44 protein-coding genes and 1 tRNA gene (1 of these 45 cut by a window edge) are annotated in these 48,879 nt (G+C 69.9%); 32 read left to right on the top strand and 13 right to left on the bottom strand.

Going from position 1 to position 48,879, the window contains the following annotated elements; all coding sequences use genetic code 11:
* Positions 1 to 530 precede the first annotated feature (530 nt).
* From E4V99_RS17105 to E4V99_RS17025, 18 genes are all read left to right on the top strand, one after another.
* A complete protein-coding gene (locus E4V99_RS17105; protein ID WP_240742837.1) occupies positions 531 to 1,265 on the top strand; it encodes a hypothetical protein in 735 nt (244 codons plus the stop codon).
* Complete coding sequence (locus tag E4V99_RS17100; RefSeq protein WP_135065067.1) at positions 1,262 to 2,302, top strand: HAD-IIA family hydrolase; 1,041 nt, start codon at positions 1,262 to 1,264, stop codon at positions 2,300 to 2,302. Before E4V99_RS17105 ends, E4V99_RS17100 begins: the two co-directional genes overlap by 4 nt.
* 17 nt (positions 2,303 to 2,319) lie before the next feature.
* A complete protein-coding gene (locus E4V99_RS18525; RefSeq protein WP_167747746.1) occupies positions 2,320 to 2,493 on the top strand; it encodes a hypothetical protein in 174 nt (57 codons plus the stop codon).
* On the top strand, positions 2,490 to 3,290 hold the full coding sequence (locus tag E4V99_RS17095) for a TlyA family RNA methyltransferase (RefSeq protein ID WP_135117936.1): 801 nt from the start codon (positions 2,490 to 2,492) through the stop codon (positions 3,288 to 3,290). Before E4V99_RS18525 ends, E4V99_RS17095 begins: the two co-directional genes overlap by 4 nt.
* On the top strand, positions 3,287 to 4,207 hold the full coding sequence (locus tag E4V99_RS17090) for an NAD kinase (RefSeq protein WP_135065073.1): 921 nt from the start codon (positions 3,287 to 3,289) through the stop codon (positions 4,205 to 4,207). Before E4V99_RS17095 ends, E4V99_RS17090 begins: the two co-directional genes overlap by 4 nt.
* Complete coding sequence (gene recN, locus E4V99_RS17085) at positions 4,204 to 5,895, top strand: DNA repair protein RecN (protein WP_135117935.1); 1,692 nt, start codon at positions 4,204 to 4,206, stop codon at positions 5,893 to 5,895. Before E4V99_RS17090 ends, recN begins: the two co-directional genes overlap by 4 nt.
* Positions 5,892 to 8,717 carry a DUF2207 domain-containing protein gene (locus tag E4V99_RS17080; RefSeq protein WP_135117934.1) on the top strand — a complete coding sequence of 942 codons (2,826 nt, stop codon included), beginning with the start codon at positions 5,892 to 5,894 and terminating at the stop codon, positions 8,715 to 8,717. Before recN ends, E4V99_RS17080 begins: the two co-directional genes overlap by 4 nt.
* 94 nt (positions 8,718 to 8,811) lie before the next feature.
* On the top strand, positions 8,812 to 10,500 hold the full coding sequence (locus E4V99_RS17075; RefSeq protein ID WP_135118005.1) for a CTP synthase: 1,689 nt from the start codon (positions 8,812 to 8,814) through the stop codon (positions 10,498 to 10,500).
* Between the two features lies 1 nt (position 10,501).
* The gene (locus E4V99_RS17070) at positions 10,502 to 11,095 is read left to right on the top strand and encodes an NUDIX hydrolase (protein WP_135117933.1); all 594 of its coding nucleotides are present in this window, start codon (positions 10,502 to 10,504) and stop codon (positions 11,093 to 11,095) included.
* Between the two features lies 1 nt (position 11,096).
* Complete coding sequence (xerD, locus tag E4V99_RS17065) at positions 11,097 to 12,020, top strand: site-specific tyrosine recombinase XerD (protein WP_135065085.1); 924 nt, start codon at positions 11,097 to 11,099, stop codon at positions 12,018 to 12,020.
* A 61-nt stretch (positions 12,021 to 12,081) separates the two neighbouring features.
* Entirely contained in the window at positions 12,082 to 12,996 is a 915-nt protein-coding gene (locus E4V99_RS17060; protein WP_135065088.1) for a ParA family protein, read from the top strand.
* Positions 12,980 to 13,786 (top strand): ScpA family protein, encoded by an 807-nt coding sequence (locus tag E4V99_RS17055; protein ID WP_240742838.1) that lies wholly within the window; start codon positions 12,980 to 12,982, stop codon positions 13,784 to 13,786. The genes E4V99_RS17060 and E4V99_RS17055 overlap by 17 nt, the downstream gene beginning before the upstream one ends.
* Positions 13,776 to 14,357, top strand: a complete 582-nt coding sequence (gene scpB, locus E4V99_RS17050) for an SMC-Scp complex subunit ScpB (RefSeq protein WP_135065094.1) — start codon at positions 13,776 to 13,778, stop codon at positions 14,355 to 14,357. Before E4V99_RS17055 ends, scpB begins: the two co-directional genes overlap by 11 nt.
* Complete coding sequence (locus tag E4V99_RS17045; RefSeq protein ID WP_135065097.1) at positions 14,354 to 15,121, top strand: pseudouridine synthase; 768 nt, start codon at positions 14,354 to 14,356, stop codon at positions 15,119 to 15,121. Before scpB ends, E4V99_RS17045 begins: the two co-directional genes overlap by 4 nt.
* On the top strand, positions 15,118 to 16,248 hold the full coding sequence (locus E4V99_RS17040; RefSeq protein WP_135117932.1) for a prephenate dehydrogenase: 1,131 nt from the start codon (positions 15,118 to 15,120) through the stop codon (positions 16,246 to 16,248). The genes E4V99_RS17045 and E4V99_RS17040 overlap by 4 nt, the downstream gene beginning before the upstream one ends.
* Entirely contained in the window at positions 16,241 to 16,960 is a 720-nt protein-coding gene (cmk, locus tag E4V99_RS17035) for a (d)CMP kinase (protein ID WP_205805889.1), read from the top strand. The genes E4V99_RS17040 and cmk overlap by 8 nt, the downstream gene beginning before the upstream one ends.
* Positions 16,950 to 18,476 carry a ribosome biogenesis GTPase Der gene (gene der, locus E4V99_RS17030; protein WP_135065107.1) on the top strand — a complete coding sequence of 509 codons (1,527 nt, stop codon included), beginning with the start codon at positions 16,950 to 16,952 and terminating at the stop codon, positions 18,474 to 18,476. Before cmk ends, der begins: the two co-directional genes overlap by 11 nt.
* Positions 18,477 to 18,506: 30 nt before the next feature.
* Positions 18,507 to 19,412 (top strand): NUDIX hydrolase, encoded by a 906-nt coding sequence (locus tag E4V99_RS17025; RefSeq protein WP_135065110.1) that lies wholly within the window; start codon positions 18,507 to 18,509, stop codon positions 19,410 to 19,412.
* A 3-nt stretch (positions 19,413 to 19,415) separates the two neighbouring features.
* Here E4V99_RS17025 and E4V99_RS17020 read toward each other — a convergent pair whose 3' ends face one another.
* A complete protein-coding gene (locus E4V99_RS17020) occupies positions 19,416 to 19,784 on the bottom strand; it encodes an RNA-binding S4 domain-containing protein (protein ID WP_240742839.1) in 369 nt (122 codons plus the stop codon).
* Positions 19,781 to 20,461 (bottom strand): lysoplasmalogenase family protein, encoded by a 681-nt coding sequence (locus E4V99_RS17015; protein WP_240742840.1) that lies wholly within the window; start codon positions 20,459 to 20,461, stop codon positions 19,781 to 19,783. The genes E4V99_RS17020 and E4V99_RS17015 overlap by 4 nt, the downstream gene beginning before the upstream one ends.
* Positions 20,462 to 20,511: 50 nt before the next feature.
* On the opposite strand from E4V99_RS17015, the gene E4V99_RS17010 reads away from it, so the two are divergent.
* Positions 20,512 to 21,687, top strand: a complete 1,176-nt coding sequence (locus tag E4V99_RS17010; RefSeq protein ID WP_187270361.1) for a low temperature requirement protein A — start codon at positions 20,512 to 20,514, stop codon at positions 21,685 to 21,687.
* Here the strand turns inward: E4V99_RS17010 and E4V99_RS17005 are convergent.
* Positions 21,671 to 22,252 carry a GNAT family N-acetyltransferase gene (locus E4V99_RS17005; RefSeq protein ID WP_135065116.1) on the bottom strand — a complete coding sequence of 194 codons (582 nt, stop codon included), beginning with the start codon at positions 22,250 to 22,252 and terminating at the stop codon, positions 21,671 to 21,673. The genes E4V99_RS17010 and E4V99_RS17005 overlap by 17 nt on opposite strands.
* Before the next feature lie 44 nt (positions 22,253 to 22,296).
* Positions 22,297 to 23,748: an HNH endonuclease signature motif containing protein gene (locus E4V99_RS17000; protein WP_135117931.1), complete on the bottom strand. Its 1,452-nt coding sequence runs from the start codon at positions 23,746 to 23,748 to the stop codon at positions 22,297 to 22,299.
* Positions 23,749 to 23,908: 160 nt separating this feature from the next.
* Here E4V99_RS17000 and E4V99_RS16995 point away from each other — a divergent pair.
* Positions 23,909 to 23,982, top strand: a tRNA-Pro gene (locus E4V99_RS16995).
* Between the two features lie 457 nt (positions 23,983 to 24,439).
* Here the strand turns inward: E4V99_RS16995 and E4V99_RS16990 are convergent.
* From E4V99_RS16990 to E4V99_RS16980, 3 genes are all read right to left on the bottom strand, one after another.
* On the bottom strand, positions 24,440 to 24,979 hold the full coding sequence (locus E4V99_RS16990; RefSeq protein ID WP_240742841.1) for an RNA polymerase sigma factor: 540 nt from the start codon (positions 24,977 to 24,979) through the stop codon (positions 24,440 to 24,442).
* On the bottom strand, positions 24,972 to 25,547 hold the full coding sequence (locus tag E4V99_RS16985) for a hypothetical protein (protein ID WP_135117930.1): 576 nt from the start codon (positions 25,545 to 25,547) through the stop codon (positions 24,972 to 24,974). The genes E4V99_RS16990 and E4V99_RS16985 overlap by 8 nt, the downstream gene beginning before the upstream one ends.
* Positions 25,548 to 25,740: 193 nt before the next feature.
* The gene (locus E4V99_RS16980; RefSeq protein WP_135065125.1) at positions 25,741 to 26,682 is read right to left on the bottom strand and encodes a helix-turn-helix domain-containing protein; all 942 of its coding nucleotides are present in this window, start codon (positions 26,680 to 26,682) and stop codon (positions 25,741 to 25,743) included.
* Positions 26,683 to 26,771: 89 nt separating this feature from the next.
* Here E4V99_RS16980 and E4V99_RS16975 point away from each other — a divergent pair, with 89 nt between their 5' ends.
* On the top strand, positions 26,772 to 27,812 hold the full coding sequence (locus E4V99_RS16975) for a carbon-nitrogen hydrolase family protein (RefSeq protein ID WP_135065128.1): 1,041 nt from the start codon (positions 26,772 to 26,774) through the stop codon (positions 27,810 to 27,812).
* Positions 27,813 to 28,286: 474 nt separating this feature from the next.
* On the opposite strand, the gene E4V99_RS16970 is transcribed toward E4V99_RS16975, so the two are convergent.
* The gene (locus E4V99_RS16970; protein ID WP_135117929.1) at positions 28,287 to 28,514 is read right to left on the bottom strand and encodes a DUF2283 domain-containing protein; all 228 of its coding nucleotides are present in this window, start codon (positions 28,512 to 28,514) and stop codon (positions 28,287 to 28,289) included.
* A gap of 621 nt (positions 28,515 to 29,135) precedes the next feature.
* Here E4V99_RS16970 and E4V99_RS16960 point away from each other — a divergent pair.
* A complete protein-coding gene (locus E4V99_RS16960) occupies positions 29,136 to 29,417 on the top strand; it encodes a metalloregulator ArsR/SmtB family transcription factor (RefSeq protein WP_135117928.1) in 282 nt (93 codons plus the stop codon).
* A 6-nt stretch (positions 29,418 to 29,423) separates the two neighbouring features.
* A complete protein-coding gene (locus tag E4V99_RS16955) occupies positions 29,424 to 29,813 on the top strand; it encodes a VOC family protein (RefSeq protein WP_135117927.1) in 390 nt (129 codons plus the stop codon).
* A 504-nt stretch (positions 29,814 to 30,317) separates the two neighbouring features.
* Here E4V99_RS16955 and E4V99_RS16945 read toward each other — a convergent pair.
* Positions 30,318 to 31,250: an AraC family transcriptional regulator gene (locus E4V99_RS16945; protein ID WP_135117926.1), complete on the bottom strand. Its 933-nt coding sequence runs from the start codon at positions 31,248 to 31,250 to the stop codon at positions 30,318 to 30,320.
* 92 nt (positions 31,251 to 31,342) lie between these two features.
* Between E4V99_RS16945 and E4V99_RS16940 the strand changes: the two genes are divergently transcribed.
* Together E4V99_RS16940 and E4V99_RS16935 are read left to right on the top strand one after the other, a co-directional pair.
* Positions 31,343 to 32,014: an SDR family oxidoreductase gene (locus E4V99_RS16940; protein WP_135117925.1), complete on the top strand. Its 672-nt coding sequence runs from the start codon at positions 31,343 to 31,345 to the stop codon at positions 32,012 to 32,014.
* A gap of 263 nt (positions 32,015 to 32,277) precedes the next feature.
* On the top strand, positions 32,278 to 34,560 hold the full coding sequence (locus E4V99_RS16935; protein WP_135117924.1) for an Ig-like domain repeat protein: 2,283 nt from the start codon (positions 32,278 to 32,280) through the stop codon (positions 34,558 to 34,560).
* A 68-nt stretch (positions 34,561 to 34,628) separates the two neighbouring features.
* On the opposite strand, the gene E4V99_RS16930 is transcribed toward E4V99_RS16935, so the two are convergent.
* Both E4V99_RS16930 and E4V99_RS16925 read right to left on the bottom strand, forming a co-directional pair.
* A complete protein-coding gene (locus tag E4V99_RS16930; protein WP_245233225.1) occupies positions 34,629 to 36,974 on the bottom strand; it encodes an FAD-dependent oxidoreductase in 2,346 nt (781 codons plus the stop codon).
* A gap of 10 nt (positions 36,975 to 36,984) precedes the next feature.
* Positions 36,985 to 37,710, bottom strand: a complete 726-nt coding sequence (locus tag E4V99_RS16925) for a helix-turn-helix domain-containing protein (RefSeq protein WP_167747747.1) — start codon at positions 37,708 to 37,710, stop codon at positions 36,985 to 36,987.
* 106 nt (positions 37,711 to 37,816) lie between these two features.
* Between E4V99_RS16925 and E4V99_RS16920 the strand changes: the two genes are divergently transcribed.
* Positions 37,817 to 38,848, top strand: coding sequence for a LacI family DNA-binding transcriptional regulator (locus tag E4V99_RS16920; protein ID WP_135065154.1), 1,032 nt, complete (start codon positions 37,817 to 37,819; stop codon positions 38,846 to 38,848).
* Between the two features lie 20 nt (positions 38,849 to 38,868).
* Positions 38,869 to 39,906 carry a LacI family DNA-binding transcriptional regulator gene (locus E4V99_RS16915; protein ID WP_135065157.1) on the top strand — a complete coding sequence of 346 codons (1,038 nt, stop codon included), beginning with the start codon at positions 38,869 to 38,871 and terminating at the stop codon, positions 39,904 to 39,906.
* Positions 39,907 to 39,928: 22 nt separating this feature from the next.
* Here the strand turns inward: E4V99_RS16915 and E4V99_RS16910 are convergent, their stop codons facing one another.
* Positions 39,929 to 40,864, bottom strand: a complete 936-nt coding sequence (locus tag E4V99_RS16910) for an acetylxylan esterase (protein WP_167747748.1) — start codon at positions 40,862 to 40,864, stop codon at positions 39,929 to 39,931.
* 248 nt (positions 40,865 to 41,112) lie between these two features.
* Here E4V99_RS16910 and E4V99_RS16905 point away from each other — a divergent pair, with 248 nt between their 5' ends.
* From E4V99_RS16905 to E4V99_RS16885, 5 genes are all read left to right on the top strand, one after another.
* Entirely contained in the window at positions 41,113 to 42,396 is a 1,284-nt protein-coding gene (locus tag E4V99_RS16905; protein ID WP_167758144.1) for an extracellular solute-binding protein, read from the top strand.
* A gap of 77 nt (positions 42,397 to 42,473) precedes the next feature.
* Positions 42,474 to 43,310 (top strand): sugar ABC transporter permease, encoded by an 837-nt coding sequence (locus tag E4V99_RS16900; protein WP_135065166.1) that lies wholly within the window; start codon positions 42,474 to 42,476, stop codon positions 43,308 to 43,310.
* Positions 43,310 to 44,149, top strand: coding sequence for a carbohydrate ABC transporter permease (locus E4V99_RS16895; RefSeq protein ID WP_135065169.1), 840 nt, complete (start codon positions 43,310 to 43,312; stop codon positions 44,147 to 44,149). Before E4V99_RS16900 ends, E4V99_RS16895 begins: the two co-directional genes overlap by 1 nt.
* 3 nt (positions 44,150 to 44,152) lie before the next feature.
* Positions 44,153 to 46,207, top strand: a complete 2,055-nt coding sequence (locus tag E4V99_RS16890) for a beta-galactosidase (RefSeq protein WP_135065172.1) — start codon at positions 44,153 to 44,155, stop codon at positions 46,205 to 46,207.
* Positions 46,197 to 47,381: a cellulase family glycosylhydrolase gene (locus E4V99_RS16885; RefSeq protein WP_167758143.1), complete on the top strand. Its 1,185-nt coding sequence runs from the start codon at positions 46,197 to 46,199 to the stop codon at positions 47,379 to 47,381. Before E4V99_RS16890 ends, E4V99_RS16885 begins: the two co-directional genes overlap by 11 nt.
* 20 nt (positions 47,382 to 47,401) lie before the next feature.
* Here the strand turns inward: E4V99_RS16885 and E4V99_RS16880 are convergent, their stop codons facing one another.
* Positions 47,402 to 48,879, bottom strand: the 3' portion of a protein-coding gene (locus E4V99_RS16880) for a hypothetical protein (protein ID WP_209305647.1). Its footprint extends 181 nt past the window's final position; the window shows 1,478 of its 1,659 coding nt (coding positions 182-1,659); its start codon lies off the right edge, out of view — the gene reads right to left on this strand; it ends in the stop codon at positions 47,402 to 47,404.

The raw sequence follows: 48,879 nt of genomic DNA, 5'->3' as shown, positions 1-48,879 counted from the left end.
GTAGGACACCGCCGGACTTCTTCCGAGAAATGGCCACCCAACGCTGGGTGGCCATTTCGCGTTTACAGACCTTTTCGGGTGATGAGTAGGAGTGACCAGTGGCGACGGACGACCGCGACGACCGCGACGATCGCAAAGCGCGCGACGCGCGTGGCCGCGGCGACGACCGAGGATCCCAGGGCCGTTCGCGCCCGCGTCAGGATGGTCCGCGCTCGTCGGATCGCACCGGTGGCGAGCGACGCCCCCGCCCGTCGGGGGAGCGGCCGAATCGTGCTTCCGGTGATCGTCCGTTCCGCCCCGCCGGGGAGCGGCCGAATCGCGGGTCCGGTGATCGTCCGTTCCGCCCCGCCGGGGAGCGGCCCAACCGCGGCTCGAGTGATCGTCCGTTCCGCCCCTCGGGCGAGGGCGACCGGCGGCGCGACTTCGGTGCCAGCCGCACACCCGCACCGCGCCGCGGCGAAGCACCGCGCCGCGGTGACGACCGGCGGCCGCCCCGGCCGATCCCGACCAGTGACGACCGTCGCGCGCGCGTGGCCGAGCCGCCGCTGCCCGAGGAGATCACGGCGCGCGATCTGGCGGCGCCGGCGCGCAACGAGCTGAAGACGCTGAGCAAGGAGAACGCCGAGCACGTCGCCCGCCACCTCGCGATGGCCGCCCGGCTCATCGACGAGGACCCGGCGCTGGCCCACCAGCACGCCCTCGCCGCCACCCGTCGCGCCGGTCGCGTCGCGGTGGTGCGGGAGACCGCGGCCATCACCGCGTACGCGGTCGGTGACTTCGCCCTGGCGCTCCGGGAACTGCGCACCTACCGCCGCATCTCCGGTCGCGATGACCAGCTGCCGCTGATCGTCGACAGCGAACGGGGAGTGGGGCGCCCGGATCGCGCCCTCGAGGTCGGCCGCTCGGTCGACCGCTCGACCCTGCCGGTGCCGGTGCGCGTGCAGCTGGCGATCGCGATGTCGGGCGCGCGCCTGGACCTCGGGCAGCCCGACCAGGCGCTGCGCGAACTCGACATCCCCGAACTCGATCCCGACCGCGCGTTCGAGTGGAGCCCCGGCCTGTTCGCCGCGCGCGCGACCGTCCTGGAAGAACTCGGCCGCGACGAGGAGGCGGCCCAGTGGTACGCCCGCGCTCAGATCGCCGAGGACGCGCTGGACGCGGCCACCGGCGTCGCCGACCGTGAAGTGATCGTCGTCGAAGACGTCGACGAGGACGACGACGGCGGTGAGCCGGCTGCGGAGGATGCCGGGGAGCAGGGACGGTGATCGGGCGCCGTAAGCCGGCGCTGGGCGACGCACCCCTGGCCGGAGTGGACGTGGTCCTCGCCGACCTCGACGGCGTCGTGTACGCCGGCCCGGGCGCCATCCCGCACGCCGTGGAGAGCCTCAACCGTGCCGCACGGGAAGGCCGCCGGCTCGGCTACATCACCAACAACGCCTCACGCACCGACGCGGCCGTCGCCGCCCATCTGACCGAGCTGGGGCTCACCGTGCGCCCCGACGAAGTCGTCACGAGCCCGCAGGCGGCGATGCGCCTCCTGCGGGGCATCGTGCCGCCTCCGGCGACGATCCTCGTCGTGGGCGGCGAGGGTCTGGTCGTGGAGGTGGAGAAGGCCGGGTACACCGTCACGCGCAGCGCCGACGATGCCCCGGCCGCCGTCGTGCAGGGCTTCGCGCCCGAGGTCGGCTGGATGCAGCTGGCCGAGGCCGCGTACGCGCTGCAGACTCCGGAGAGCGAAGGCGGGATCCCCTGGATCGCCACCAACACCGACTGGACGATCCCGCAGGCGCGGGGGGTCGCACCGGGTAACGGCACGCTCGTGTCGGCCGTGCACACCGCCGTGGGGCGCCTGGCCACGGTCGCCGGCAAGCCCGAGACGCCGATCTTCGCCGAGGCGGTGGCTCGCTTCGGAGCGAGCGCGCCGCTGTTCATCGGAGACCGGCTCGACACCGACATCCAGGGGGCCTCGCGCGCGGGTATCCGCTCCGCCCTCGTGCTCACCGGCATCGACCGCCCCAAGCACCTCCTGGCCGCCCCGCCCGACGCGCGTCCGGACTTCATCGTCAGCGACCTGCGCGAACTGTTCGAGCCGTACCCCGAGACGGTGGTCCGAGGCGAGCGGACCACCGTCGGTCGCTCGGTCGTGGAGATCGACGGCCCCGACCTGCGCGTCGTGGACGAAGGCGACCGCCACATCGACCTCGTGCGCGCCGCGGCGGCGGCGGTGTGGTCGTCCGGACGCGCGATCTTCGGGTTCCGTGTGCCCGAAGGCGTGTATGCCGACCCGTTCTGGCGCGTGTAGGTCGTTACGATAGCGGCATGCCCGAGCCCGATGACACCGCCACCGATGCCGGGCACGAGCTGATCAGCCGGTTGCGCGTGATCGAGTCGCAGCCGCTGGCCGACCGTGCGGACGCCTACGCCGCCCTCCACGACGAACTCGCTCGGCGCCTGGAGTCCGGTCCCGGCGCCGACAGCGGGTCGCGCGGATGACCGCACGCCTGGACGCCGCCCTGGCCGCCCGCGGCTTGGCGCGCTCACGCACCCACGCCGCGCAGCTCATCGCCGCGGGGGTCGTGAGCGTGGACGGGCGTCCCGTCGTGAAGGCCTCGACGCCCGTCGCCGACGAGGCTCACCTCGAGGTGGCCGCAGCCGACTCGTACGTCAGCCGAGCCGCGCACAAGCTCATCGCGGGGCTGGACGCCTTCGGAATCGATGTGGCCGGCCGGGTCGCGCTGGACCTCGGCGCCTCCACCGGCGGGTTCACGCAGGTGCTCCGCGAACGCGGCGCCGCGCCCGTGCTCGCCGTCGACGTGGGCCACGGCCAGTTGGCGCCGCAGGTGGCCGCCGATCCGGCCGTCATCGCGGTGGAGGGGTACAACGTGCGGTACATGGATGCGGCGAACCTCGCCGCCGCGACCGGCGTCGCCGAGGCGCCCGCCGTCGTCACCGGCGACCTCTCCTTCATCTCCCTCACGCACGTCCTGCCCGCCGTCGCCGCCGTCGCCTCCCCGGGCGCCGACATCGTGCTGCTGATCAAGCCGCAGTTCGAAGTCGGCCGCACGGCGGTGAAAGGCGGGCTGGTCACAAACCCCGCGCTCCGGGCCGATGCCGTGAACACCGTCCTGTGGGCGGCATGGGATGTGGGACTGCGTACGGCGGGGCTCATCGGATCGCCGGTTCCCGGCACGCACGGCAACCGCGAGATCGTGGCGCACCTGACCACGGCAGGTGGGAGCGATCCGTCAGAATGGTCAGGCACGGTGAACGAAGTGGCCGGTACCCGATGAACACGAGCGAACGCAGCATCCTGGTGGTCGTGCACTCCCGTCGCGACGACACCGTCGACGCGGCGCGGCACGTGGTGAGCGAACTGCGTGCGGCCGGCGCCCGTCCGGTGCTCTCCGTCGAGGACCGCGCAGAGCTGGAAGACCTGCTGGATCTGTCGGGGGTGGGCACGCTGACCGTGGACGTGCCGCTGGCCGACATCGAACTGGCGATCGTCCTCGGCGGTGACGGCACGATCCTGCGCGCCGCCGAACTGGTACGTGGCGGCACCGCGCCGGTGCTCGGCATCAACCTCGGGCACGTCGGCTTCCTCGCCGAGATCGAACGCGACGATATGGACGACGCGGTGCGACGCGTCATCGCGCGCGACTACCGCGTCGAGGAGCGCCTGGCGCTGTCGGTGCGGGTGAAGGACGCCACCGACACGGTCGTGTACGAGACGTGGGCGCTCAACGAGGCCACCGTCGAGAAGGCCAGTCGCGAACGCATGCTGGAAGTGGTGATGGAGATCGACGGGCGCCCGCTGTCGTCCTTCGGATGCGACGGTGTGGTGGTGGCCTCGCCGACCGGATCCACCGCCTACAACTTCTCCGCCGGCGGCCCGGTCATCTGGCCGAACGTCGAGGCCATCGCCGTCGTGCCGCTGTCGGCGCACGCGCTGTTCGCCCGGCCCCTCGTGGTCGACCCGGGAGCTGCCGTGGCGATCGAAGTGCTCGAGCGCACGAGTGGCGGCGGCGTGCTGTGGTGCGACGGGCGCCGCTCGCACGATCTTCCACCCGGTGCGCGGGTCGTGGTGCGTCGCTCCAGCGTGCCGGTGCGCCTCGCCCGACTGCATCCGGCTGCGTTCACCGACCGCCTCGTGCGCAAGTTCCGGCTGCCCGTCGAAGGCTGGCGCGGCCCGGACAGGGGGACGGCGTGATCGAGCAGATGCACCTGCGCGACCTCGGAGTGATCGCCGACGCGACCCTGCCCATCGGCACCGGGTTCACCGCGATCACGGGCGAGACCGGTGCGGGCAAGACGATGGTGGTCACGGGCCTGGCGCTGCTCATGGGGCAGCGGGCCGATTCCGGCGCCGTGCGCTCCGGAGCCGGCCAGGCCTCGGTGGAGGGTGTGTGGATCGTGCCCGAGCAGGGGCCGGTGGCCGAGCGCGTCCGCGAGGCGGGGGGCGAGGTGGAACCGATCGGCGACGGCCGCGCCGAGGTGTACCTGGGCCGGACCATCTCCAGCGAGGGCCGCGGCCGGGCCACAGTGGGCGGGCGCACCGCGCCGGCCGGCGTGCTCGCCGACCTCGCCGATGACCTCGTGGTCGTGCACGGTCAGTCCGAGCAGCTCCGGCTGCGCTCCGCTGCGGCCCAGCGCGACGCCCTCGACCGCTTCGGCGGCGCGGCGGTCGCGCGCGCCCTGGCGGACTACGGCCGGGCGTACCAGGAGTGGCGTTCCCTCGACGCCGAGCTGACCATGCTCGAGAACGATCGCGACCAGCGCGCGCGCGAGGCGGAGGACCTCCGCATCCGTCTGGCCGAGATCGAGGCGGCCGCGCCGGTGGTGGGGGAGGACCAGCAGCTGGCCGCTCGCGCCGAACGCCTCAGCAACGTCGAGGAGGTGCGTCTGGCGGTCGTGACGGCGCACGAGGCGCTCTCCTCCGAAACCGGCGCGCCGGATGTGACGACGCTGCTGGCCGAGGCCCGCCGCGCCCTGGAGCGGGTGGGCGATGCCGCACTGGCCGAACTCGCCGAGCAGCTCGCCGAGGTGGGGTACCGCGTCGCCGATGTCGCCGCGGCCCTGTCGGGCCAGCTCGCCGACCTGGACGAGACCGGCCCCCATGAGCTGGCCGCGGTGGAGGAGCGGCGCGCCGTGCTGGCCGGTCTGTCGCGCGCCCACGGGAGCCTGGAGGCCGCGCTGGAGCTGCTGGAGACGGGATCGGCCCGGCTGGCCGAGCTGGACGATGACTCCGACCGCATCGAGCGTCTGGCGGCCGAGCGCACTGCGGCAGCCGAGCGCCTCGACGACGCCGCCGACGTGCTCACCGCCGCGCGCACCGATGCGGCCGCGCGTCTGGGGGAGGCCGTCACGCATGAGCTGCATGCGCTGGCGCTGCCCGATGCGACCCTCACCGTCTCCGTGATGCCGGGAACGCCCTCCGTCAGCGGTCGCGACGACGTCACGATCCTGCTCGCTCCGCACCCCGGCGCCGAACCCCGACCGGTGGCCCGCGGGGCCTCCGGGGGTGAGCTGAGCCGCGTCATGCTCGCGCTGGAAGTCGTGCTGGCCGGCGTGGACCCTGTCCCCACCTTCGTGTTCGACGAGGTGGATGCAGGAATCGGCGGTGCCGCCGCGATCGAGGTGGGCCGTCGCCTGGCCCGGCTGGCGGAGAACTCGCAGGTCATCGCCGTGACGCACCTGGCCCAGGTGGCGGCGTTCGCGGGGAATCACCTGTCGGTGGTCAAAGGCACGGACGGTGCGGTGACGGCGTCGAGCGTGCGCCGGCTGGAGGGTGCGGAGCGGGAGGCGGAGATGGCACGACTGCTGTCGGGCATGCCGGATTCGGAGGCCGCACTGGCCCACGCGCGCGAGCTGCTGGACACCGGGCGCACGGCCCGGTGAGCGCGGAGACACCCGGCATCGACCTCACCGTCGAGCCGCCACCCGACGGAGCCGTCCCGGTCGAGACGCGCCGGCCTACGCGCCTGTACCGCGGCATGGGCGGCCTCCTGCTCCGCCTGGAGGCGCGCGCCCGCGCGAAGGGCTCGCGTCGCGTCCGCCTGACGAACGCCCTCGTGTGGCTCCTCGTCGCCGCCGCGGGGCAGGTGCTGCTGACCGGCCCCGTGATCAACGAACCGCTCTCGTTGGAGGACATCACCTCGGCGGCGGGCGAAGTGACCGAGCACTGGATCGCCCACGACGTCGACGCCAGATTCGAGCTCGAGCGCACCGACGACGGCCGCCTCCTCGTGCACGTCGAGGAGCAGATCACGGCCGACTTCCCCGAGGGGGTGGAAGAGACCGGCATCACCCGCACGATCGCCTCGCATTACGAAGGGCACGACCTGCACCCGCGGGTGACCGGCGGCGAGTTCGACGGAGACCCGGTCGAGGTCGCCGCGCGCGTGGGCGCCACGGCCACGTCCCTGACCTGGGACACCGGGAGCGTCCTCACCGGCCGGCATGAGTTCGTCGTGCGCTACACCCTGTCCGACGTCGCCTACCCCGAACAGGATGCCTCCACCGGACGCCTGCAGGACCTGCTGGAGTGGGACATCCTCGGACCCTCGTGGGGTCAGGGGATCCGCGGCGTGGAGATGACGCTCATCGTGCCGAGGGAGCTGCACGACGCCCTCGAACGCACACCGCGGGCGGCGATGTCGTGGACGCTGCTGGCGGACGCGACGACCCTCACGCCCGACAGCGAGACCGCCGATGCGGTCACCTACGTCGTGACGGTGGATCAGAACATGCCGCCGCACACGGACATCTGGTTCACGCTGCGCTTCGCCGAGGGCACCTTCACGATGCCCGATCCGGCGCCGCTGTACTGGGTGCTCGTGGTCGGTCCGTTCGTTCCCCTGCTCCTGCTGGCCGTGGGCCTGTTGTTCGTGCTGGCCGCCCGCGCGCTGGTGTGGAACGACGCCCGCGGCCGCGCGTGGTTCGTGCCGCAGTACGAACCCGACCCGCGCGTGCCGGCGCCGCTGGCCTCCCGTCTCATGCGGCAGGTTCTCACGGCCCCGCTGGTCCAGGCGATCAGTGACGGGCACGCCGGCATCGGCGAGCGGCCGATCACGCGGATCGGCCGGATCGCGTGGCGGACGGGGCGGCCGTGGCACCTCTGGCCGGAGTGGCGGACCTACCTCTTCGCGCCGGCGTGGCGCGAGCAGTTCGTCCGGAAGTTGCGCCGGGTTCCGCGCGGGATCGTGCGCGACGTGTTCATCGGGGCGACGCTCGCCCTCACGCTCGTGCAGTTCGGCCTCGTGCGGCAGCTGTCCTACCAGGTCATCCTCAGCGTCTACTGGTGGCCCCTCGCGATCGTGGCTGCCACGATCGCTCTGGCCCTCGTGATCCTCGTCATCGCGCTGTCGGCACGGCCGCTGACCCGCGCCGGCGCGCTCGCGCGAGAGCACCTGCTGGGTCTGCGGCTCTACCTCGAGCAGACCCGCATGGACGAGCGCATCACCCTGCGCGACGAGTTGCTGCCCTACGTCGTCATGTTCGCCAAGCCACGGCGCGCGCGGGAAATCGTGCGGCGTCTGCTGGACGAGCGCGGCCACCGGGATCCGGGGCTGCGCGCCGGGTTCTTCACCGCCGCGCGCCTCGGCGTGCGCGCGGCGGCGATGCTCGCCGTCGTCGGCGCGATCGTGGTGGCGGCTGCCCTCCCGTCGCCGTCGCAGCGGTCGGCACCGGAGGATCTCGCGTACTCGGGTGACCTCCCCGGATCGCGAGGCTGGCTCGTGAGCGAGATCACCGCCGACGCGCGGCTGGAGCGGACGGAGGCGGGCAAGGCGACCGTCACGGTCACCGAGACCCTCACCGTCTTCGTCGAGGAGGAACGCGACACCCTGCCCCAGGTCATGCGCCAATGGCGCGACGTCGTGCACGGGCACGACACGGGGCTGGAGGTCACCGAGGTGACCGTCGACGGCGACCCCGTGCCGTACGAGCAGCGGCGCGAGGAGGGCATGGCCTTCGTGCAGACCCAGCTCACGCGGGATTGGGGCGGCGAGCACACCGTTCAGATCCGCTATCGGCTGACAGATGCGGCGGCCGCCGTGCAGCAGGACGGCCGGTGGTACGAGCACGTGCAGTGGACCGCCCTGAACGAGGGCTGGCGGGACGCGTGGTCGTGGCCGGAGCAGAACATCGAACGCGTGGCGATGACGGTACGGGTGCCCGCCGAGCTTCGCGCGCAGCTGCACGAGGACAGCGGCGTGCTGGAGGGAGACCTGGATGTCGAGGCCCCCGGGCTTCCGGCTGTCACCAGCGGCGCAGGCGGTGAGGACGTGTACCGGTGGGAACTGCTGCCCGACGCGGACGGGCGATGGACCTACGAGGCGAGCCGGGACGTCGGCATCCGGTTCGTGTTCCCCGCCGGCACGTTCGCCGACGTCGGACAGGAGTCGTGGTGGCTCGACAGCGCAGCGCGCGCGCTGCCGACCGCAGTGCCGCTGGTCCTGCTGCTGGGAGCCGCCGGGTGCGCGCTGCTCGGACTGATCCTGCGCCTGGGCGGAGTGCGGCGTGTGTCGGAGCCCGGACTCCTGCGCGAAGTCGTGCGGTGGATCCCGCCGTGGTTCGCTCTCGCCGGATCGATCCTCTTCGTGTGGCGCACGGCCGACTCCGTGGACGACGACCCGCTGTTCCCGCTGCTCGGCCTTCCCGCGGTGGCGGCGGTCGTGCTGGCCATCGCCAACCACTACGCGACGCGCCGGCGATCGTGAGGACGCGCGGTTCCTGGCAGACTGCAGGGAACCGGTCCCGCGCGCGCCGCGGCAGCGGAACCCCGACACCCGGCTGATAGGATCGAAGCCCGTGATGCAGACTTCAGACGCGGGACATGTGAACGACACCACCAAGCACATCTTCGTGACGGGTGGTGTCGTTTCGTCTCTCGGGAAGGGCCTGACGGCGGCCAGCCTCGGCAACCTCCTCACCGCCCGCGGGCTGCGCGTGGTGATGCAGAAGCTCGACCCCTACCTGAACGTCGACCCCGGCACGATGAACCCGTTCCAGCACGGGGAGGTCTTCGTCACCGACGACGGCGCAGAGACCGACCTCGACATCGGCCACTACGAGCGATTCCTCGACATCAACCTCAGCCAGGCGGCCAACGTCACCACGGGTCAGATCTACTCGCAGGTGATCGCCCGGGAGCGCCGCGGGGAGTACCTCGGCGACACTGTCCAGGTGATCCCGCACATCACGGACGAGATCAAGCGCCGCATGCGGCTGCAGGCCACCGAGGAGCCGCGTCCGGACGTCATCATCACCGAGATCGGCGGAACGGTCGGTGACATCGAGTCGCAGCCGTTCATCGAGTCGGCTCGGCAGATCCGCCACGAGCTGGGCCGGAACAACGTGTTCTTCGTGCACGTGTCGCTCGTGCCGTTCATGGGCGCTTCCGGCGAGCAGAAGACCAAGCCCACGCAGCACTCCGTCGCGACGCTGCGCTCCATCGGCATCCAGCCCGACGCGCTCGTACTGCGCAGCGACCGTCCGGTGACGGAGTCGAACAAGCGCAAGATCGCCCTCATGTGCGATGTGGATGAGGACGCCGTGGTCAACGCGGTGGATGTGCCCAGCATCTACGACATCCCCTCGATGCTGCACGAGCAGGGCCTGGACGACTACATCGTGCGTTCGCTGGGGATCGGCAAGGCCGCCGAGGTGGACTGGTCGCGCTGGCAGCGGGTGCTGGAGGCGGTGCACAACCCCAAGCACGAGGTCACGATCGGCCTGGTGGGCAAGTACATCGACCTGCCCGACGCGTACCTCTCCGTCACCGAGGCCCTCAAGGCCGGCGGGTTCGCCCACGAGACCCACGTGAAGATCACGTGGATCCCCTCCGACCTGTGCGAGACGCCCGAGGGGGCGGCCAAGGCCCTCGGCGCACTGGACGGCATCGTCATCCCCGGTGGCTTCGGCATCCGGGGGATCGAGGGGAAGGTGGGCGCGCTGCGCTTCGCACGCGAGCAGGGGATCCCCACCCTGGGCATCTGCCTGGGCCTGCAGTGCATCGTCATCGAATACGCCCGTCACGTCGCCGGCATCGAAGACGCGTCCTCGAGCGAGTTCGACCCCGACACGGGCAACCCGATCGTGGCGACGATGGCTGAGCAGGTCGACATCCTCGACCGCGGCGACCTCGGCGGGACGATGCGGCTGGGCCTGTACCCGGCCGACCTCCTCGCCGGCTCGATCGCGGAGGAGGTGTACGGTGCCTCCCGCGTGTCCGAGCGCCACCGCCACCGCTACGAGGTGAACAACGCGTACCGCGACCAGCTGTCCGAGGCGGGCCTGGTGTTCTCGGGGACCAACCCCGATCTCGGCCTCGTCGAGTACGTCGAGCTGCCGCGCGACGTGCATCCGTACTACATCGCCACGCAGGCCCACCCGGAGCTGCGATCGCGTCCCACCGAGCCGCATCCGCTGTTCCGCGGGCTCATCGGGGCGGCGCTCGAGCGTCACCGCGCGAGCGAGCTGTTCGACGTCGAGCAGGCCTGACGTGGACGCCGCCCAGTTGCACGACGAGCCGGTGGAGCCGGACGTCGTCGCCAGCGACGTCGTCTACCGCGGAGCGGTGTGGAACGTCCGCTCCGACACCGTGCGCTACGGCGATGGCGAGATCGTCCGGCAGTACGTCGAGCATCCCGGTGCTGCGGCGGTGGTGGCGCTGGACGACGAGGAGCGGATCGTCCTGATCCAGCAGTATCGTCACCCCCTCCGCCTGCGTGACTGGGAGATCCCCGCCGGGCTCCTGGATGTGGCGGGGGAGCCGCCGCTGGAGACGGCCCGGCGCGAGCTGGCCGAGGAGGTCGACCTCGTCGCCGAGCATTGGCAGCCCCTGCTGTCGCTGCGCACGAGTCCCGGCGGCAACGACGAGGTCGTGCACGTGTTCCTCGCGCGCGGACTGTCGGACGCCCCCGAGGCGTTCGCGCGTGCCGACGAGGAGGCGGACATGACGCTCGCCCGCGTGCCTCTGCGCGACGCCGTCGATGCCGTCATCGCCGGGCGGGTGACCAACGGCATCCTCGTGGCGAGCGTCCTCGCCGCCGCCGAGGTGCTGCGGCGCGAGGCGGGCGACGCGGCGGGGCGGTGACGTGCGCCTCCCGCGCGCGGTCGACGCCTACCTGCGGCACAGTTCGCTCGAGCGCGGGCTCTCCGAGCACACCGTGGCCGCCTACCGGCGCGACCTCGCCGGCTACGTCGAGTGGCTCGCCGGCCACGGTGTGGACGACACCGACGAGGTGACCGACGCCCTGGTGTCGGAGTTCGCCGCCGAGCGCGCCTCCGCGCAGCCCCCGCCGGCAGCATCCAGCCTCGCCCGCCTGCAGTCCTCGGTGCGGGGCCTGCATCGATTCCTCGCGCGCGAGGGCATCGCCGACGACGATCCCTCGGGGCGCCTGCGCCCGCCCAAGGCCGCGCGGCGCCTGCCGAAGGCGCTCACGATCGACCAGGTGTCGCAACTGATCGACGCCTCCGGACCCGCGCCGGAGGATGCCGCGCCCGGCGAGCTGGCGGGCATCCGCGACCGGGCGCTGCTGGAGCTGCTGTACGCCACCGGCGCGCGCGTGTCGGAGATCGTGCAGCTCGACGTCGACGACCTCGCGCACGGCGACGTGCTGCGCGTGCGCGGCAAGGGTTCGAAGGAGCGCATCGTCCCGGTGGGGTCGTTCGCGCGGCGCGCGGTGGAGGCCTACCTGACGCGCGTGCGCCCCGAGCTCGCCCGTCGCGGACCGGCCACCCCGCGCCTGTTCCTCGGAATGCGCGGTGCGCCCCTGTCGCGGCAGAGCGCGTGGCTCGTGCTGCAGCAGGCGGCCGAGCGTGCGAGCCTCACCGCGCACGTCTCGCCGCACACCCTGCGCCATTCGTTCGCGACGCATCTCCTGCAGGGCGGCGCGGACGTACGGGTCGTGCAGGAGCTGCTCGGGCACGCGTCGGTGTCCACGACGCAGATCTACACCCACGTCAGCGTCGACGCCCTGCGCGACGTGTACGCCACGTCGCATCCGCGCGCCCGGTAACCCACGGATGCGGCGCGCATCCCGTGGCGCGGGGTCACCCCGGCTAGAATCGGTGCACGTAATGGCAAGGGCAGGAGAGTCGGTGGCGGGCAGCACGACGAAGGGCAAGGCGAAAGCCGCGGCAGGGGGTGACGAGGTCACCCTCGGCCCGACCGGTCGTCCCTACCACGGATTCCCGACCCCGCCGAAGCTCGACGGCCACGGTCCCGCGCGCATCATCGCCCTGTGCAACCAGAAGGGCGGCGTGGGCAAGACCACGACGACCATCAACCTCGCCGCGGCCCTCGCCGGGTACGGCCGCAAGGTGCTCGCGATCGACTTCGACCCGCAGGGTGCGCTCTCGGCGGGCCTGGGCATCCAGACCCACGACGCGCCGACGATCTACGACCTGCTGCTGGACACCAAGCGCGACCCGCACGAGACGATCGTGCACACCTCGGTCGAGGGCCTGGACGTCATCCCGGCCAACATCGATCTGTCCGCCGCCGAAGTGCACCTCGTCAACGAGGTCGCGCGCGAGACGATCCTCGCGCGCGTGCTGCGCAAGGTGGCGCCCGAGTACGACGTCATCCTCATCGACTGCCAGCCGTCGCTGGGCCTGCTCACCGTCAACGCCCTCACCGCGAGCCACGGCGTGGTGATCCCGCTGGAGTGCGAGTTCTTCGCCCTGCGCGGCGTCGCGCTGCTGATCGAGACGATCGACAAGGTGCGCGACCGCCTGAACCCGGCCATCACGCTCGACGGCGTGCTGGCCACGATGTACGACCCGCGGACGCTGCACTCGCGCGAAGTGCTCGAGCGCGTGGTCGAGGCGTTCGGCGACGACGTGCTGGAGACCGTCATCGGGCGCACCGTGAAGTTCCCGGATGCGTCGGTCTCGGGCGTCCCGATCACCGAGTTCGCCCCCGAGCACGCTGCCGCCCAGGCGTACCTGCGCCTCGCGCGGGAGCTGGTCGCCCGTGGCGCCGTCGCCTGACGCGACGGACGGTGGGTTCCGCGTCTCGCTGCCGGTCTTCGACGGCCCCTTCGACCTTCTCCTGACCCTCATCTCCCAGCGGGAGCTCGACATCACGGAGGTGGCCCTCAGCGCCGTCACCGACGAGTTCATCGCCTACCTGCGGGCGATGGGACCGGACGCGCAGATGGACGAGGCATCCGAGTTCCTCGTCGTGGCAGCGACGCTGCTGGACATGAAGGTCGCCGGCCTCCTGCCGCAGGGCGAACTGGTCGACGCCGAATCCGTCGCGCTCCTGGAGGCCCGCGACCTGCTGTTCGCCCGGCTTCTGCAGTACCGCGCGTTCAAGGAGGTGGCCGGCTGGTTCTCCGAGCGCCTGCAGTCCGAAGACCGCCGGCACGTGCGCGCCGTGCGGCTGGACGAGAAGTACCGCAACGCCGCTCCCGAGCTTGTGTGGAGCCTCAGCCCCGACGACTTCGCCGCGCTCGCCCTGCTCGCCTTCGCGCCCAAGGAGATCCCGCGCGTGGGCCTGGACCACCTCCACGCGCCGCTGGTGAGCATCCGCGAGCAGGCGGCCGTCGTGGTCACGCTGCTGCGCGACTCGGGTGCGCTCACGTTCCGCGACCTCGTTGCCGGCGTCACGCAGACGGGGGTCGTGGTGGCCCGATTCCTCTCGGTGCTCGAGCTGTACCGGCTCGCCGCACTGTCGTTCGAGCAGGTCGAACCGCTCGGCGAACTCACGCTCCGCTGGACCGCCGAACGGTGGTCGGAGGAGAACCTCGCGACTCTGGGAGCCGATTATGACCGATGACCCTTCGACCGCGACGGGCGATGTCGCGCGCCGATTGGAGGCGATCCTCATGGTCGTCGACGAGCCGCAGAGCCTCGTCAGCCTCGCCGCCGCGGTGGGGGCGCCCGTCGCCGCGGTGCGCCAGGCGGTCGACGCGCTCGTGGACGACTACGACGGCCGCACCGGCGGGCCGCGACGGGGCTTCGAGCTGCGCGAGGTCGGCGGCGGGTGGCGCATCTACGTGCGGGCCGAGTACGACGACCTCGTGTCGGAGTTCGTCAACACCCAGGCGCCGTCGCGGCTGTCGCAGGCAGCGCTGGAGACCCTCGCCGTCATCGCGTACAAGCAGCCCGTCACGCGCGGGCAGGTGGCCTCCATCCGCGCCGTCAACGTCGACTCGGTCGTGCGGACCCTGCTCTCGCGCGGCCTCATCACGGAGGTGTCCACCGACCCCGAGACCGGCGCGATCAACTACGGCACCACCGACGCGCTGCTGGTGAACCTCGGCATCAACTCCCTCGACGAGCTGCCCCACATCTCGCCGCTGCTGGATGACGGCTCCGAGGGCTTCGACCTGGAGGGCGTGCGATGAGCGAACCGCGCAGCACCGAGGGGGTCCGGCTGCAGAAGGCCCTCGCCAACGCCGGCGTGGCCTCGCGCCGCGTGTCCGAGCAGCTCATCGTCGAGGGACGCGTTCGCGTGAACGGCGTCGTGGTCACCGAGCTCGGCAGCCGCGTCGATCCGGATGCCGACCTCATCGACGTGGACGGCGTGGCGGTGCAGCTGGACACCGGCAAGCGCTACGTCATGCTCAACAAGCCCACCGGCGTCGTGAGCACCATGAAGGACGAGCGCGGCCGTCCCGATCTGCGCCGCTTCACCGCGGAGTGGGACGAGCGCCTCTACAACGTCGGCCGGCTGGATGCCGACACCAGCGGGCTGCTCGTGCTCACCAACGACGGCGACCTCGCGCATGTCCTGGCACACCCGTCCTTCGGGGTCACCAAGGTGTACATCGCCCGGGTCCAGGGGCGCGTGACGGCCCAGACGATCGCACGCCTGACGCGCGGGATCGAACTGGAGGACGGACCCATCGCCGCCGACAAGGCGCGCCTGCTGGATGCCTCGGGCGACTCGAGCCTCGTGGAACTGACCCTGCACTCCGGCCGCAATCGCATCGTGCGCCGCATGATGGCCGAGGTGGGGCATCCGGTCGTCGAGCTCGTGCGCCGGCAGTTCGGTCCGCTGCACCTGGGAACCCTCCCGGTCGGGCGGGCACGCGAATTGACTAAGCTGGAACGCGGTGCGCTGTTGACCCTCTCCCGTGGCGAGGGCGCACCGGACGACACCCCGTGAGCGATTCGACGAACTCTTCCGCGCGCGCGGCCGCACCGCTGGCCCCGCGCGTTCGAGGGACGGTCCGCATCGTCGGAGCCGGGCTCCTGGGCTCCAGCATCGGCCACGCCCTCACCGCCCGCGGCATCGACGTGGCGCTGGATGACGCGTCTCCCGCGCAGCTGCGGCTGGCCGTGGACTACGGCGCGGGGCGCATGGCGCAGCCCGACGACGCCCCGTCACTCATCGTCGTGGCCGTGCCTCCCGATGTCACCGCCGACGTCATCGCGCGTGAGCTGTCCGCCCACCCCGGCGTCGTCGTCACCGACGTCGCGAGCGTCAAGCTCCAGCCCCTCCACGAGCTGCGCGCACGCGGGATCGACCTGACGCACTACATCGGCTCGCACCCCTTGGCCGGACGCGAACGCGGCGGCGCCATCTCCGCGCGCGCCGACCTGTTCATCGGTCGCCCCTGGGTCGTGTGCCGCGACGGCGAAACGCCGGCGGACGACCTCGCCCTGGTGGAGGGCCTCGCCCTGGATCTGGGCGCCGTCCCGCTGGAGATGTCGCCGGAGGAGCACGACCGCTCCGTCGCGCTCGTCTCGCACGTGCCGCAGCTGGTCGCGAGCCTGCTGGCCGGACGCTTCGTGGACGCCCCCGACGGGGCGCTGGGCCTGGCCGGACAGGGCGTGCGCGACACGACGCGCATCGCCGCCTCCGCCCCCGAGCTGTGGGTGCAGATCCTCGGCGCCAACGCGCAGCCGGTCGTCGACGTGCTCGACGCGCTCGCCGCCGACCTCTCGGCCGTGGCGGCGGCGCTGCGCGCCCCGGATGCCCCGGGCGCACGCCGCGCGGTGGCCGACACCATCCGCCGCGGCAACGACGGCGTCGAGCGTCTGCCGGGCAAGCACGGGCAGAACCGCCGCTTCGACTCGTTCGTGGTGATGATCGACGACACCCCCGGCCAGCTGGGGCTCCTGTTCGGGGAGCTCGGGGACCTGGGCGTCAACGTCGAGGACCTGCGCCTGGAGCACTCGCCCGGCGCGCAGTTCGGTCTCGCCGAGATCAGCGTCGTCCCCGACGCCGTCCGCCCGGCAACCGAAGGCCTGACCGCGCGCGGCTGGCGGATTGCGAGCACCAATGACTGAGTCCACATCGACGACGGAGTCCACCATGACCGCCGGCCCGACGATCATCGCCGTGGACGGCCCGGCCGGCAGCGGCAAGTCCAGCGTGTCGAAGGAGGTCGCCCGTCGACTGGGCTTCGGCTACCTCGACACCGGCGCCGCCTACCGCGCGCTGGCGTGGCACACCCTCGAGCACGGCGCCGACACCTCCGACGCCTCGGCCGTGCTGGACGTGTTCGGCGACTTCGACTTCGCGATCTCGCTCGACCCGGACGCGTACTGGGTGCGCGTGGGCGGGCACGACGTGACCGCCGCGATCCGGGAGTCGCGCGTGACCGACGCCGTCAGCGGCGTGGCGCGCATCCCGGCCGTGCGCCACGGCGTCAACGCGCTGTTCCGCGGGCTCGTGGCTGAGTCGGGACTGCCGGGCGTGGTCGTGGAGGGACGCGACATCACGACGGTCGTCGCTCCCGACGCACCCGTCCGCATCCTGCTGACCGCCGCTCCCGAGGTCCGCGCCGCGCGACGCAGCGCCGAAGTGACCACACAGGACGCCGCCGCCGTCGCGGCCGCGCTGCACCGCCGCGACGCATCCGACTCCACCGTCGTCGACTTCCTCACCGCCGCCCCCGGCGTGCAGGTCGTCGATTCGACCGACCTGGATTTCCCCCACACCGTCGACGCGGTTCTCGCCGTCGTCGAACGCACGATTGGAGCCCTCGATGGGCGTTGACGAAGACGAGTACGAAGGCGGGCCAGACCAGCTCGCCGAGAAGATGGACGAGCTGGACGAGGCCCTCGCCGACCAGCGCGCCGCGGCTCTCCGGGCGAGCCTGGAAGACTTCGACCTGGATGAGGAGGACGCCGAGCTCCTCGCCGGTCTCGCCGAGGACGGCGACGGGATCGAGTACCTTCCCGCCCTTCCCGTCGTGGCGATCGTGGGTCGCCCCAACGTCGGCAAGTCGGCGCTGGTCAACCGCATCCTCGGCCGGCGTGAGGCCGTCGTGGAAGACACCCCCGGTGTCACGCGCGACCGCGTGACCTACAAGGCAGAGTGGATGGACCGCCGCTTCTCGCTCGTCGACACCGGCGGATGGGAACCGGACGCCCGCGGAATCGACCGTTCGGTCGCCCTGCAGGCGGAGATCGCGATCGACCTCGCCGACGTCGTGCTGTTCGTCGTCGACGCACGAGTGGGGGCCACCTCCACCGACGAGCACGTCGTGAAGCTCCTGCGCCGCAGCGGCAAGCCCGTCTTCCTCGTGGCCAACAAGATCGACGACGCGCGGCAGGAGCCCGAGGCCGCCGCGCTGTGGAACCTGGGCCTGGGCGAGCCGTACCCTGTCTCGGCCATCCACGGGCGCGGCGTCGCCGACCTGCTGGATGCGGTCATGAAGGTGCTCCCCGAGGTCTCGGCGGTGGCGAAGTTCGAGATCGGCGGCCCGCGCCGCGTCGCGATCCTCGGCCGCCCCAACGTCGGCAAGTCGTCGCTGCTGAACAAGGCGGCCGGCGAGGAGCGCGTGGTCGTCAACGAACTGGCGGGAACCACGCGCGACCCGGTGGACGAGGTCGTCGAACTCGGCGGGCGCCTGTGGCGCCTCGTCGACACGGCGGGCATCCGCCGGCGCGTGCACCTGCAGCAGGGCGCGGACTTCTATGCGTCGCTGCGCACCTCGACCGCGCTGGAGAAGGCCGAAGTCGCCGTCGTCGTGCTGGATGTGTCGCAGCCGCTGAGCGAGCAGGACGTGCGGATCATCGACCTCGTGCTCGAGTCCGGTCGCGCCCTGGTGCTCGCGTTCAACAAGTGGGACCTGCTCACGACGCCCGAGCTGGAGAACCAGGATCGCCGGCGCTACCTCGAGCGGGAGATCGAACAGGATCTCGCCCACGTCGCATGGGCGCCCCGAGTGAACATCTCCGCGCGCACCGGTCGTCACCTCGAGAAGCTCGTGCCCGCGCTGGAGACAGCGCTGGCGTCGTGGGACCAGCGCATCCCGACGGGCAAGTTCAACGCCTTCCTCTCCGAGCTCGTCGCCGAGCACCCGCATCCGCTGCGCGGCGGCAAGCAGCCGCGCATCCTGTTCGGTACGCAGGCGTCCACGCGGCCGCCCACCTTCGTCCTCTTCACGACCGGGTTCCTCGATCCCGGTTACCGCCGCTTCATCCAGCGCCGCCTGCGCGAGATCTACGGCTTCGAGGGCACGCCCATCGTGCTGAACATGCGCATCCGGGAGCGCCGGCAGCGCTGAGCGCAGCGGGGCGTGTGACAGGCTGAAGAGGTGACGACCGAGCCGCCCCGACCCGGAGAACCGCGACGCCCGTCGGGGCCGCGGGATCCCGGCGACGCGTGGGTGGTCGCGCCCACGGGGGAGCGGTACTGGGGCCGATTCGGCGCCGCGGGACTGCTCGCATGGGACCCGCGCCGCGGGGTGCTGCTGCAGCACCGCGTGGCATGGAGCCACTTCGGCGGCACGTGGGGCCTGCCCGGCGGTGCCCGCCACGAGGACGAGTCGGCCGTGGGCGGCGCGATGCGCGAGGCCGCGGAGGAGGCCGGCGTCCCCGACGGTGCGGTGCGCGCTCGCCTCGTCAGCGTCCTCGACCTCGGCTTCTGGTCGTACGCCACCGTGGTCGCCGACGTCGTGCAGCCGTTCGAGCCGGTGATCAGCGACCCCGAGAGCGTGGAGCTGTCGTGGGTGCCGGTCGATGCCGTCGACGATTACCCGCTGCACCCCGGGTTCGCGGGAGCGTGGGGGCGCCTCCGGACGCTCCTGCCGGTGCGCCCCACGATCATCGTGGACGCGGCGAACGTGGTGGGGTCGGTGCCGGACGGCTGGTGGCGCGACCGGGCGGGGGCGGCGGGACGTCTGATGGACCGGGTCGAGCGATGGCTGGCGGGCGGGGTTCCCGGAGCGGTGCTCTCCCTCGACGAGCACACGTGGTTCCCGCGCGTCGTGGTCGTGCTGGAGGGGCGGGCGCGGGATGCGGCGGCCGCGGCATCCCGCTCCGTCGAGGTGGTCGAGGCTCCCGCCTCCGGTGACGACGAGATCGCCGCTCAGGCCGCGCGCGCGGTGGAGGCGGGGGAGCAGGTGACGGTCATCACGAGCGATCGGGGACTCGCCGACCGCGTCCTCGCCGTGGGTGCGGCCGTGCACGGTGCGGGCTGGCTGCTCGAGCGGCTGCCCTGAGCCTCACTGACCGCGGAGGCGGTCGATCTCGCGGCGCTCGCGCTTGGTGGGGCGGCCGGCACCGCGGTCGCGCTGCGCGAACGCGGGGATGCTCTCGCGCGGTGGAGCCGGCGGCGTGCGGTCGTCCACGGCCAGCGCCGCCTGCGGCGCTCCCACGCGCTTCGCTATCGGTTCCCGCACCACCAGGATGCGGTCGAACCCGGCGATCCGCACGCGCAGCTCATCGCCGGGCTTGACCTGCTGCGCCGCTTTCGCGCGTTCGCCGTTGACGCGGACGTGACCGGCGCGACACGCGGTGGTCGCCGCCGACCGGGTCTTGTACACGCGGATCGCCCACAGCCACGAGTCCAGGCGGACGGAGCCGGCCGTCACGAGATCCTCCGCGCGCGGACGACGCCGGCGGCGATGAGGCCCTGGCCGAGGGTGTAGGTGAGCATGACGAGGGCGCCCGTCCATTCCGGCAGGGCGTCCGGGACGAAGATGCGGAAGGCCAGCAGGGTGTCGGAGGTGAGGAAGAACACCGCCCCCCACGTGATCATGCGGGTGGTGCGGGCGGCCGTGGCCGCGGTGCCGGCCAGCACGATGCCGTACAGGGCGACGGCGACGGTGAGCGCGCCGAGGTGGGGCCACAGCACGGCCAGCAGGACGACCCACCACACGAGGTAGACCGCCGTCCAGCGGGGCAGGCGCCGGGCGGGGAGCTCGCGGGCGAAGAGCCAGATGTAGGCGAGGTGCGCGAGCCCGAAGCACGCGAGCATGACGGGGAGTTCGGGCAGGAACGGGAAGAACGTCGCCGCGCCGTCGCCCAGCCACGACATGCCGATGGCCGCGAGCAGGAGGACGAGCGTCCGTCCGGCGCGGAGCGGGCGCGCCGCCCACAGCACCGCGAGGGCCAAGGCGGGCATGAGCAGGAGCTTGGTGGGGCCGGCGATCGCGGAGGCGTCGACAGCGAGGGCGCCGACGTGGACCACGGAGATCAGGGCGTAGGGAACGAATCCGCCGATCGCCGTCCGCGTCGCCGGGCGGGCCTGCATCGGTGCGGTGGTCATCCGCTCATCGTAGGGGCGCCGCCGCGCACCCGCGGCCCATAATCGGACGCATGACGGATGCGGCGGCACGTTTCGGCCTGCGACGGATGACGGCGCGCGATGCGCTCCAGTCCCATCGGGTGGCCTCGCCCCTGGAGCTGCTGTTCGACCTCGTCTTCGTGGTGGCGGTATCGCAGGCCTCGAGCACGCTGCACGACCTCATCAGCGAAGGACGGATCGGGGCGGGGGTGCTGACCTACCTCATGGTGTTCTTCGCGGTGTGGTGGGCGTGGATGAACTTCACGTGGTTCGCGTCGGCGTTCGATACCGACGACTGGCTGTACCGCACGCTGGCGATCGTGCAGATGGGCGGCGTGCTGGTACTGGCCGCCGGTGTCCGCGACGCCATGCTGCTCTCCGATTACACCGTGATCACCTTGGGCTATGTCGTGATGCGGCTGGCGATGGTGGCGCAGTGGCTGCGGGTCGCCGCATCCGATTCCGCGTCGCGTCCGACGGCGGTGCGGATGGCGGCGGGGATCGGCGCGGTGCAGGTGCTGTGGGTGGCTCGCGCGGCGGTGCTGGGCGATGAGGCGCCGGCGTGGACCTTCGGGCTGCTCGTGATCGCCGAACTCGCGGTGCCGGTGTGGGCGGAATTGCGGGGGCGGACGCAGTGGCATCCGCACCACATCGCCGAGCGGTTCGGCCTGTTCACCCTCCTGCTGCTGGGCGAGAGCCTGCTGGCCTCGGCGAATGCGCTCATCGACGCGATCGCGGAAGGCGAGCACGTCGCCGAACTGCTGTGGCTGGCCGGGTCGGGCTTGTTCATCACCGCCGCGATCTGGTGGATCTACTTCGCGCGTGAGCAGTACGACGGCCTCGGGGAGCTCCGGGGCGGTTTCACGTTCGGGTACGTGCACTACGTGATCTTCGCGGCCGTCGGCGCCGTGTCATCGGGCGTGGAGGTGGAGATCGACGAGGTCACCGGGCATACGGAGATCTCGGATGCGGCGGCCGGCCTGGCCCTCACGGCACCCCTGGCGGTGTTCCTCGTGAGCGCGTGGGCGCTGCTGCTGCGCCGCCGGGTGGCGCGGTGGGTGTCGGTGGTTCTGGTGGCGGGGAGCGTGCTCGTGGCGTTGGCGGGACTCCTCGCGGTGGGCGAGTTCGTGGTGGCCGCGCTCGTCATGACGGGTGTCGTGGTCGCGTTGGAGGTGGATGCTGCGCGCGGCGCTACGCGTCGAGCGTGAGCGATACGAGCGCCCGGTCGGGGCGGGGCTGGGCGACGATGTCGAATCCGGCGTCCGTGAAGACCTGGAGCACGCCGTGGTACAGCTCGTTGGCGGGGCGCTTCTTGACCGTCGGATCGAAGGGGTAGGCCTCGACCGCGCGGGCGCCGCCGTCGCGCGCGTGCGAGACGGCTGCATCCAGGAGGCGGGCCATGAGCCCGGAGCCGCGGTGCTCCTTGCGCACGACGAAGCACGTCACCGCCCAGACGGAGGGGTCATCGAGCGGTTCGGGGGAGTTTGCCGTGATCATGCGCGTGGCGGCGATGCGGGCCTGCCGGACACGGGGGCCGACGCGGACCCACCCGGCGGGGGTGCCGTCGACGTAGGCGATGAGACCGGGGGAGGGCTCGGTGGCAAGCTCTGCGCGGAGCATCTCGATCTTCTCCTCCTTCGTGGTCGTGCGGAACGGTTCGTTGCGCAGGGTCCACCACTGGCATTGGCAGGAGGGGCCGTCGCCGCCGCCGGTGAGGGCATGCTCGGCGTCGTCGAAGCGGTCGGCGGTGGCGGGGAGGATCTGAACGCTCATGCCGGAACGATAGGCCGGTGTCCCGACACTCGCCAGATCGGGCATCAGGCGACGAGGTGGTAGGCGAGCGGGTCGAAGCGTCGTCGTCCGCCGAGCCGTGGTGCGCGGTGCGGGTCGACATGGGACGGTGGGATGAACCAGACCGTGCCCGCCGAGGGTGGCGCGCCGGGTGGGGCCTCGATGCGGATCTCCCAGTTGTCCGCGTGCACCCGGTGGTGGCACGAGGTGCACAGCAGGATGCCGTTGGCCAGATCGGTGGTTCCGCCGTCGCGCTGCCACCAGCGGATGTGGTGGGCTTCGGCGAAGGCGGGGGGCAGATGGCAGAACGCGCATCCGCCGTCGCGTTCGACGAGTGCGAGTCGCTGCGCGGCGCTGAAGTGGCGGCGGGCACGGCCGAAGTCGAGGACCTCGCTCGCGGTTCCGAGGACGCAGGGGATGAGGTCGGCGGCGGCGGCCATCCTGCGGGCGGTGCCGGCGTCGATGGGCTGCTCGATGCCGTCGATCGTCGCCACACCCGCGCCCTCGCGCAGCTGGCTGAGATCCATGCGCACAACGACCGCGGTGGACGGCTTCGGCAGAGTGTTCTGGTCGCAGCCGGAGGCGTGCCGGCAGATCGCCGCGAGCGCGTCGGCGCGCATCTGCGGAAGAGAGCGGGTCTCGGGAGCCACCGGACCGCCGTTCGTGGCCGGCGCATCATCGGCTGCATCGCCGGCTGGGCCGTCGACGGTCAGACCCGACGCGGTGTTGTGTCCGCGCGAGGTGCGGAGCTGAGTGGTGACGATCGCGTCGATGGCGGCCACGATAGGGGCGGCGGTCTCCGCATCCAGGCGGGCGGTGAGGACGGTCATTCCGGTGGCGTCCTGCTGGATCTTCAGCGACCGCTGCCCGTGCAGTTCTCCCACCACGGGCTCGAGGCCATCGGGGTCGAGGTGCGCCTCCGCGCGACGCAGGACCGCGTGCAGTTCGTCGAGGGACAGCAGCGGTGCCTGCCGGACGAGTGCGGTCTCTGCATCCGCTCGTGTGTCGGCGTCGACGCGGACGGCGACGCGGTCGAGCATCGCGCTGATCGCGGACGCCGCGGCGACACTGACCATTCCGTCGTGCAGCGCGCGGGCGATGTGCGGGTGGCGTGCGGGTGCCGCTTCGCCCGAGAAGAGCGTGCGTTCGCGGGTCGCTTCGCCGACCTGGATGAGGCGCACGGCGTCGCCGGTGTGGCCGCCCGTGGCGGCGGCGATGAGCTTGGCGGGGGAGCGGAACCCCGCCTGTCTGGCCAGCCCGTCGGAGCCGAATTCCGGTCGCGACCGCGCCGACATCTCGGCGGCCACGCGCGCGTGCACACCGTCGAGCAGGCGACGCGCTCCCGCGATGCGCTGATTGATGTCGAGCAGCGCCGCCGCCGACATGCCGCGCTCATCCGCGCCGGAACCGCTCGCCTCGACCCACGCCGACCGCAGCGCGGTCAGTGTGTCGAGGAGGGCGTCCACCGGGTTCGCCATACTTCATGGAACCACGAACCTCGGACATTCGTTCGAATGTCGAGGAGGGTTGTGGAGAACTCTCGGGCCGCCCGCCATGGGGAGGACGCGGCCGCGCGCGTTCGCGGGAGGTCTGCGGAGCGGGTAGGATGGTGGAGTTGTCCGCTTGCGGGCAACGGACCGGGATGTGGCGCAGCTTGGTAGCGCACTTGACTGGGGGTCAAGGGGTCGCAGGTTCAAATCCTGTCATCCCGACCGGTAAGTCCCGGGAACCTGAGGGTTCCCGGGACTTCCTAGTTGGTGAGACGTGACCACGTGATCGCAAATGCCATCTTCTTATCCGCTCAGCGCCGTATCGCGGCGCTGAGCGTCGGCTAGCTCGACTCCCATCCGGTTGCATCGGAACGGTGGAGCGGCATCGGGCGCACCTACTGAGTATGGGCGCCGTAGACACCTGACCCTCGAAGTTTGGGGGTCTGATCGATCCGCCTGCGGGCCCTGAGGTGCCGGCTGGGATGCGTGGCGGTCCGGTGGTGAGAGCCGTACCGTTGTCGTATCACTGCTTGGCCCCGGCCTTCATCGCTGGTTTGGGCCTCTGCTTGGGCTGGCTTTCACCTTCGCAGTCCTAAACGAGGGCCGCGCCGCCCGAGTGAGAATCCGCTTCAGAGCGGACGCGCCATTGAGCGGGGAGGCGCCTACTGACCGACCGGACCTATCGGGCGTCGCGTAATGGGTCTGCTTTTGCGGCGGCGGGTCGCAATGCGTTGAGTGTCGGGTCGTCGCTGAGTGTGTGGCGTGCGCGCTGGTACCGGCCTCGCGCGGTGGATTCGCTGACGCCAAGAACTGTCGCCGCGTCGATCACGCTGAACCCTTCCCAGTGCACAAGTCGGATCAGTTCGGCTTGATCGGTTGGGAGGCGGCTGATTGCGGCGCGGACTTCGTCAAGCTGAGGTGGCACGCTTGCGATCCGCAGCTGTTGTCGCAGGCGGTCAGCGAGTCGGTGGTGGCGCTGGTTGCTGCGCGCCCAGTTCCTCACCGTGTTGCCAGCGACCCCGTACACCCACATTCGCGCCTGCTCATCACCAACCGGTATCGCCGCACGCCGACGCCACGCGGTAAGAAGGCACTCCGACAGCAGGTCGGCTGCGTCTTCGTCAACACGAACGCGGCGACGGAAAAAGGCCAGCAGCTCCGGAGCGATCATCCGCAGCCATTCCGAAGACCCCGGTTCCGGCGTACCCGAATCACTCATCGAACACCTCCGGCGGGCAGTTCGTGGAGCTGTCGAGTTTCACGCCGCCGCCGGTCAGCCCGCGCTCTTGCATCTCGAGCCCGATCGCGATGGCCAACGCCATGCTGTCAGCAAGTTCCGGTGGACCGTTACCGACTCCTCCGATCTCTCGTATTTCGCGCGCCTCATCGGCGAACGAGGCAAGATCTACCGAGCGGAGCCAGGCCCGTGCTGCTTGGAGACGTTCGATGGAGTCATCACCCGCTGTCTTCCCGTCGGCGAGTGCTCGCAACTGGGTTTCACACGTCACAACCGCCCCGTCGACGGCGATCGGCTCGGACCGGAATGACAAGTCATCGGACGGCACCCACATCCACCAGTCGTTGAGTAACGGCACCGCCACCGCGGCGCCAGCGCCGACGATGAGGACACCTGCAAGAGTCACCGTCGCCACGGCTGACCGCGGCCGCCACCACGGTCGTCGCACCTCGGTCGTGATCTCCCGCGCCATCTCGGCTGCAAGCGCGTCGACCCGCGTCGACTGCTCAGTCAGCGATCCCGATCGAGCAAGGAGGTCATCCAGCGTCATCTGCCCCATGACTCGTACATGTCCGCCATCGACCACAACTTAACGCGATCATCAGAATCGTCAGCTACCTCGCCTAGGTAGGTGTCGCTCACCGATCGGAATACGGACAAACCGCCTCGCCTGTGCACTGCTAGGGGGAGACGGCAGATTCGGCGGCATTGTGGGTCCTGACCGTATTCGTCGGCCTGAGCGGTTACCCATTCCGCCAGCGGATAGGTGGCATGCCGAATCTCGAGGCGAAAGCGCGAGAGAACGAGGAGGCGTCCGCGAAGCCGCGACGTTCCGCGATCTCCGCGATCGTCCATTCGCGGAGGCCCTCATCTCTGAGGTCGGCGGCCGCACGCTCGAGTCGGATGTTCTTGACGGTCTCGGCGACGCTGTTGTCGGATTGCTGGAATACCCGGTGCAGGTGCGCGAGAGATAGATGCACGCCGACGGCGATGGAGGGTGGGGTCAGCGAGGGATCGTCCGCGTTCATCGCGATGAATGCGCGCGCCCTATCAAGCAGTTCTGCCGACCGGGAGATCCGATCGCCAGAGGATAGGGAGAGCGCCAGCAGATCTAACCCGGACAGCGTCAGCCGCTCAGCCTCGACGGCGTTCGAGTTTTCGATAGCGCGCGGGATCGCTGTGATGAGGGGGCCGACCGCGCGACCGAGCCCGTGCGACCCGGGCACGCGCACGGCGGTCTTGCCCAGTAGCGACCTCATGGCGACCGTGTCGGCGAGTGGGACTTGCAACACCGCCTGTCGATGGGTCCCACCTGGAAACGCAAGATCGTACGGCTCGCTTGAACAGTAGACAGCGATGTCGCCCGGTTCGAGGAAGGCCTCGCGGCCACCCTGACGAACGACGCAGGTGCCTCCCAGCTGCACGGAAACGAGAAGTGCCCCGCCATCGTCCGTGGTGCGTGCCCGGCTTCGACGTACCACGTGAGGCTCGCCTCGCACATCGACGGTGCTCGCCCGGACCCAGCCGTTCACGGCGGTGGACATCCGCGTGCGCAGATAATCATCCGAGCGCAGCGACAGGACATCCAGCCGAACGAAGGACTCGCTCAGACGCTCTCGCCAAGTCCGCAGATCCACCTGTTCTCGTGGGGTCGGTGCCATCGCCATTCCCAAGTTGAGACGCATCGTCAAGCATCGTGAGATCCACAGTCAAGGCGGTCGGGATCGACTCTCGTACGTTGATCTGGAAGCAAGTGTCTCCCAGAGGAGTGGCGATGTCCAAGGTAGAACCGTTCAAGGCCGCAGCAATTCAGGCGGAACCGGCGTGGCTCGATGTCGCCGCTGGCGTCGACAAGGCCATCAGCCTCATCAGGGAAGCGGCCACCAATGGCGCCAAACTCGTTGCGTTTCCTGAGACATGGATTCCGGGTTACCCGCACTTTCTCTGGCTCGGCCCTCAGTCGGCCGGCATGGCGTTCGTTCCGGGCTACCACGAGAACTCGATCGCCATCGGGGATGAGAACTTTCAGCGCCTCGCGGACGCCGCCGGTAAGCACGGCATCACCGTCGTGATGGGAGCGAGCGAGCGTGACAAGGGGTCGCTGTACATGGCCCAATTCATCTTCGGCGCCGACGGTTCCACGATCGCGACGCGCCGGAAACTGAAGCCCACGCACGTGGAGCGAGCGCTCTTCGGGGAGGGGGACGGGAGCAACATCGCCGTCCATGACGTCGAGGGTATCGGCAGGTTGGGCGCGCTGAACTGCTGGGAGCACCTGCAACCGCTGACCAAGTACGCCATGTACGGACTGGGAGAGCAGGTGCACGTCGCTTCGTGGCCGTCGTTCTGCCTCTACCGCGGCGGCGCCTACGCGCTCGGTGAAGAAGTCAACATGGCCGCCAGCCAGGTGTACGCCGTCGAAGGTGGAGCTTTCGTTCTGGCAGCCACCACTGTTACTGGACCGGCCGGATTGGAGCTCTTCGCGAAGACGGACGAGCAGCGAGCGCTGCTCGGCGGTGGTGGCGGCGGCTCGAGCCGCATCTACGGACCCGACGGCAGCCGGCTCACCGCTCCGATCCCCGAGGATGAGGAGGGCATCGTCTATGCCGACATCGACCTCTCCCTGATTCCGGTGTCCAAGATGGCAGCGGATCCGGCCGGGCACTATGCCCGCGCCGACGTCACCCGACTCATCGTCGACCGCACGCCCCGTCCCCCGGTCGAGTACATCGACAACAGCGTGCCGCAATCGCAGCCCGTCAGCTCCGAGACGCAGACGGCGAGTTCAACCGTGGAGACCGCGACGGTCCGATAGGACTCACCACCGGTGGGCCGTAGACGAAACCATTGCGGCTCACCCGCTCTGTTGGGACCCACAGTCAACCGTGCCGGGGGTGAGCCGTCTCTACGCACGACTTCGGATCCCTATCCGGGCGATGACCGCTACCGTGCACGCCGTGCTCACGGCTGGCGCTTCCAAGCCACCGAGCCGGCGGGGGAGTCGTTCGTCTTCGACGTCTACCGGGCGACGACGGCCGGCACATGCACCGCGCCTACGACTGACGTTGGGGCCGCGTATCAGCGGCGCGGCGCTTGTTATCGAAAGTCGGTGACCGCCTCCCCGTCGGCTGGCGCGTTGAGGAGTGGGCGGTCCCAGTACCTTCGCCGGCGCATCGGAGCGGTCGCTTAGGGTACGGCTCGGAGCGCGGAACGGATTGCGGCGTGCGGGCGGTCGACGGATCTCCTCCACAACTGTTGGCTCGCAGCTATTGCGCTTCCTCGCCGGTCGCTATGAGAGCACCTCGGCGTCCGCCAGCGTGAGGGGCGTATGGAGCGCCGATGCGCCGAGGATCTCAACACCGAGCAGGCGGCCCTCTGCATCGAGATCCAGGACGATCGTCCCGTTTGAGCGCTCGATGACGACGTTCTCTACGGATTCGCCCGCGTCGATCAAGGGCGCGACCGGCAGGTAGGCAGCATCAACCGAAGGATCGATGGTGAAGCGGCGCTCGGTCATGTGTCGACGTAGCGAATCACGAGCCAGGCGCGCGCAAGCCGGACGGGGCCGGCGGCCGGTCGCACTCCGCGCTTCGCGCGAGATGCGTACCTGGGTGCCCGCGTTTGGCGAGCGCGGAGGGGGTCCGTTCAGTCGTCAACGGAGCGAGTCGAGAGGCCGTTGGTAGGCGGCGCTATCGTTGCGAGCGGCGCCAGTCATCAGCAATGCGTTGGGACTGATCCTGCGTGAGTATTCGCCCTCGCAGGGAATAACCACGATCTTGGTCAGCCCGGCATGCCAGGCGCGGACCCACCACCTGTGGCCACAATTTCGGCCATGCCCGCTCCCACTCGCTCCGTTCCGCTGTGGAGGCAACTCGTTCAATCGGGCCCGCGGGCGTGTCGACCAGCAGAGGCGGGAGATCTACACCGTCGGGGCAGAGATTGTGGGCCTCGCGGATCCAGAGCATCTCCAGAAGCGCGTTGGGCCTGTCTTCGCTCAGCTGCACGATTCCGCGGCAGCCGGAGGTTGGTGACACCGGAGCCACGGCGTCCACGGCGATGCCGCCGGATCGCAAGTCCTGAGGGCGACGTGCGAGGTGGACCATAGACATGCAAGTAAAGAGTTGCCTATAGTTCCGGTGTGGGTGATGTCTTCAAAGCGTTGTCCGACCCGACTCGGCGGATCATCCTGGACGAGCTGACCGACCGCGACGGGCAGTCGCTGTTCGAAATCTGCTCGCGTCTGGCAATGCGGCACGGCAGGACGTCGACGCGGCAGGCCATCTCGCAGCACCTGACCGTGCTGGAGGAAGCCGATCTGGTCCGCTCGCGCAGGGAGGGGCGCACGAAGATCCACCATCTCAATACTGAACCGCTGCGGTCGATCGTCGACCGCTGGCCACTACCCACACTCGAGGAGTGATCAGCCATGCCCAGGATCAACGTCGCGAGCGTGCTGGTCGATGACCAGACCAAAGCGCTCGCTTTCTACACCGATGTGCTCGGCTTCGTCGCCAAGACGGACGTCCCGCTGGGGGAGTACCGGTGGCTCACGGTCGTCGGAGCGCAGGAACCTGAGGGCGTCGAGCTGCTGCTGGAGCCCGACGCCCACCCGGCCGCGAAAGCGTACAAGCAGGCGTTGGTTGAGGACGGCATCCCTTTCACCTCCTTCGCGGTCGACGACGTCGCAGCTGTCCATGCGGAGCTCCGTGCGCGGGGCGTCACCTTCCGGCAGACGCCGACGACGATGGGGCCTGTCGTCACGGCGGTGCTGGACGACACCTGTGGCAATCTGATCCAGCTCACGAGCCCCGCATGAGCGCCGACTCCGCCCCCAACGCGCTCGACGACGAGGGCCGCAGGACGGGATGGTGATCGGAGAGTGACCCACACGGCGGGATCAACACCGGCGCGTACGTCGAAGGGAACCGCCACGGCGTCTGGCGTCACTACTTCACAAACGGGTCCCTGCGATCGGAGGGCGAGTACCAAGGCGGAAAGCTGCACGGGAGCTGGGTCTGGTACCGCGCGACCGGGGGTCTACTCCAACGCGGAGGCTTCCTCGACGACGAGAAACACGGTCTCTGGGAGCGATGGAACACCGACGGGGCCCCGCTTGACACGACGCACTGGGACCGGGGCAAGAAGCTCCGCGCATCGCGACCCCCCGCGTCGTGAGCTCAGGCTCCTTGATCAGCTTCCGCACGTGGCCGCGGGCTATCGAGGGGTCGACCGGTCGGTAAGAGGCTGCACATCGAGCGGTGAGCCCGTCCTCTCGGTAGCCGAATCCTGTCACGGTACCGAACGCGAGAACACGGAGAGCTCAGGAGGCGATGGTGCCGGCGCGTGCGGCAACGCGGAACCGGCCGGGCGGGACGCCTTGTTGGCGGCGGAACGCACGACTGAACGCATAGACAGACGTGTAGCCGACGTGCTGAGCGATCACTTCGAGGGTGTCGTCGGTGTCGCGAAGTCGGCGTGCGGCGAGATCGAGCCGGCGGCGGGTGAGGTACGCGGCCGGCGTTTCGCCGAGGATCGCAGGGAAGCGGCGCGCGAGCGTCGCTCGCGACACAGCGGCCTCTCTGGCGAGCCTCGTGACCGTCCATGCGTCGCCCGGGGCGGCGTCTATCAACGCCATCGCCGCGCTGACCGCGGGGTCGCGGACGGCGTGCAGCGGGGAAGCAGCGCTGTCGTCCTCACGGGCCAACCACGCGCGCAACGCCTGTACGAGCAGCACGTCGATGAGGCGGGCCAGGACGACCGGGCTCCCCGGTCGCGGTGCGGCCAGTTCCCGCCCCACCAGCCTGACCGTCTCGGCGAGCCCCTCGTCCTCGCCCTGCCCGCGAAGCAGCAGGACCGGCGGGAGCGCCGCGAGGAGTGGGGCGGAGGTGACGGGATCGTGGGCGTAATGCGCGCAGAGGATATGCGTCCGCGCCGAACCCCGCCCCATCCGAACGGTCCCGTCCCCAGCGACCAAGGGGTCGTCGGAGCGTTGCGGCGACGTACGGGCGAGCGTGTCCGGATCGCTCGCCAGGGCGTGTGCACCGCCGCTCGGAAGCAGGAGCAGGTCGCCGGGCAGCAGCTGCACCGGATCGCCGCCCTCCGGAGCGATCCACACGGTGCCCGCTGTCACGGCGTGGAAGGCTGCCCCCGGTGTCTCCGCCGACCACCAGCCCCAGTCCTCCCCGGCGGCGATGCGTGCGCCGAGAACTCCCCGCACCCCTTGAGTGTCGATGAGTCCCGATAGGGCGTCCATGGTGCCTGAGCGTATCCCAGTTGAGCGTTACAGATATCGATATGAGCAGTTTTGGCATTGAGAGGCGCGAGGAAGCGTCCTACGTTAGTCGCGTGAACATTGAAGGAAGCGTGGCACTCGTCACAGGCAGCAACCGCGGCATCGGCCGGCATTTCGTCCAGCACCTGCTGGAGAGAGGGGCCTCGAAGGTGTACGCCACCGCGAGGAACCCAGAGACCATCGATGTGCCGGGGGCGGTCCCGCTCGCGCTGGACGTCACCGACCCCGCGTCGGTGGCAGACGTGGCCGCCGTCGCCACCGACCTGACCCTCCTGATCAACAACGCCGGTGTCTCCACCGGAACCGATCTCGTCACCGGGGAGCTCGCCGCGATCAGGAACGAGTTCGAGACGAACTTCTTCGGCCCCCTCGCGATGGTCCGCGCGTTCGCACCGGTTCTGGCCCGAAACGGGGGCGGCGGCATCCTCAACGTGAACTCGCGCCTGTCCTGGCTCTCGGTCGCCGGCGCCAATGCTTACTCGGCGTCGAAGGCCGCCTCGTGGAGCATGACCAACGGCGTGCGCCTGGAACTGGTCGGGCAGGGCACCCAGGTCACCGGCCTCTATCTGAGCGCCACCGAGACAGACATGATGGCCGGCTGGGACATCCCCAAGAACGACCCGGCCGACGTGGTCACCGCGGCGCTCGACGGGCTCCAGGCGGGCGCGCCGGAGGTTCTCGCCGATCAGGACACCGTCGACGCCAAGGCCGCCCTCGCCGCCTGAGACGGTCGCGCACTTCCTGCGCGGGGTGATCGCCATCGGAGGGCCGGCCGTCACTGTTGACGTCACCGTTGACGACGGTCTGGTAAACCGGTTAACCTGCTCGCGTACGGTGGCAGGGCCTCAGGCGGCATAACGCAAGGAACGCTGGATGTCGTGCTCCGTTCCGGTGGGCTCATAAGCGGTCCCGCCGCGCAATGAGGCGAGAGGAATCGTCCCGGATGAGACGCCAACGACCCCTGTTGACCGCGTTCGCGGCATCTGCCGTGGTTGCTGCGACACTGAGCGCGACACCCGCCTCGGGGGAGGAGCCGGGCGCTCCGCCGGTGCCGAGCGCACCGCCGGCGATCGCCGACCAGGTGACGGGCGTGCTGCTCGACGACGACTTCGACGGGGTCGCGTTGGACTCGACGGTATGGACGAAGGGATGGTTCGGCAACGGCGCGGACGTGACCGCTCCGGTGAACGCCGGGCAGGCGCAGTGCTACGACCCCGACAACGTCACCGTCAGCGGCGGTGAGGTCGCGCTCGACCTCACGGAGGAGAATCTGACCTGCGGCGGCGTCGAGCGCGCCTATGCCGGGGGAATGATCAACTCCTACGGCAAGTTCACCGTTCGGCCGGGGAGCTTCCTCGAGGCCCGCGTCTATCTACCAGGCACTACGGGGGCGATCGAGAACGAGCCGACCGTCTGGATGCAGGGACGCAGCCTGAACTGGCCGAGCAACGGCACCGTGGTACTCATGAAGGGCGAACCGGGCGGCGCGTGCGCCTCAGTCACGCGGGCCGACGGCGCCAGCGAGAAGCGGTGTGCGGCGCTCGAGCTGGACGCCTGGCACACGGTCGGCGCGCACTGGAAGGTCGATGGCACGGTCGACATCTACTACGACGGCATGCCGACCGCGAGCTTCGCGCTCGGCACCACCGATCCGATGTATCCGATCCTGAACGTCGCAGCCTGGCCGAATCGTGTGGTCGCGCCGAGCACGTTCGCGGTCGATTACGTGCGGGCATGGGACACGGTGCGCGGCGTCATGCCCGCACCGCCGGTCCGGCAGGCCTCGGCGTGCGGCATCGAACCGGTGATCGTGATCCCCGAGCTCGACGGCGTCTCGTACACGCAGGCACGCACCGGGAATGAGCTCACGGTCACAGCCGAAGCAGCGCTCGGATATTCGCTGACGCCCGGTGCGCAGACCGAGTGGGTCTTCGACGTGACCCCCCTCGAGTGCCCGCCCGGCGGCGGGGCCGGTGAGCCGCATCCGCTTGCGCCGCCCGAGGTGGCTGGAGCCATGACCTCGGTGCTGCTGGACGACGGCTTCGACGCGCCGGCGCTGGACGCGAGCGTCTGGAACCGCGGGTGGGTCGACGGCGTGGACGGCGAGATGACGACGCCTGTCAACGTCGGCACGGAGATCCAGTGCTACGACCCGGACAACATCCGGATCCAGGACGGTTCACTCGAGCTGCACTTCGTCGAGCGCGCGACCGAGTGCGAGCGCCGCGGCACCTCGTTCGAATACGACTACGCGGGGGCGATGATCCAGAGCTGGAAGAAGTTCGCCGTCGGCCCGGGAAGTTTCGTCGAGGCGCGCATGCGCACCGAGCAGGCCCCGCACGGCATCGCCAACTGGCCGGCGTTCTGGCTCAACGGTGAGAGCCACAACTGGCCGCATACGGGCGAGATCGACGTGATGGAGGGCCTGGCCGGCCAGGCCTGCGCGAGCGTGCACGGACCCGACATCGATGAACGCGCGTGCCTCGACGTCGCACCGGACGCCTGGCATGTCTACGGTGCGCACTGGCGTACGGATGGCAACATCGACTTCTACTACGACGGGGTCCACCTGGCGACGCACTACCTCGGGACGACCGATCGTCAGTACCTCATCCTCAACCTCGCGGCGTCGAACGCGCGGGATCCGAAAGCCCCGAGCGTGCTCGCCGTCGACTATGTCCGGGCGTGGGACGAGGGGCCGTCCGCACCGGATGAGGTGCGTCCGGAGGCGACGCTCGTGACGCCGAGCTCGGCGGGACCGCTGCGAAGTATCGACCTCCGCGTCGATGCCTCCGACGATCAGGGGCTGAGCAGGATCGTGGCGAACGTCTACCGTGCCGGAACCCTCGTGCGGAGCACGCAGTCAGCCGTCGACGGTGCGGTGTCGGCAACACACACGGCCTCGGTCACGGTGCCTGACGGCGAATACACCGTCAAGTTCAACGCTCATGACGCCGCCGGGAACGTCTCCCGGACGGGGACGTTCGATCTCGTGGTCGACTCGACACCGCCCACGGCGGCGGTCAAGAACGGCGACCGATTCACCGTGCAGGCCGGCGATGGCTACGACCTGGTGAGCTTCAAACTCCATGACGCGGGGAAGATCGATCGCATCGAACTCAACGGAACCGTCAAGGACCTGTCGGACGATGCGTGGTCAGACCTGAACTTCATCGAGCCGGGTGTGTTCGGCGCGATCGCCGGGGTCAACTCGCTGGTTCTCTTCGACGTCGCGGGAAACAGTCAGACGGTCGTGTTCACGCTCACCTGATCACCGCCGCCGCATGGCCACGACTGCGCCGCGCCCATCCGGGGGCGCGGCGCAGCCATTTCCCGACGTCAGTAGCAGCGGATCTCCGCGATGGACGCGGCCGGATCGCCATTCGTCGCCAGGACGATCAGCCGGATGCTGCGAGCCTTCGCCGCGGTCTCGAGCCGGTGGACGCGCCGCCACTGCGTATTCCCCTCGACCCGAACGGCCTCGACGCCTTCGACCTCGATCACGTAGTCCTTGGCGGTCTGCGGCTCGACGTAGAACGGTGGAGTGCTGTGGACGTCACGAAGCAGTGAGCCCGGGAAGGTGACCTCGACGCGCTCGATCGGCTGCGCGTCCTCCCAGGCGAGCTCCAGCCATTGCGGCAGTCCGGCGCCGGGATCGCTCCGCCACGTGGCCGTGCTGGTCGTCGGCCGGGTGACCCCGGACAGCACCTCGGCGGGTGCGAAGGCGTCCTGAGCCGGGGCGGCGCGGTAGGCGAAGGAGGCATGCAGATCGCGTAGCCGGGTGGGCGAGAGGCTGCGGCTCGCGAAATGTCCGGGCATGACGCCTCTGGCGTAGCGCCAGCGGAGCCCGGGTGCGGGCGCTGCCGTCTCGATGCGCACCCAGCCGGGCGCGAGGTCGGCGAGATCCACCCGCCAGTGCGCCCATCGCGCGGTGCCGGGGACGACACCGACCGAACCCTCGGCGAGCACGCTGTCGCCGCCCTTCCGGTTGTCCCACACGTGGCCCACGCGGACCAGGCGCAACGGGAGGCGCAGGTCGGCGTCGCCGGTGTTGTCGAGGCAGAGCGACACGGTATCGAGCCGGCCATCGAACCAGAGCAGCTGCGCGACCTCCCCCTCGAGCCCGTACGCCCCCTCCTCGGGGAGGTTCGCAAGCTGTTCGAACGGCGCGGGGTCGGTCGGCGACAGGCCGTGCATGAGCTGCCGGGACGACGCCGAGGCGGTGGCCGAGCGCGCGCGGTCGGAGTCGTCGTGATTGCGGACGCCCGGGATGAACGCGCCGCCGCGCAGCAGGCGCTGCTGGACCTCGCGCACGGCCGGGCCGCCCTCCGCGGCCTCCGCCGCCAACTCCGGAAGCGTGATGCCGCGCTGAGTCATCACCGCGGCGGCCACGCCTGCGGCCTGCCCCATCGATGCCGTCGTCGCCATCACCCGCACGGAGCCGAGAGCGGCCCGGGTCACGCTGATGCAGCGTCCCGCCAGCAGCAGATTGTCGACATCGCGCGCCATCAGACTGCGCAAGGGAATGCCATAGGGGCGCACATAGATCTTGCTCGCGTACTCGGAATCCTCCTGGTAGCGCTCGGCCGCCGACGGTTCCGAAGTCTCCGCGAGCAGTCCGCCCGGCGTGTGCAGATCGATGCCCCAGCCGCCGTAGCAGACCGCATCGGGGAACGGCGTGTGCGCCTGGACCTCCTGCTCGGTCAGCCAGTGGCGGCCGAACACGCGTCGGCTCTCGCGCTTGCCGGGCACCTGGCCGACGAAGTCCAGCGCGAAGTCGCGGCAGCGCTCCCTCATTTCGGGATCCCGGTTCTTCATCCAGTCCCACACGCCCAGCGCATACCGGGTGAGCTCGTGCCTGATGGTCTCGTTGTCGAAGATCGTGTGCCACGGCATCCCGATCTCGATCCACCAGAACCCGCCGTGCGGGTCGTTGGGCACGCGGCCCTGCTCGTAGAAGTACGACGGGTCATCCAGTCGCACTGCCCACTCGGGTGGCGTGAACGGCGCGGGCCTGCCGACGTCCTTGGCCCGGATGTGGATCGAGTTGCCCATCGTGGCGGTGCTGGGCTGCTCGGGAGCGTGAGCCTCGCCGTGCTCCGCGCGGGATTCGCTGCCCATCCGCCAGCCGCAGCCGGCCCGGTCGGCGATGAACGCATCGCCGGTGCAATCGATGAACAGGTCGGCGGCGAGCCGGAGATCGACCTCGGCCGACAGGGTGCGGGCTCGGAGGGCGGTCAGCCGGCGGCTGGGCGCGCAGGCCTCGCGCTCGTAGTAGCCCTTCTCGGTGTGGGGTGCACGATCGACCTCGTCGGCGCCCTCGAGCTCGACTCCGATGACGCTGGTGTTCAGATGCAGCGTCAGGTTCGGTTCCCGTATGCAGAAGTCGTAGAGCACCTGGTCGAACACCGAGTTGGTCCAGCCGTTCTCGTTGATCGGCTCGTGATTGCGGCGCCGTTCCTCGCTCAGCAGCTCGGCGATGATCCCGGTCTCGCGTGCGAACGAGTGATTGTGTCCTGCGCCGTGGACGGTCACCCGCATCTCGCTCGAGGCAACGCCGCCGAGCACCGGACGCTCGTGGACCAGGCATGTGCGCAGGCCCTCCCGGGCGGCGGCGATCGCGGCGCACACACCCGCCATACCGCCGCCGGCCACCACGAGGTCGAATGACTGTTCTCTCAGCACGATGGTTCTCCTAGATGAGGGCACTGCGGAGGTGTTCGGCGCCGCGTGCGAGGTGCTCGCGGACGAATGCATCGGCGTCCCCCGGCGGACGCGGACCCACGAGGGCGAGGGCGAGTGGCGCGCGCCCCGGCACTGTGACGGCGACCGCTGCGGCCAGCACGGAGGGATCGCCCCAGGCGTCGATCCGGAGGACGCCATCCTGAATCTGGGCCCGCGCGCGGGTGAGGCAGCTCTCGGGGTCGGCGGGCGTCCCCGGCGTAGGTCGGTCCCACCCGTAGCGGCGCGCCGCCATCGACAGCACCTCGACGGCCCGTGGCGCCGGCAGATCGAGGAGCAGGCGGAGCCCGACGACCGACAGGTGCAGCGGGTAGCCACCCGCCACTGCGGATGTCGTCCGTCCGTGCTGGGACTGGTGCAGGTACAGCACCTCGTCGTGGTGCAGGGCGGCGAGGGTGGCCTGGAGTCCGGTGTCGCCGGCGAGCCGTTCGACCGGCGCGAGAGTCGCGGTGATCTCCGTCAGTGACGACGCCGACCGTCCGGCAAGCGCGAGGAGGCCGAGATCCGCAGCGAACGAGTGGTAGGTCGGCTTGCGGAGATATCCGTGCCGAACGAGCACGCCGAGCGTGCGCGAGACCGAGGACACGTGCAGGCCGACACGCTGCGCGATCGAGGTGGCCGTGAGGGGGTGGTCCGCCTCGGCGACGATTCGCAGGATGTCGAGTCCGGATTCCAGCACACCGCGAGCATATTGCGTTGAGCGCAATATCGCCAAGCTCATCCCGTCCGCGGTACGTGTGCCGATGCGACCCGGCGCCGACGGTGGGCGGTAGTACCCTCGGCGTATGTCAGAGCGTCGCCGACGGGTCACCATCAACGACGTCGCCGCTCTCGCGGGAGTCTCGAAAGGGGCCGTCTCGCGTTCGTTCAACGGCGCCTCCCGGCTGCCCGAGAGCACGGTGAAGCGCATTCATGACGCCGCGGAGCAACTGGGCTGGCGGCCCAACGCGGCTGCGCGTGCCATCCAGGGCGCCCCGGCGAGGACGATCGGGTTCGTGGTCCGCCGCGACCCCGCGCTGCTCGGTTCCGACCCGTTCTTCCCGCTCTTCCTCGCGGGTGTCGAGCGAGTGCTCTCCGCTCACGCGTACGGCATCACGATCCGGTTCGTCACGAGTGAGGAGGAGGAGACCCGCTGCTACCGCGATTGGGTCGCGGAGAGCCGCGTGGACGGCGTCATCGTCTCCGACCTGCGCGACGGCGACCCGCGGTTCGCGCTGCTCGACGAGCTCGATCTGCCGGGCGTCATCGTCGGTGACCCCGGGCGTGCGGTTTCTCAGCCGGCCGTCTATCACACCACCGACGCCTCGATCCGCGAGCTCGTCGACGGGTGGGTCCAGCGCGGTCACACCCGGATCGCGCACGTCACAGGCGACCCCAACCTGCGGCACACGCTGCGCCGGCGTGCGATCTGGGCCGACGCCCTGGCCACGCACGGGCTCGGCTCCGACCTGTTCGAGACCGGCTGGTTCACGGAAGACGGTGCGAAGGTGGCGACCCGCGCTCTTCTGGCCGCTGCCGAACCGCCGACTGCGATCTTCTACGCGAACGACATCATGGCAGCCGCAGGCATGGGGGTGCTCGCGGACGCGGGTCGCACAGTGGGTGGAGACATCGCCGTCGCCGGATTCGACGGAATCCCGCTGGCGCAGTATCTCTCACCACCGCTCGCGACCATCGTCTGCGACTTCGACGAGCTCGGCGACGTCGTCGGCGGTGAGCTGATGACCCTGCTCTCAACGGATGGATCCGTCCCGCCCGTGACGACGCTGGCCGGGCGCTTCCTCCCGCGTGCGTCATACGAGCTGCGGGCCGAGTGACGGCGGGTGCGCCGAGAATCATGTCGACCCCCAGACGTCGCCGGGTGACGGCGCAGGATGTCGCAGACCTCGCGGGCGTGTCGAGGAACGCCGTGTCGCGGGCGTTCAACGGCGGTTACCGCCTGCGCTCCAGCACGGTCGACCGCATCATGGAAGCGGCGGATCAGCTCGGCTGGCGACCCAACACCGCCGCCCGCGCGATCAAGGGTTCTCCGGCGCACACGATCGGGTTCATACTCAGGCGCGAGCCGGATCTTCTCGGGGCGGACCCGTTCTTTCCGCTGTTCCTTGCGGGATTGGAGCGGGTGCTCTCGGAGCAGGCGTACGCCCTGACGATCCGCTTCGTCTCGGATGAGACGGAGGAAGAGCTCTGCTACCGGGATTGGCGAGCCGAACGCAGCGTCGACGCCTTCATCGTGGCGGATCTCCGCGACGCCGATCCGCGGTTCGCCTTGTTGGACGAACTCGGCGCCTCGGCGATCGTGATCGGCGATCCGCCGCCGGGGGTCGAGATTCCCGCCGTCTTCCACGACTCCGACGACTCGATTCGCCATGCGCTCGACGGCTGGATCGCTCGGGGCCATATCCGCATCGGACACGTCATGGGGGATCCCGCGCTGGAACATGCGCGGCGGCGCCGAGACATCTGGGCAGGCGTCCTCGAGCGGCATGGGCTGCGCTCCGATCTGCTCGCGGTGGGGGGGTTCACCGAGTCGGGTGCCGAAGACGCGACGCGCGAGATCCTCGCCGTGGACGAACCGCCGACGGCGGTGTTCTACGCCAACGACGTCATGGCGGCGGCCGGCATGCGCACCATTGCGGAGGCGGGGCTGCGGGTGGGGGAGCAGGTCGCGGTGTTCGGGTTCGATGGCATTCCGCTCGCCCCGTACCTGTCGCCGCCGTTGGCTACGATCGCGTGCGACTACGTCGAGCTCGGCGAGATCGCGGGGCGGATGCTCCTGGCGGGCCTCGAGGCCGAAACGGTCGGGCCCGTCCGGCGGACTCTGCCTGCGCGCTTCGTGCAGCGGGCGTCCTACGGAATCGGTCCGCAGCGCTGACAGGGCCGGGGTGCTCCGGCGATCAGGTCCGAGCGAGGAAGTCGCGCTGGGATGCTCGCAGCGCCTCGGCCTCCTCCGGCGCGCCGGGGTGGTCCATGTGCCCCGTGGCGCGCACGAAAACCTCTCGCTCGCCGCCGAGGCCGTTCGCGATGGCGAACTGTCCTGGCGGCGGGACGGCAGGATCGGCGAGGGCAGGTGCGACGTGAGTGGGGACGGTGATCATCGTCGCGGCGGTGGCCGCGTCGAAGTATTGCAGGACGTCCATCGCCTCCGGGTGCGCTTCGACGTGGCGACGGACCGACTCGCCGCTGCCCGTGCACGGCAGCGTGACGCGCACCGGGTGATGGCCGAAGCTCGGGATCGACAGGCATGCGGCCGAGATTCGATCCTCCCAGGGGAGCGCGAGGGCGCCGATTCCGCCCCCGAAGCTTCCGCCCACATACGCGACGCGGCCGGCGACGGCCGGGACGAGTTCGGTCAGCGCGCTCACCGAGCACCACACGTCGGCCGCGCACCCTCCGTGCACGTAGGTCTCGCGATCGGCGATCCCGTGGAGGACGTGCCGCTCGGCGACCGCCGGGATGCCGTCGGTGAGGCTTCGGGCCCCCATCCCTCTGGCGCAGGCATACAGCACGGCAGCGTGCTCGACGGGCGCGACGCGCTCGGGCTCGAGCCGTCCGCCGTATCCGTGGCTGACGACCAGGCCGCGCTCGACCCGCCCGTCTGCGGGGAGGGTGAGCCAGCCGCCGAGGCGCAGCCCGTCCGTGGTCGAGAACTCGACGTCGTACAAGCGCGTTGCCGGCGGAGCGGGCTGTGCGCTCGGGCGAATGACCGGCATCGGGCGGATGTCGCGGGCCTGCGCATATCGGGCGCCCCAGTACTGCGCGAAGTCCGCGGGGGCGTTGGGGGGTCGGATGGCGAGGAGGCTGTCGATCGTGTACCCGTAGGTCGGATCCATGGCACCCATCCTGGCCCACGAGCGAGGCGGTCGATGGTGAAACGATCGCACATTGCGAGGATCTGGTAAACCGTGTAACCTCACTGCCGTACCAGTTGCAGTTCCCAGCGACGATATTGTCCTGGCGCCGAGCGCCGCGGATGCCTCGCCGCGACCAAAGGCGCGCGCGGCAGCCGGGGTTCCCCGATCCGCATCGCGTCTCCGTTTTGCAGCACGCGAAGACGCGTGCAGGACCAGGAGGAGAGCACATGAGAAGGCACAAGAGGCGCTGGGCCGCAATACCCGCGGTGATCGCGGCGACGGGACTGCTCGGGGCATGCGGCACGACTGCAGAGCCCGCGGCGGAGGGCCCGGTGACGATCGAATACTGGTCTGGGCTGCAGGGGACGGATGTCCTCGTCGAGGAGTGGAACGAGGCGAACCCCGATATCCAGGTCGCTCTGTCGACCTCGGACGGCTCCTGGGGCGAGCAGTTCGCGAAGCTCATGGCCGCGCTCCAGTCCGGAGACGCGCCGTGCCTCATGCTCATGCCCTATGACTACATCCCGTCACTGCTCGTAGCTGACGCGCTCACCGAAGTCACCGACGAAGTCGCCGGCTACGAGTCCGACTACCTCGAGAGCACATGGGAGCTGGTCAACTACGCCGGGGCCACCTACGGCGTTCCGTCCGGCAGCGGCCCAATGGCCATGTACTACCGCGCCGACAAGTTCGCCGAGCTCGGCATCGATGTCCCCGCGACGTGGGAGCAGTTCGAGCAGGCGGCGCGCGATGTCTCCACCAAGGCACCCGGTACGTACCTGATCGGGCTCGGTGGCGACTCGCACACCGACTTCATCTCCCTGGTCGGGCAGAAGTCGGACCCGTGGTTCGAGATCTCGGATGACGCATGGAGCGTGGATATCACCAATCCCGAGTCCGAGGAGGTCGCGGACTACTGGCAGCGACTGCGTGACGAGGGCCTCCTCAACATGACGAACCGCTGGGACCCGACGTTCTACAACGACCTGAGCGAAGGTCGCCAGCTCGCCGTCATCGGCGGCGCATGGCAGGCGCCACTGCTGGCCGGGAACGTCAGCGGTGGGGCCGGCGAATGGGCCATCGCCCCGATGCCGAACTGGACCGAAGGCGACGTCGCCTCGTCCTCCAATGGTGGCGGCGCGCAGTTGGCCATCAAGGGCTGCGAGCACCCTGACGAGGCCATGCAGTTCGCGAACTGGCTGACCACCGACATGGACGCGATCCTGAGCCTGAAGAGCTTCCCCGCGATGAAGACGGACGAGATGTCGACGCCCGACGAGGTCAAGACGTTCTTCGGTGGAGCGGAGATCAACCAGGAACTCGCCGAGTACGCACTCGCGATGCGCCCGTGGCGGTACTCGCCCACGTGGACGGAGGGCATGACCGTGCTGGGCGACTCCATGTCCGCGTTCAAGGACGGCTCGGGCACGCTCAGCGATCTGCTCGCGACGCTCGAGGCGCAGCAGATCGAGTCGATGAAGGCTCTGGGCATCTCGGTCACCGAGCCGTGACACGCCGCACCCCGGGCGGGACCGCCTCGCGGCGGTCCCGCCCCCCGCTCGCATTGACGGTCCTGGTCGGACCGTTCGTGATCCTCTTCCTGGTGGTCTACTTGATCCCGCTCGGCTACTCGCTCGTTCGCAGCGTGTTCCGCAAACAGACGTCGGGAATCGGGATCGGCCCGCCTACGGACGTCTTCGTCGGCCTCGCGAACTACGTGGATGTCGTGACCTCACCGGTCTTCTGGGAGGGCATCCTCCGGGTCTTCGGTTACGGGCTCATCCAGATCCCCGTGATGCTCGTCGTCGCGATGGCGATCGCGCTCCTCATCGACTCCCGTGCGGCGAGGGGCCGTGGGGTCTTCCGGCTCTCGAGCTTCCTCCCTTACGCGATTCCCGGCATCGTGGCGTCGCTCCTGTGGGCGTACCTCTATGTTCCTCAGCTGAGCCCGGTCATCCAGCTGGTTCAGTCCTGGGGGTGGGACATCGATCTGCTGGGAGCTCCGACCGTGCTGTTCTCGATCGCGAACATCGCCATCTGGTCGTGGGCCGGGTACAACGTGATCATCTACACAGCCGCACTGCAGTCGATCCCGAAGGAGGTGATCGAGGCAGCGCAGATCGATGGCGCCAACGGCTGGGTTCTGGCGATGCGGATCAAGGCACCGTTGATCCGGGGTCCGATCGCGCTGACGGCATTGCTGTCGACCATCGGCTCCATCCAGCTCTTCAACGAGCCGGTGGTGTTGCGAACCATCACCACCGCTATCGGCGCCGAATGGACACCGATGATGCTCGCGTACAACGCGACGTTCGCTGCCAACAATTTCGAGCGCGGTTCGGCCATCTCCGTGCTGATCGCGATCATCGCCGGCATCCTCGCCATCGTCTACCGCAAGCTGTCCACCCGAGGAAGTGAGTCCTGATGCACAGGCCCGCATGGAGCAGCCGGCTCATCGTCAACGGGGTGCTGGTGCTTACGGCCGTCTACTTCCTGTTCCCCGTGTGGTGGCTCCTGGTCTCGGCGACGAAATCGAACGCCGACCTGTTCTCCTCGAACGGCTTCTGGTTCGCGGAGATGAACCTCATCGAGAACATCCAGGCCGTCTTCGCACGCGACGGAGGCCTGTACCCGATCTGGTTCGGGAACTCCGTCGGCTACGGATTGGCCGCGGCGATCGGTGCCACCATCACGTCGGGCGCGTGCGGTTATGCGCTCGCGAAGTTCCGCTTCCCGGGAGACAAGCTCATCTTCGGCGGCGTCGTCGCGGGACTGCTCATCCCCGGCGCCCTGCTCACCGTGCCCCTCTATCTGGTGGCGGCGTCCGTCGGTGCCACCAACACGATCTGGTCGATCATCATCCCCTCGATCATCAGCCCGTTCGGGGTGTACCTGTGCCGGGTGTACGCGGAAGGCGCTGTGCCGGACGAGATCATCGAGTCCGCGCGGATGGACGGAGCCGGCGAACTCCGCATCTTCGGGCAGATCACCGGGCGGATCATGGCTCCGGCGCTGGCCACCGTCGGTCTGTTCAGCTTCGTCGGTGCCTGGAACGGGTTCATGCTCCCGCTCATCATGCTCTCCGACCGGAGTCTCTATCCGGTGACGCTCGGGCTGTACGCGTGGCAGGCCGACAAAGGCGCGGCGACGTACAACCTGATCCTGGCCGGCTCACTGCTCACGGTCATCCCGCTGGTCATCGGTTTCTTCCTGATGCAACGGTTCCTGCGGACGGGCCTGACGCTCGGATCTGTGAAGGGCTGACACATGATCTGGTACGGCTGCGACTACAACCCCGAACAGTGGGATGCTGCGACGATCGATGAGGATCTCCGCCTCATGCGCGAGGCCGGGGTGAACCTCGTCACCCTGGGCGTTTTCGCCTGGGCGATCATCGAGCCGGCTCCGGGCGAGTACCGGTTCGAGTGGCTCGACGACCTGATCGACCGCCTCGGCGAGGCGGGAATCGCGGTGGACCTCGCGACGGCGAGCGCGTCGACGCCGGCGTGGCTCGGTGATCTGGATCCGGAGCTGGCGTCGATCGACGAGTACGGCCGACGCAGGTCCGGTGGCACCCGCGGGCATCATTGCCCGAGCTCGGCGGTCTACCGGAGCGCGTCGCGGCGTTTGACGGCCGAACTCGCTCGGCGGTACGCGCTGAACCCCACGGTGGTCATGTGGCATTCGGGGAACGAGTTCGGCGGCGCCGCGGCATGTTTCTGCGGCCGGTGCCGCACGCAGTTCGTGGGTTGGCTGCGCCGCAGATACGGAGAGCTGGATGCGCTCAATGACGCGTGGGGCACGGCCTTCTGGTCCCTTCGATTCGGAAGTTGGGACCAGATCCAGCCGCCCGGGGCCACCTCCGACTTCGGCAACCCGGCACAGTACCTCGACTGGAATCGGTTCCGATCCGATCTGCTGCTCGGCCAGTTCACCGCCGAGCGCGACCTGATCAAGGCGGTTGCTCCGCACGCTCAGGTCATGACCAACTTCATGGGGCTGTTCCACGGTCTCGATTACTGGAAATGGGCGCGTGCGGAGGATCTCGTCACCGACGACACCTATCCCGACCCCAACGATCCGTGCGGTGCGCGCGATAACGCGCTCCACATCGACCTCATGCGCTCGCTGGCCGAGGGCAAGGAGCTGATCATCCTCGAACAGGCCGTCGGCGCGGTGCAGTGGCGAGACGTCAACACGCCCAAACGCCCGGGGCAGTTCCGGCTGTGGTCGATGCAGGCGGTCGCGCGCGGCGCTCAGGGCATCTGCCAGTTCCAGTGGCGGGCCTCGATTCGTGGCGCCGAGACGTTCCACTCGGGCATGGTCGGCCACGCGGGGCCGGTCGGGCGGCGCTGGGCCGAGGTCGTCGGGCTCGGCGGCGATCTCGCGACGATCGAGACCGCAGTCCGCGACCGCGTGGATGCCGGCGTGGCCATCATGCTGGACTGGAACAGCCTGTGGGCCCGGCGCGAGGTGCACGGCCCGGACGCCGACGCACCGGACGGCGAGCTGCGCCGATGGCACGCGGCGTTCTTCGAACTCGGCATCGCCACCGACTTCGTCTCGGTCGACTCGGACCTCGACACCTATCGTCTCCTGGTGCTCCCGAGCCACTTCCTCGTCTCCGAGTCGACGGCGCAGCGCATCTCCGCGTTCGTCGCGGCGGGCGGTCATGTGGTCGGCACCCATCTCACGGGTGTGGTCGATGACACCCTCGGCGTGCATCTGAGCGGGTACCCGGGACCGCTCAGCGAACTCTTCGGGGTCCGGGTGCTCGAGCACTGGCCGCTCGCTGAGATCCCGTCCCCCGCTCCGGGTGCGGCCCGGATCTCCGCGGCGGTCGGCTCGCCTCACCCCGGCCGGCTCGTGCGCCGTGACGGTGAGGGCGAACTGGCCTACGCGCGCTTCGCGGAACACGTGCAGCTCCTCGACCTCGAACCGCGAGCGGAAGCCGTCGCGACGTTCATCGGCGGCGATCTCGAGGCCGCCCCGGTCATCACGAGTCGCGCACACGGCGCGGGACGCGCGACGTACCTCGCTGCCTCACTGGATGAGGCGTCGCTGATCGCCACGGCCGGCCGGCTCGCGGCCGATGCCGGGATCGGCCCGACGCTGCCCGACCTGCCGCCTGGAATCGAGGCGGTCCGTCGTGGGCGATACCTGTTCCTCCTCAATCACGGCGACCTTGAGCGCACGGTCGACGTCACCTCCGCTCATGTCACCGATCCGGCGGACGGCCGAATCCGCGTCGCGCCCCGGGACGTCCGCATCATCGCCCTCGCCGCGGATGACGGGCACGAAGGAGAACGACATGTCGGTTGACTGCCGGTTCGGAGCCAACTACACGCCCTCGAAGGCCTGGCTGTACGGCTGGATCGACTGGGACGCCGCCTCGATCCGGCGCGACCTGGAGGCGATCGCCGGGCTCGGGCTCGACCACATCCGACTGCAGTGCCTGTGGACGTACTTCCAGCCCAACCGCACATTCGTGAGCCCCACGATGCTCACGCGATTGACCGAAGTCGTGGAGATGGCCGCCGAGTGCGGTCTCGATGTCGTCATCTGCGTGCTCAACGGGTGGATGTCCGGCACCTTCTTCCGTCCACTGTGGCAGCGCGAGTCGACGAATCTGTTCACCGACCCCGAGGCGCTCGACGCTGAGCGGCGCTTGATCACGGCGGTGGCCGGCGCAGTCGAGGGCCACCGGAACGTCCTCGGGATCGACATCGGCAACGAGCCCAACGCGCTCGCGTCGTACCGCGGGAACGATGTGACGCGGAGCGAGGGCGACGCGTGGGCAAACATGCTGCTTGAGCACTCCGAGCGTGTGATGCCGGGCGGACTGCACACGATCGGCGTCGACCATATGCCGTGGCTGCGCGATGACGCGCCGTTCAGCCGTGAGCACCTCGGGGAAGCGGGTGCGGTGACGAGCATCCATTCGTGGGTCTACTTCACGGGTGCGCTCGAACGCTATGGCAGGGACGGCACGGGGACGCTCCACCTTGCCCGGTACCTGATCGAACTGGGCCGGGCGTACGGTCGGCCGGTCGGCCGGCCGGTGTGGTTGCAGGAGATCGGCGTCTCCACGGAGTGGGTTCCGGACGACGCGCTGCCCGAATTCGCGGCCGCGCTGCTGCGGAACGCCCTGATCGCGAAGCCGTGGGGTGTCACCTGGTGGTGCTCCCACGACATCGACCGTTCACTCACGGGCTTCGACGAGCTCGAGTACGACCTCGGCCTGCTGACCGTGGACAATCAGGTCAAGCCCGTGGGCGCCGCGCTCGCGGAGGTGATCGCGGCGCATCGCCGCGGTGCGGCGCGCGACCCAGGCGACTTCGCCCGTCCCCGGCCGGAGCTCGTGCTGCCGGAGGGTCAGGTGCCGGACCTCGCCTTCGCGGACGGCTATTTCGATCTCGTTGCTCGCGGCGAGGATCCCGTCATCGTGTGCGAGAAGACCGCGATCGTCCGGTCGAGCCGGGGCTCGCAGGTTTGACCGGGTCGCCCGCGTTTCACTCAGCCCGCGGAGAGGTCACGTCGGCGGAAGCCCGCGACGGCGACCACGATCAGTGCAAGCGCTGCCGTTCCCAGGCCGATCAGGTGCGCCGGGTTGAGCGGCGTCGCGGGATACTCGCGGATCCACCAGAACGGCGACAGCGCCCTGAGTGCGTCGGGGAGGTTTAGGAGGACGCCGAAGAACGTGTCGATGACGACGTACGCGAACAGCGTCCACGCAAGCGGGGTCGCTCGAGGTGTCCACGCGTAGAGCGCGGCGGTGAACGCGAGCATCACGTCGATGGCGAGCGAGAACGCCCCGGCACTGGTGAGCAGGGTTCCGAGGCTGACGTCGCCCCCGGAGATGAAGACTCCGATCCACAGGGCGACCGCGCCGCCCACGGCGACCAGAACGAATGTGCCCAGCCCGACCACCGTCAGATGCGAGAGCAGCACGGTGGCCCGCGGTACGGGGCGCGACAGGGTCATTCCCAGGCGCCCCTCCTCCTCTTCGGACTTGATGCGCAAGGTCGTGGCGATGGCGTAAACGGCGGCGGCGAGCGCGTTGTGCAGCATCATCAGGCCCAAGAACGCCGCCAGCGGATCGCCTCCGAAGATCGCCGCGGTGAGGTCGTTCTGATCCGCGATGTCCCGTAGGACGTCGCCGAACCCTTCGCCGACGAACAGGCCGGTGAGTCCGAACATCGCGACGCAGCCGACGAGCCACGACAGCAGCGAGGTCCGCTGCTGTCGGAGGGCCAGCGCGAATGGTTGGGATAAGGCGGGCGCTGCGTCGGAGCGACCCGCGCGTTCGGGCAGGAGCGCATCGCCGAGGTCTCGACGCGATGCGAGGAGAGCGCCGATCGCGATGGTGAGGATGATCGCGAACACGCTCAGCCCGAGCGGCCACACCCGCAGGTCGACGTACGCCCTCAACTGCTGCGGCCAGGCGAGGGGCGAGAACCAGGAGAGCGGGCTGCCGTGCTGCTGCACGATGTCCCCCGCACCACGGATCATCAATGCGAGCCCGAGGGCAGCCATGGCCAGACCTGACGCGCCTCGTGGGTGCGGGGTGAGCTGGCAGGTGACCGTGGCGACCCCAGCGAACACCAGCGCAGTCGTCAGGAGGCCGGCCATCATCGCGACGGTGTCGGCAACGGGCAGCCCTGCAGCGACCAGAAGCCCGCTGCCCAGGAGGGCGAAAGCTGCATCCGCGATCACGACCAGAAGGAAGGCGGCCACCTGCGCCGCGTGTCGCCCGACAGGCAGAGCGCGAACCAGCTCGGCCCGGCCGCTTGCTTCCTCAGAGCGGGTGTTGCGGGTGATCTGGAGGATGTTCATGACCGCCAGGAGCACTATGAGCCAGATGGTCATCTCGTTGGCGAACATCGCGCCGGCGGTGTAGGCGTCCGTTCCGTAGCCCGGGCCGCTGAGAAAGACGCCACCCGGGTTGGATATGGATGCGGCGCGGTTCTGGCGGTCCTCTGCCGTCGGGTAGA

Origin of the sequence: Microbacterium sp. dk485, from assembly GCF_004570445.1 — a bacterium.
Lineage (GTDB): Bacteria > Actinomycetota > Actinomycetes > Actinomycetales > Microbacteriaceae > Microbacterium > Microbacterium wangchenii.
Note: the sequence above shows the minus strand (reverse complement) of the source record. Positions and strands in the feature narration are given on the sequence as shown.

Excerpts from the sequence above, each read along its gene's own strand:
- E4V99_RS16975 (WP_135065128.1), top strand. The coding sequence starts at position 26,772 with ATGTCCAAGGTAGAACCGTTCAAGGCCGCAGCAATTCAGGCGGAACCG.
- E4V99_RS16985 (WP_135117930.1), bottom strand. The coding sequence starts at position 25,547 with ATGACGCTGGATGACCTCCTTGCTCGATCGGGATCGCTGACTGAGCAG.
- E4V99_RS16915 (WP_135065157.1), top strand. The coding sequence starts at position 38,869 with ATGTCGACCCCCAGACGTCGCCGGGTGACGGCGCAGGATGTCGCAGAC.
- der (WP_135065107.1), top strand. The coding sequence starts at position 16,950 with ATGGGCGTTGACGAAGACGAGTACGAAGGCGGGCCAGACCAGCTCGCC.
- E4V99_RS17015 (WP_240742840.1), bottom strand. The coding sequence starts at position 20,461 with ATGACCACCGCACCGATGCAGGCCCGCCCGGCGACGCGGACGGCGATC.
- E4V99_RS17095 (WP_135117936.1), top strand. The coding sequence starts at position 2,490 with ATGACCGCACGCCTGGACGCCGCCCTGGCCGCCCGCGGCTTGGCGCGC.
- E4V99_RS17005 (WP_135065116.1), bottom strand. The coding sequence starts at position 22,252 with ATGAGCGTTCAGATCCTCCCCGCCACCGCCGACCGCTTCGACGACGCC.
- E4V99_RS17060 (WP_135065088.1), top strand. The coding sequence starts at position 12,082 with ATGGCAAGGGCAGGAGAGTCGGTGGCGGGCAGCACGACGAAGGGCAAG.
- E4V99_RS17010 (WP_187270361.1), top strand. The coding sequence starts at position 20,512 with ATGACGGATGCGGCGGCACGTTTCGGCCTGCGACGGATGACGGCGCGC.
- E4V99_RS16885 (WP_167758143.1), top strand. The coding sequence starts at position 46,197 with ATGTCGGTTGACTGCCGGTTCGGAGCCAACTACACGCCCTCGAAGGCC.
- E4V99_RS16990 (WP_240742841.1), bottom strand. The coding sequence starts at position 24,979 with ATGAGTGATTCGGGTACGCCGGAACCGGGGTCTTCGGAATGGCTGCGG.
- E4V99_RS16890 (WP_135065172.1), top strand. The coding sequence starts at position 44,153 with ATGATCTGGTACGGCTGCGACTACAACCCCGAACAGTGGGATGCTGCG.
- E4V99_RS16910 (WP_167747748.1), bottom strand. The coding sequence starts at position 40,864 with ATGGATCCGACCTACGGGTACACGATCGACAGCCTCCTCGCCATCCGA.
- E4V99_RS16945 (WP_135117926.1), bottom strand. The coding sequence starts at position 31,250 with ATGGACGCCCTATCGGGACTCATCGACACTCAAGGGGTGCGGGGAGTT.
- E4V99_RS16970 (WP_135117929.1), bottom strand. The coding sequence starts at position 28,514 with ATGACCGAGCGCCGCTTCACCATCGATCCTTCGGTTGATGCTGCCTAC.
- E4V99_RS17090 (WP_135065073.1), top strand. The coding sequence starts at position 3,287 with ATGAACACGAGCGAACGCAGCATCCTGGTGGTCGTGCACTCCCGTCGC.
- E4V99_RS16980 (WP_135065125.1), bottom strand. The coding sequence starts at position 26,682 with ATGCGTCTCAACTTGGGAATGGCGATGGCACCGACCCCACGAGAACAG.
- cmk (WP_205805889.1), top strand. The coding sequence starts at position 16,241 with ATGACTGAGTCCACATCGACGACGGAGTCCACCATGACCGCCGGCCCG.
- scpB (WP_135065094.1), top strand. The coding sequence starts at position 13,776 with ATGACCGATGACCCTTCGACCGCGACGGGCGATGTCGCGCGCCGATTG.
- E4V99_RS16920 (WP_135065154.1), top strand. The coding sequence starts at position 37,817 with ATGTCAGAGCGTCGCCGACGGGTCACCATCAACGACGTCGCCGCTCTC.
- E4V99_RS17045 (WP_135065097.1), top strand. The coding sequence starts at position 14,354 with ATGAGCGAACCGCGCAGCACCGAGGGGGTCCGGCTGCAGAAGGCCCTC.
- E4V99_RS16905 (WP_167758144.1), top strand. The coding sequence starts at position 41,113 with ATGAGAAGGCACAAGAGGCGCTGGGCCGCAATACCCGCGGTGATCGCG.
- E4V99_RS17075 (WP_135118005.1), top strand. The coding sequence starts at position 8,812 with ATGCAGACTTCAGACGCGGGACATGTGAACGACACCACCAAGCACATC.
- E4V99_RS18525 (WP_167747746.1), top strand. The coding sequence starts at position 2,320 with ATGCCCGAGCCCGATGACACCGCCACCGATGCCGGGCACGAGCTGATC.
- E4V99_RS16895 (WP_135065169.1), top strand. The coding sequence starts at position 43,310 with ATGCACAGGCCCGCATGGAGCAGCCGGCTCATCGTCAACGGGGTGCTG.
- E4V99_RS17000 (WP_135117931.1), bottom strand. The coding sequence starts at position 23,748 with ATGGCGAACCCGGTGGACGCCCTCCTCGACACACTGACCGCGCTGCGG.
- E4V99_RS16955 (WP_135117927.1), top strand. The coding sequence starts at position 29,424 with ATGCCCAGGATCAACGTCGCGAGCGTGCTGGTCGATGACCAGACCAAA.